33 protein-coding genes, 2 tRNA genes and 2 pseudogenes are annotated in these 41,739 nt (G+C 42.1%); 23 read left to right on the top strand and 14 right to left on the bottom strand.

What is annotated here, in order from left to right; genetic code table 11:
- Both FTU98_RS09900 and FTU98_RS09895 read right to left on the bottom strand, forming a co-directional pair.
- A pseudogene (locus FTU98_RS09900) lies at window positions 1-769 on the bottom strand (RNA-guided endonuclease TnpB family protein); the annotation flags it as partial.
- A gap of 346 nt (window positions 770-1,115) precedes the next feature.
- Window positions 1,116-1,191 (bottom strand) — tRNA-Gly (locus FTU98_RS09895).
- Between the two features lie 235 nt (window positions 1,192-1,426).
- Between FTU98_RS09895 and FTU98_RS09890 the strand changes: the two genes are divergently transcribed.
- The 5 genes from FTU98_RS09890 (at window position 1,427) to FTU98_RS09870 (ending at window position 4,412) form a co-directional block, all read left to right on the top strand.
- The gene (locus FTU98_RS09890; protein WP_180051352.1) at window positions 1,427-1,738 is read left to right on the top strand and encodes a BolA family transcriptional regulator; all 312 of its coding nucleotides are present in this window, start codon (window positions 1,427-1,429) and stop codon (window positions 1,736-1,738) included.
- Window positions 1,739-1,751: 13 nt separating this feature from the next.
- Complete coding sequence (locus FTU98_RS09885; protein WP_131261283.1) at window positions 1,752-2,144, top strand: SirB2 family protein; 393 nt, start codon at window positions 1,752-1,754, stop codon at window positions 2,142-2,144.
- A gap of 189 nt (window positions 2,145-2,333) precedes the next feature.
- On the top strand, window positions 2,334-3,170 hold the full coding sequence (locus FTU98_RS09880) for a ParA family protein (RefSeq protein WP_070155018.1): 837 nt from the start codon (window positions 2,334-2,336) through the stop codon (window positions 3,168-3,170).
- Between the two features lie 13 nt (window positions 3,171-3,183).
- Window positions 3,184-3,579 carry a hypothetical protein gene (locus FTU98_RS09875; protein ID WP_004970241.1) on the top strand — a complete coding sequence of 132 codons (396 nt, stop codon included), beginning with the start codon at window positions 3,184-3,186 and terminating at the stop codon, window positions 3,577-3,579.
- Window positions 3,580-3,821: 242 nt separating this feature from the next.
- Window positions 3,822-4,412, top strand: coding sequence for a LysE family translocator (locus tag FTU98_RS09870; RefSeq protein WP_131261281.1), 591 nt, complete (start codon window positions 3,822-3,824; stop codon window positions 4,410-4,412).
- A 98-nt stretch (window positions 4,413-4,510) separates the two neighbouring features.
- Here the strand turns inward: FTU98_RS09870 and FTU98_RS09865 are convergent, their stop codons facing one another.
- Entirely contained in the window at window positions 4,511-5,146 is a 636-nt protein-coding gene (locus tag FTU98_RS09865; RefSeq protein ID WP_096902210.1) for a DedA family protein, read from the bottom strand.
- A 231-nt stretch (window positions 5,147-5,377) separates the two neighbouring features.
- On the opposite strand from FTU98_RS09865, the gene FTU98_RS09860 reads away from it, so the two are divergent.
- Together FTU98_RS09860 and guaA are read left to right on the top strand one after the other, a co-directional pair.
- Window positions 5,378-5,800: a DoxX family protein gene (locus FTU98_RS09860; protein ID WP_180051350.1), complete on the top strand. Its 423-nt coding sequence runs from the start codon at window positions 5,378-5,380 to the stop codon at window positions 5,798-5,800.
- Between the two features lie 224 nt (window positions 5,801-6,024).
- Window positions 6,025-7,593: a glutamine-hydrolyzing GMP synthase gene (gene guaA, locus FTU98_RS09855; RefSeq protein WP_180005906.1), complete on the top strand. Its 1,569-nt coding sequence runs from the start codon at window positions 6,025-6,027 to the stop codon at window positions 7,591-7,593.
- Between the two features lie 232 nt (window positions 7,594-7,825).
- On the opposite strand, the gene FTU98_RS09850 is transcribed toward guaA, so the two are convergent.
- Entirely contained in the window at window positions 7,826-9,118 is a 1,293-nt protein-coding gene (locus FTU98_RS09850; RefSeq protein WP_171501115.1) for a GGDEF domain-containing protein, read from the bottom strand.
- A gap of 245 nt (window positions 9,119-9,363) precedes the next feature.
- On the opposite strand from FTU98_RS09850, the gene FTU98_RS09845 reads away from it, so the two are divergent.
- The 3 genes from FTU98_RS09845 to FTU98_RS09835 all read left to right on the top strand — a co-directional run bounded on the left by FTU98_RS09845 (window position 9,364) and on the right by FTU98_RS09835 (window position 11,519).
- Window positions 9,364-10,311: a pirin family protein gene (locus FTU98_RS09845; RefSeq protein WP_180009174.1), complete on the top strand. Its 948-nt coding sequence runs from the start codon at window positions 9,364-9,366 to the stop codon at window positions 10,309-10,311.
- 32 nt (window positions 10,312-10,343) lie between these two features.
- Complete coding sequence (locus FTU98_RS09840) at window positions 10,344-10,742, top strand: OsmC family protein (RefSeq protein WP_004970227.1); 399 nt, start codon at window positions 10,344-10,346, stop codon at window positions 10,740-10,742.
- A 123-nt stretch (window positions 10,743-10,865) separates the two neighbouring features.
- Entirely contained in the window at window positions 10,866-11,519 is a 654-nt protein-coding gene (locus tag FTU98_RS09835; protein WP_004970224.1) for a glutathione S-transferase family protein, read from the top strand.
- Window positions 11,520-11,614: 95 nt separating this feature from the next.
- Here FTU98_RS09835 and FTU98_RS09830 read toward each other — a convergent pair whose 3' ends face one another.
- Together FTU98_RS09830 and argS are read right to left on the bottom strand one after the other, a co-directional pair.
- Entirely contained in the window at window positions 11,615-12,223 is a 609-nt protein-coding gene (locus tag FTU98_RS09830; RefSeq protein ID WP_004970222.1) for an SPOR domain-containing protein, read from the bottom strand.
- Between the two features lie 34 nt (window positions 12,224-12,257).
- Window positions 12,258-14,048, bottom strand: a complete 1,791-nt coding sequence (gene argS / locus FTU98_RS09825; protein WP_180051348.1) for an arginine--tRNA ligase — start codon at window positions 14,046-14,048, stop codon at window positions 12,258-12,260.
- A 195-nt stretch (window positions 14,049-14,243) separates the two neighbouring features.
- On the opposite strand from argS, the gene FTU98_RS09820 reads away from it, so the two are divergent.
- Both FTU98_RS09820 and FTU98_RS09815 read left to right on the top strand, forming a co-directional pair.
- A complete protein-coding gene (locus FTU98_RS09820; RefSeq protein ID WP_004970219.1) occupies window positions 14,244-14,525 on the top strand; it encodes a DUF2798 domain-containing protein in 282 nt (93 codons plus the stop codon).
- A gap of 170 nt (window positions 14,526-14,695) precedes the next feature.
- Window positions 14,696-16,396 carry an NAD-dependent malic enzyme gene (locus FTU98_RS09815; protein WP_004970216.1) on the top strand — a complete coding sequence of 567 codons (1,701 nt, stop codon included), beginning with the start codon at window positions 14,696-14,698 and terminating at the stop codon, window positions 16,394-16,396.
- A 125-nt stretch (window positions 16,397-16,521) separates the two neighbouring features.
- Here FTU98_RS09815 and FTU98_RS09810 read toward each other — a convergent pair whose 3' ends face one another.
- Window positions 16,522-17,289, bottom strand: a complete 768-nt coding sequence (locus tag FTU98_RS09810; RefSeq protein ID WP_096902222.1) for a hypothetical protein — start codon at window positions 17,287-17,289, stop codon at window positions 16,522-16,524.
- Window positions 17,290-17,825: 536 nt separating this feature from the next.
- Complete coding sequence (locus FTU98_RS09805; protein WP_004970213.1) at window positions 17,826-21,317, bottom strand: PAS domain-containing hybrid sensor histidine kinase/response regulator; 3,492 nt, start codon at window positions 21,315-21,317, stop codon at window positions 17,826-17,828.
- A 185-nt stretch (window positions 21,318-21,502) separates the two neighbouring features.
- Here FTU98_RS09805 and FTU98_RS09800 point away from each other — a divergent pair, with 185 nt between their 5' ends.
- From FTU98_RS09800 to FTU98_RS09790, 3 genes are all read left to right on the top strand, one after another.
- The gene (locus FTU98_RS09800) at window positions 21,503-21,835 is read left to right on the top strand and encodes a DUF485 domain-containing protein (RefSeq protein ID WP_096902224.1); all 333 of its coding nucleotides are present in this window, start codon (window positions 21,503-21,505) and stop codon (window positions 21,833-21,835) included.
- Window position 21,836: 1 nt separating this feature from the next.
- Complete coding sequence (locus FTU98_RS09795) at window positions 21,837-23,546, top strand: cation acetate symporter (RefSeq protein ID WP_179996437.1); 1,710 nt, start codon at window positions 21,837-21,839, stop codon at window positions 23,544-23,546.
- A 195-nt stretch (window positions 23,547-23,741) separates the two neighbouring features.
- A complete protein-coding gene (locus FTU98_RS09790; RefSeq protein WP_178319023.1) occupies window positions 23,742-24,440 on the top strand; it encodes an ion channel in 699 nt (232 codons plus the stop codon).
- Between the two features lie 89 nt (window positions 24,441-24,529).
- On the opposite strand, the gene omp33-36 is transcribed toward FTU98_RS09790, so the two are convergent.
- Entirely contained in the window at window positions 24,530-25,450 is a 921-nt protein-coding gene (gene omp33-36 / locus FTU98_RS09785; RefSeq protein WP_257218176.1) for a porin Omp33-36, read from the bottom strand.
- A 1,125-nt stretch (window positions 25,451-26,575) separates the two neighbouring features.
- On the opposite strand from omp33-36, the gene FTU98_RS09780 reads away from it, so the two are divergent.
- Window positions 26,576-28,276: a GGDEF domain-containing protein gene (locus FTU98_RS09780; RefSeq protein ID WP_180051354.1), complete on the top strand. Its 1,701-nt coding sequence runs from the start codon at window positions 26,576-26,578 to the stop codon at window positions 28,274-28,276.
- Window positions 28,277-28,400: 124 nt separating this feature from the next.
- Here FTU98_RS09780 and uvrA read toward each other — a convergent pair whose 3' ends face one another.
- Complete coding sequence (gene uvrA / locus FTU98_RS09775) at window positions 28,401-31,235, bottom strand: excinuclease ABC subunit UvrA (RefSeq protein ID WP_004970200.1); 2,835 nt, start codon at window positions 31,233-31,235, stop codon at window positions 28,401-28,403.
- 146 nt (window positions 31,236-31,381) lie between these two features.
- A complete protein-coding gene (tenA, locus tag FTU98_RS09770; RefSeq protein WP_180051346.1) occupies window positions 31,382-32,056 on the bottom strand; it encodes a thiaminase II in 675 nt (224 codons plus the stop codon).
- A gap of 304 nt (window positions 32,057-32,360) precedes the next feature.
- Here tenA and FTU98_RS09765 point away from each other — a divergent pair, with 304 nt between their 5' ends.
- The 7 genes from FTU98_RS09765 to FTU98_RS09735 all read left to right on the top strand — a co-directional run bounded on the left by FTU98_RS09765 (window position 32,361) and on the right by FTU98_RS09735 (window position 40,406).
- The gene (locus tag FTU98_RS09765; protein WP_004970195.1) at window positions 32,361-33,446 is read left to right on the top strand and encodes a DUF475 domain-containing protein; all 1,086 of its coding nucleotides are present in this window, start codon (window positions 32,361-32,363) and stop codon (window positions 33,444-33,446) included.
- A 214-nt stretch (window positions 33,447-33,660) separates the two neighbouring features.
- Complete coding sequence (locus FTU98_RS09760) at window positions 33,661-35,025, top strand: MFS transporter (protein WP_104852874.1); 1,365 nt, start codon at window positions 33,661-33,663, stop codon at window positions 35,023-35,025.
- A gap of 51 nt (window positions 35,026-35,076) precedes the next feature.
- Window positions 35,077-35,652, top strand: coding sequence for a single-stranded DNA-binding protein (gene ssb / locus FTU98_RS09755; protein ID WP_096902231.1), 576 nt, complete (start codon window positions 35,077-35,079; stop codon window positions 35,650-35,652).
- Window positions 35,653-35,902: 250 nt separating this feature from the next.
- On the top strand, window positions 35,903-36,466 hold the full coding sequence (ahpC, locus tag FTU98_RS09750) for an alkyl hydroperoxide reductase subunit C (RefSeq protein ID WP_004970191.1): 564 nt from the start codon (window positions 35,903-35,905) through the stop codon (window positions 36,464-36,466).
- A 196-nt stretch (window positions 36,467-36,662) separates the two neighbouring features.
- The gene (locus FTU98_RS09745; RefSeq protein WP_179994350.1) at window positions 36,663-37,547 is read left to right on the top strand and encodes a pirin family protein; all 885 of its coding nucleotides are present in this window, start codon (window positions 36,663-36,665) and stop codon (window positions 37,545-37,547) included.
- Between the two features lie 423 nt (window positions 37,548-37,970).
- Complete coding sequence (locus FTU98_RS09740) at window positions 37,971-39,278, top strand: FAD-dependent oxidoreductase (RefSeq protein WP_004970183.1); 1,308 nt, start codon at window positions 37,971-37,973, stop codon at window positions 39,276-39,278.
- 297 nt (window positions 39,279-39,575) lie between these two features.
- Window positions 39,576-40,406, top strand: coding sequence for a cyclopropane-fatty-acyl-phospholipid synthase family protein (locus FTU98_RS09735; protein ID WP_154321174.1), 831 nt, complete (start codon window positions 39,576-39,578; stop codon window positions 40,404-40,406).
- A 70-nt stretch (window positions 40,407-40,476) separates the two neighbouring features.
- Here the strand turns inward: FTU98_RS09735 and FTU98_RS09730 are convergent.
- From FTU98_RS09730 to FTU98_RS09720, 3 genes and pseudogenes are all read right to left on the bottom strand, one after another.
- Window positions 40,477-40,734: pseudogene (locus FTU98_RS09730) on the bottom strand (PAAR domain-containing protein); the annotation flags it as partial.
- 363 nt (window positions 40,735-41,097) lie between these two features.
- Window positions 41,098-41,173: transfer RNA gene (locus tag FTU98_RS09725), tRNA-Thr, on the bottom strand.
- A gap of 206 nt (window positions 41,174-41,379) precedes the next feature.
- Window positions 41,380-41,607, bottom strand: coding sequence for a hypothetical protein (locus FTU98_RS09720; protein ID WP_004970172.1), 228 nt, complete (start codon window positions 41,605-41,607; stop codon window positions 41,380-41,382).
- Window positions 41,608-41,739 lie beyond the last annotated feature (132 nt).

Genomic DNA, 41,739 nt, shown 5'->3' with positions numbered 1-41,739 from the left:
TGTTTCTGTGCTTGTACTTTTGATTTAAATAATCTGATTCACTTGAGATCAGCTTGCCTAGACCACTCCCATATACTTCACCATCAGAATCCACAAAGGCTTCTGAATAACCTTTATCAACACCTACGGTTTCCTGACCACAATCCTGTGTTTCAACTGCATCATAAGTTGAGTGAACTTCAACATTACCGTTTTTTAGAATGATTCTAAGTGTGCCTTGTGGCGCAAAATCAACAGTGGTGTTTAGTGGAATTTTAATGGTTTGTCGAGGGACTAGACTCGGCACTTTAAGCCAACATTGACCATTTAACTCAAAAGTTTTACACATATCCGCACGAACAATAATTTGATTATGTGTGTGATTAACACCATGCTTAAAGTGATTACGCATTTGACGATGGAGGAAATTATCAGTCATCCATTCATCTTTTTTAAGCAAGGTGTATAGTCTTTTTTGTTCATTATTACAGGAGGTGCGTTTTCGGATCGCCTGCTTTACTTTGTCTTTTGATGCTTCTCGATAGGCTTTAATATCACCTACGCAATCACGTAGCGTTTCTTTCCACGCATTTGCAGAAACACCAAAGTCACGACTTTCTTTCATCCACGCATCACGAATAGCTCTGTCACTGATATTCAAACCTGAAATAGCACCATATTTAGCCCACACCTCGCTACGAATACGACCAAGTAAAACAGCTTGTTTCTCAAGCTGTTTGTACTTTTGCACATTCAAGTTTTTACAGTGATGAATGCGTGTTAATTTCACAAAGTCATGCCTAGGTTAAGGGATTGGATAATCAATAGATATGGATGCTAATATACCAAGACACTCACCTAAAATACAAAAGATAATCATTTAAATCTCTAATAAATACCCACCTTGCCACTACTGAATCGACATAGACAAAATGAGCACTTATGCAAATATTTGTCTATATTTTTAGTTATAGTTAATTACTCTGGAGCATCATCTACACGGTTTTTTGTTCACAGTTTTGAAAGAGCACTTTTGTAAACTTACTTTTTTAAGTATAAAAATTTCTTATGAAGTAAAATATTGAATAAAACAACAATAAAAAAGCCCCAGTCATTCAACTGAGGCTTTTAGAATCTGGAGCGGGAAACGAGACTCGAACTCGCGACCCCAACCTTGGCAAGGTTGTGCTCTACCAACTGAGCTATTCCCGCATGCGGTGTATAATACATGATGCAAAAATAGGGTCAATCATTTTTTGCATATCGTTGTACTGACTGAATAAATAAACAACATTTTTAGAAAAAACAGCCGCAATCAGCCTAAATTTCATCATAAAAAGTGACTCAAATCGTAAATCGAAGAATCCTCACGGCAAGATGCTGCGAATCACACAGAACACGTTATACTTCAGAGAGCTTTTAAAAAACCATTCGGGGAAAGACAAGCATGAGCTTAGAACAACAGTTGCTAGAACGCTTAGCCGTTTTCAATCCAAGCCATTTAGAGGTAGTGAATGAATCTGCAGGACATGGCGGTTATTTCCCGGGTAAAGAGTCGCATTTTAAAGTGGTGATGGTGAGTGAAGATTTTCAGGGGCTACGCGCCGTACAACGTCATCAAAAAATTTATGCTGCTGTGGGTGACTTACTCGCCCCAAGTAAAATTCATGCATTGGCAATTCATGCCTTTGTTGCATCTGAATGGCAGGGACAAGACACCAGCAGTCCAGAATGCGCCCACGCACCAAAAAAATCGTAATGGATTGAAATAAATGGAAAATTTAGGAATGCTGAATACCATTCACGTTGCTGCAGCGGCTTTATTATTATTGGTGCTGTTTGTACGTGCCATGACTTTGTTTAAGGGCACACAAAATAACTCGCCTAATCCTAAAGCGTGGACAGTCTTTGTTGCATTGCAACATTCAGCACTGACGTTGATTGTAGTGACAGGTGTCATTGCTTTGTTTTTAAAAGACTTTCAAGTCGAAACATGGTTTTATGCCAAAATTATTTTATTTTTGGTGATGCTGTCATCTTTAATCAAAGCGTATAAAAAAGATGACAGTATTTTGTTGATTCAACGCCGTGTTGGTTGGGGCTTAGCCTTAGTCGCATTTTTTGCCATTTTAGGTTTGGTGATGTTAAAGCCAAGCTTTGGCTAAGTCAGCAGATCTTATTGTGGATGTTGCTCGTGGGTGTGAACTCACGAGCATTGAATGTATGTAAATATTGGCAAAAGATTGGCTGCATATTTGAGCACTGGTGAATTGTTAGACATAATTCGGCAAGAATATTTACAGCTCAGTTAAACTGAAGTGATGTTACAACAAAAATTGAAAAGAGGGGCGGCAATGCGCACACGTGTGGTGTTTAATCAGAAAGGTGGTGTTGGAAAATCCAGTATTACCGTCAATTTGGCTGCAATCAGTGCGCATCAGGGTTTAAAAACATTGGTGATTGACCTCGACCCGCAAGCCAACTCCAGCCAATATTTGTTGGGTGATGATGCTACTTATTCTGCCGACAAGCCTGCGCTTGAGCCCAACATCGAAAATTATTTTGAAGAAGTGTTGGGTGCAAACCAATCCAAAGGTTTACTGGGCAATGCTTTGGGCTCAATTTTAAAAAACCGCAGCAAAGGTTTAGAAGCTTATGTGCATCAATCGCCATTTAAAAATTTGGATGTGATTCCTGCGAGTCCGCAATTGGGTGGCTTGGCACATGCACTTGAATCGAAACATAAAATTTACAAGCTGCGCGATGCCTTGCAGCAATTGTCCGATCAATATGACCGTGTATTTATTGATACTCCGCCTGCGTTTAACTTTTTTACGCTCTCTGCCTTAATTGCTGCAGATCGGGTGCTCATTCCATTTGACTGCGATGTCTTTTCTAAACGTGCTTTGCAAAGTTTGATTGAAAATGTGTTGGAAACTCAGGATGACCACAATGCAAACTTGCAAATTGAAGGCATTGTGGTGAATCAATACCAAGCACAGGCCAAGTTACCGCGTGAAGTGGTGCAGCAACTCAAAGATGAAGGTTTGCCTGTTTTGAATAGCATGTTGCCGCCTTCGGTGTTGATGAAAGAATCACATCATAAAAATTTGCCATTAATTCATTTGGCAACAGATCATAAATTGACGCAGGCCTATCAATCGTTGTTCAATGAAATTGAGCAAGCGTGATACAGAGGTAGACATGAAAACATTTGCAATTGGTCTTGTCGCGGCAAGTAGTTTATTGCTAGGGGCTTGTGCGACCACAGTGAAACCTAGCTATGTGTCGCCTACACATTATCAGGCTTTGAATTGCCAACAATTACAAAGCGAATATAACCGTATTCAGCAATATATTGAAAGCGGTGTTGAAGCACCGAAACGTACAGGTGTTGGTGTGGGTATCGGTTTAGGCGGTGGTTGGGGCAGCCGTGGCGGTTGGGGCGTTGCACCGAGTGTTTCTGTCAATATGGGACAGTCATCCAATACCAAAAGAACAGAATTGGCACGTCTTTTAGGTGAGCAAGAAGCCATTGTGCAAGCAGCAAAATTTAAAGCTTGCCCGATTATTGTTAAGCCCAAACCTGTAACATCTTAAATTTTAGGATTTGCGAATATTTTGTCTATGGTGCTGCCATTTGTGCAGCACCATTGCTTAAAAAATGTAGCAAGATAATTCAAGGTTGATCTCAATCTAATATTTTAAAAACAAAAACTTAATTTTATTTTCTGTTTTATTTACACCCTTGGGTCAGTCCTGCTAGATAGAAAAACTTGTCATTTTCAATGGCTTTCATATAAGGTGTGCTCCTATTTTTTGATTTGCATGCTCTGGTGTTTATGATTGAAAGTTGGCTCTTTGTCCTAGCAATGATTGCGGTCTTGATGATTCCTGGCCCGACCAATGCGCTATTGGCAAGCTCAGCCCACCAACAAGGCATTGCCAAAACCAGTCTGCTGATTCCCGCAGAGTTTTTTGGTTATATGTATGCCATTAGTCTGTGGGCGTTATTCATTCATTTGAGTGCGCCAATTTGGCCTTATTTGATTGATATTCTGCATGTTTTAAGTGCGGGCTATGTATTTTGGATGGCTTTTCATTTATGGAAGCAGTCACATTTAGAACAACATTGTCAAAAGCACTCTGCCATTCGCCCTGCACAATTATTTTTTTCGACTTTTAAAAACCCGAAAGCCTTGTTATTTGCGGCAGGTATTTTGCCTACAGAAACATGGGATAACCCGACCAACTTTGCCATGGTCTATGTCTTATTTGGTCTGATTTTATTGCCAACAGCGTTATTTTGGATGTCTTTTGGGCGAGCAGTTTTGGCGCGAGAAACCAATAAAGTGACGGCAGATTTGTTATATAAAGGCTCGGCTTTGCTGTTGGTGGTGTGTATGCTGCCAGTGGTAGCACGTTTTTTCTAAAGATTTAGAGATTTTTGGTGAGTTGAGCACTCATCTCACCTATTTTGAATGGATAAGGGCAGCACTGTTCAACAGGCATGCCCAAAGAATTTCACAACTTAAGCAGTTTTTTTCTTGAGTTTTTGGCGAATAAAACCAATCACCCCAGGCAAGACACTTAAAATAATAATGCCGAAAATTAAATGGGTGAAATTGTCTTTCACAATTGGCATATTGCCAAACAAATAACCGAGTGTAATAAACGACGCGATCCAGCAAAAAGCGCCAATTACGTTATAGGTTAGGAAGTATTTATAATTCATGCTGCCTGCACCCGCCACAAAGGGCGCAAAGGTACGCGCAAAAGGCACAAAACGCGCAAAAATAATGGTTTTTCCGCCGTGTCGCTCAAAAAACTTCTGGGTTTCGATCAAATGTTTTTTATTGATAAAACGTGATTCCAGCTCAAAAACCCGTGGACCAATATATTTACCAATGTGGTAATTCAAGGTGTCACCGAGTACCGCAGCAGTAAACAATAAAATACCCAAAATCCACGGATCCATCACTCCTGTCGATGCAGCCAGTGCGCCTGCTGCGAACAGCAAACTATCGCCAGGTAAAAACGGCATGACCACCAAGCCTGTTTCTACAAAAATAATCAGGAATAAAATAGCGTAAATCCATACCCCATATTGGGTGATGAATTCGAGCAAATGCTCATCGACGTGTAATATAAAATCAATCAGTTCCATGGGAAAAAACAAGCGAAAGTGTGCTCAAATCCTAGCAGTCCACAGGCGGAAAGTCAGTATGAAAAGGTAAATAATTTTCACAGTGATTTTAGGGATGCTAGACCAGCCACATCGGTTCTTTTTCGTTGCATAGATGCAACAACATGTCTTTTAAATGCGTATTTATCCTGAATTTTGAAAAAACTAAGATGTATTTGTCTTCAAGAATGAATCAAAAATATAGGTGATCTGATGTTTAATCCAAATGTTGTGTTAAAAAGTGTGGTCGAAAAAGAAAGTGTGCAAGCCATTGTAAGTTTATTTGCACGTGCTTTTTTAGCGTATTTATTTATTGTATCTGGTTGGGGAAAAATTGCAGGCTATGATGCAACAGTGGGCTATATGCAAGCTATGGGTGTTTCAGGTTCATTGCTACCTTTGGTGATTTTGCTAGAACTTGGTGGTGGTTTGGCAATTCTATTCGGTTTACAAGCACGTGTCGTGGGTTTGGGTTTAGGTGTTTTTAGTCTTTTAACTGCATTTTTATTCCATGCTGCACCAGAAGATGTGCTGAATTTTATGAAAAATATTGGTTTGGCTGGCGGTTTCTTCTACATCATGCTTTACGGTGCAGGCAAAATAAGTCTAGACCATCTTTTGGAAGCAAAAAAGTAAGTCATTGATTTCCACATCAGCTCAACAATTTAAGCAATCTTCAAGAAGGTTGCTTTTTTTATGCCATAGAAAATGAATAGTCTTTTAAAACTTAGAGTATGTGGTCACTGCAATATCACGAAGAAAAATAGCCATTTTTAGGATTGTCTGAATAGTGTGCGCAAGGCGTGGAAAAATGCTAGAATAGCGCGCTTAATTCGTTTGCCTTTCTATAGTTGTTTGTCATGACTACCAATACTCAAATTACTGAAGATCGTATCCTGATTCTGGATTTCGGTTCGCAATATAGCCAGCTGATCGCACGTCGTGTTCGTGAAGCGGGCGTATATTCTGAAATGTATGCCTACGATATGTCGGAAGAAGACATTCGTGCATTTAATCCAAACGGTATTATCTTATCGGGTGGGCCTGAAAGTGTTCACCAAGCGGGTAGTCCACGCGCACCTGAAATTGTATTTAACTTAGGCGTACCTGTACTGGGTATCTGCTATGGTTTACAAACCATGTCAGAACAACTGGGCGGTAAAGTTGAAGCGGGTTCAGTACATGAATTCGGTTATGCCGAAGTCGATATTTTGGTACGTGACAAACTGATTGGTAACTTGCAAGATCGTGAAAACCAATTGCACGTTTGGATGAGCCATGGCGATAAAGTGGCACGCATTCCAGAAGGCTTCCAAATTACGGCTAGCACACCAAGCTGCCCTGTGGCGATGATTTCTGATGAAACACGCCGTTTCTATGGTATTCAGTTCCACCCAGAAGTGACACACACTGCAAAAGGTGCAGAGTTATTGTCTAACTTCGTCCATCAAATTTGTGGATGTCGCGGTTTATGGACACCAGAACACATCATCGACCTGCGCGTAGAGCAATTACGTCAGCAAATTGGCGATGAAAAAGTATTGCTTGGTTTGTCGGGCGGTGTGGATTCTTCTGTGGTTGCGGCATTGTTGCATAAAGCCATTGGCGATCAATTAACGTGTGTATTTGTAGACAATGGTTTGTTGCGCTTGAACGAAGGCGATCAAGTGATGCAAATGTTTGCAGAAAACATGGGGATTCGCGTGATTCGTGCCGACGCTGAACAGCGTTTCTTGGGTGCATTGGCTGGCGAAGTTGATCCAGAGAAAAAACGTAAAATCATTGGTCGTGAATTTATTGAAGTTTTTGCCGAAGAAGCACGTAAGCTGGATGGCGTGAAATTCTTGGCACAAGGTACGATTTACCCAGACGTGATTGAATCTGCAGCCAGCAAACAAGGCAAAGCGCATGTGATTAAATCACACCACAACGTGGGTGGTTTACCAGAAGATTTAGCTTTTGAATTGGTTGAACCATTACGTGACTTGTTTAAAGATGAAGTTCGTAAACTTGGCACGACTCTAGGCTTGCCACACAGCATGATTTACCGTCATCCATTCCCAGGTCCAGGTTTGGGCGTGCGTATTTTGGGTGAAGTGAAAAAAGAATATGCAGACATTTTACGTTTAGCCGATGACATTTTCATGCAGGAACTGCGTGCAAGTGGTTGGTATGACAAAACAGCACAAGCGTTTGCGGTATTCCAGCCTGTGAAATCTGTTGGTGTCGTCGGCGATGGTCGTCGTTATGCATGGGTAATTGCACTTCGTGCTGTAGAAACAGTGGACTTTATGACAGCACGTTTCGCACATTTACCGTACGATTTAGTCGACAAAATCTCTACCCGCATCATGAATGAAATTGCAGACGTTTCACGTGTCACTTACGACGTATCGTCTAAACCACCTGCAACAATTGAATGGGAGTAATTCAGGGATTTCACGAAGCACTGCTTCGTGCCTGAATTACGCCAAGCGCTATGCGCGCGGCAGTCGGGGTTTCAAGCAGCACTGCTGCTTGCCAGTTTTACGCCATGAGCCTATTTTAAAACACCGCTATTTAAAATGGGCGCAAGATGCGCGCAGCAGCTAGGGTTTTTTAAACATACTCTAGCCAAAAACCCAAAAAATGAGCACGTAATGTGCTCATTTTTTTATATCTTTAGATCATCCAAGATTTAACTTCTTTTTTTAAAATCGGTTCGGGTGGCTCAGACATCCCCACATCATAACTGATCACGCAGTTACGTCCGCTTTGTTTGGCTTGGTAAAGTGCGAGGTCGGCTTCTTTAATCAACAGCTGTAAGTCAGTTTGTTGCGGTTTTAAACTCGATACACCAATCGACACGGTAAAATTAAAGCACTTATTTCCTATGCACATTTCATGCTGAGCAATTTTTTGTCTTAAGCGTTCTGAAATCATCAGTGCTTCATCTAAGCTGGTTTCACTAAGCAGAGCGATAAACTCTTCACCGCCAAAGCGTGCCAAAATATCCTTGCGGCGCATTTCTTTACGAGCAATGTCTGCAATATTTTGTAAGACCCGATCTCCAATATCGTGCCCATAGGTATCGTTAATTTGTTTAAAAAAGTCGACATCAAACATTAGTAAGCAGACCGATTCAGATTTAGGCCATGCATGAATTTTGTGTTCTGCCATGTGTACAAACTGACGTCGGTTATTGAGTTGGGTCAGTTCATCGGTGTGTGCCAAGGCTTGCAAGGTATGAAAATTCCAGTCATCCAGCAAACTGCGTAAAAAGTGATGGCGGGCATTTAGGGTGTTGATCCAACTGATATACAAACTCAACAAACATACAGGGATATACACCACCATAAAAACTAAGGCATCCTGCAAATTGGTGAGGGAAATCACCCCCAAAAACATGAGTACGCTCATGACCAATGAATTGTAGACCGCAGGGCGGAAACGCACTTGAATACATAGGTTCGCCATGAGCACAAAAATGACCGAGGCATACACATAAGTGGAAATCCAAGGGCTTTGTGATTGCGACAGGATATAGAACCAAATACCGCAGCACAGTGTGGCGCTGACCGGTAAAATTAAATCTAGCAGGCGAATATCTTTGATCAATTTAAAGCAGAAATAATTGCCAATCAGCGCCAATACAACAGCACTGAGACGGAGTGTGGCCGAGAGTGTAGTGACATCTGGAATGATGAAATAATCGATAAAGAAATACAGCAGGAACGTCATTTGCCCAATGTAATTGACTTGGCGTAAATAACGACGCTGATGTAAATTCTGGTGTTGATAAAAATGTGTTTCAAATTGCGGCGGGAGTTGCGCAGCAGGGTGCTGCAATGCTTTTTCAATTGCTTGTCGGTTTTCAAGATCACACTCAGTTGTTTTTAAAAGTTTTTCTGAGGCTTCCTGATTGCTTAAAATCTTCGAACGGGTCTGTTCCCCCATTCGAGCTTTTACAGACATAGCGATATTTACTCAAATTGACAACTTATAGTGAGGATTATGCGCAAAATGCAGAAAAAATAACCTCCCTAAATTTGGGTATTTTCTCTATTTTTTTAAATTTTGGTCAAAATTATGCCATATATTTTAAGGTGTAGTTCAAGTTTGAACCATAAAAATCAGAACAACAAATTTCATCTTGCTCTTCGTTAGTGATTTACTATATTTAATAGTCAAGGAATTTACAGAAATATAAGAGGTATAGGATGAGCAACAGCAATTATACCGAGCTTTCCAATTCAGACGATTGTGATAAGTACGTCAAGCAATTTATACAGGAATTTCCACTGCGTAGTGCTGAAATTGGGCAGGGAACTTTAATTAAACGTGCTTTACCGAGTCGGCATAAACGCATGATTGGGGCATGGTGTTTTCTAGATCACGCAGGTCCTGTTAATTTTCCACAAGGTGAAGGCTTAGATGTCGGGCCGCATCCACATATTGGTTTGCAAACATTCACCTGGATGATTGAAGGCAGCATTATGCATACCGACAGTTTGGGTACTAAGCAATTGATTCGTCCCAAACAGGTTAATTTAATGACCGCGGGTTATGGTATTTCACATACCGAAGTTGCTCCCGACACCGAAACACACATGCATACAGCGCAACTGTGGATTGCTTTACCTGATGATCAGCGCAATATGGCGCCAGGTTTTGATCATTACCCTGACTTGCCTGTGGTTTTGCTAGATGGAGTGGAATTTACCATCTTAGTTGGTGAATTTTTAAATACCACTTCACCAGTATTAGTACATAGTGAGTTGCTAGGGGTAGATATTTATAGTGAAACCAGCACGACAACCCGTTTGCCGCTGAATCCTAAATTTGAATATGGTTTGATGATGCTGGAAGGCACAGCCACTGTGCATGGGCATGAATTAAACGATGAAAATATGCTGGTGCTTGAACCGGGCTTAACCGAAATTCAGCTAGATTTACATGCGGGTGCGCGTCTGTTGCTATTGGGCGGTTTACCTTTTGAGTCGCCAATTTTGTTGTGGTGGAATCTCGTCGGTCGTACCCAAGAGGAACTCAGCATTGCACGTGAGCAATGGGTCAATCATGATCCTCGTTTTGGCACAATACCAGACTACGATGGACCACGTTTAGAAGCGCCGACTTTCCCCGCAAAAATGCGTGCATCAAAATAAATGATGGAATATCAATCTATAGGGAGCATCTTATGGCCAAGATTGGCACAGCACAGGTACGCAGTTTAGACACGGCATGGCAAGGTCAGATCCAAAGTGGTCAGCACCAATGGAAGGTAGATGAGCCTGAAAAGTTAGGTGGTCAAGATGCAGGTCCTGCACCTTATGATCTGTTATGTAGCAGTTTGGTCGCTTGCACCATGATTACCTTGCGTATGTATGCACAGCATAAGGGTTTGGATTTTGGCAAAATTCAGGTCGAGGCGGACTTCTTTACCAATCAGGAAGGGCAGGAGTGGATTGAACGCCGTGTGCAAACTGAAGCAGCGTTAGATGCAGAATTACAGCAAAAAGTACTGAATATCTGTCAAAAAACACCTGTGACGAAAACCTTGTTACGCAGTGTGGAAATTCGTACTGAATTGGGTTAAACCTAGAGTTGAATCCGTCTCTTATAAAAAGGCATGCAGGATATGCCTTTTTATAATGTTGCGTGAAACAGAAGATATAACAATCACTTAAAACAGATGTAATAAAAACAAAATAGGACGTTTATGATTACTTTACACCACCTTGATCAATCCCGCTCTTTCCGCATTTTGTGGGCGCTCGAAGAGCTGGGTTTGGACTATGAAATCAAGTTTTACCACCGTCAGCCCAATTTAAGTGCGCCCAATGAATTGAAGCTGATTCACCCATTGGGTAAAGCGCCAATTTTAACTGATGCAGAGCAGACCATTGCAGAATCTGCAGTCATTTTGGAGTACTTGCAGCAGCATTATGATACGCAAAGGCAGTTTAAACCGCAGCAGGCTTCAGCACAGCAAGCATATCAATACTGGATGCATTATGCCGAAGGCTCGCTAATGCCATTGTTAGTGATGCAATTGGTGATGACCAATGTGCCGCAGCATGTGCCATGGTTAGTTCGACCAATGGCGCAAAAAATTACTGCAGGTGTTAAAGCAGGGTTTATTCAGCCTCGTTTAAAAGATCATATTGCTTATTTAGAAGATTATTTGGGCAAACATGATTATTTTGCAGGGGATTTTTCTTTTGCCGATATTCAAATGGGTTTCCCGCTCCAAGCATTGCAAAGCCGTACCGGGCATCATTATCCACAGATTGCGGCTTATTTGGCACGCGTGGAACAGCGTCCTGCATTTCAGCGTGCACGCGAACGTGAGCAGCAGTTAATGCAAATCTAGCGATGATTTTTGTGAGTACATTGTTCTATAGACCTAAAAAAAGATGCCGAGGCATCTTTTTTTAATTGATTTTGGTCGATTGATAACAATGAGGCTTAGCGTTTCACGACAATTGAATCAATTCCACTATGCTGCAAAGTTTGCTGAGCAATCACTGCAGCATCGGCTGAATCATAAGGGCCTGAAATCACCCGATACCAAGTTTCACCACCTTCTACACTTTTCACTACATCTGCCGATAAACCATTCAAAATAATTTCGGCACGACGTGCATCTGCAGCATCTGGGTCGGTATAGCTACGCACTTGTAGAATATAGCTGGCTTGTACCACAGGGGCAGGCATTTCTGTCAGACCAACATTGGCTTCGCTGGCCGCTGGCGCCTCTACAGCAGCAGGCGCTTCAACAATGACTACGGTATTCTGTTGCTGTGTTTCAGGCACCGCTTGCTCAGGAATTGGGGTAACCTGTTGCTGTGGCAGCAAATCATAAAAACGATAGTCTTTGTTGGTATCTTCCTGATAATGCTCAGAATTGATTTGCCCTTTAGGCTGTACAGGTGCCCACGGTTTCCATAGCATTAAGGCTACAGCAAAACACAACACGATTAAAATCACCACGAGTGTGCCTAACCACGTTGGAATTAGTGGTTTTTTGGGCTTATTCGGTCGTTCAGATACACCGCGTTGCGTTTTTCCAAACACGTGGACTTCCTCTTGTTATGCTTTTATTTGGCTTTTACATTGTTTCTGGTGCAGAGACACCTAATAATTCTAAACCATTACGCAAGACTTGTTGTACGTTTACTGAAAGCAATAAGCGTGCTTGAGTCAAGGCTGCATCATCATTCAGAACTTTATGCTCATTGTACCAACCGTGGAACAATGCTGCTAATTCTTTCAAATAGTTACCTACCTGATGCGGTTCGTGGCTGTTGGCAGCACGTACTAAAATTTCAGGATACGCAGCCAGTTTGGCTAAAATTTCAGTTTCAGCATCTAGCTCAAGTTTAGCGGCAAACTGACGTGCAGTTGTCGCATTAAAATTCAATTGCGTAGCAGCAGCTTTTTCGAGCATACGACAAATACGTGCATGAGCATATTGAATATAGTAGACCGCATTGTCTTTACTTTGTGAAACGGCCAAATCTAGGTCAAAGTCAATGTGCTGTTCAGATTTGCGCATGACGTAATAGAAACGTGCAGCATCGTTGCCGACTTCTTTACGCAAATCACGCAAGGTCACGTACTGACCTGAACGGGATGACATTTGTACCATTTCACCACCACGCCATAAGCTCACGAACTGCACTAACAGTACCGTTAATTTTTTCGAGTCGTAGCCTAGTGCATCAATGGCCGCTTTCACACGTGAAATATAACCGTGGTGATCTGAACCCCAAATATCAATTAGGTCTGTGTAGCCACGTTGTAATTTATTCAGGTGATAAGCAATGTCTGAAGCAAAGTAAGTGGTTTGACCATTGCGGCGTTTCACCACACGGTCTTTTTCATCGCCAAATGCGGTCGATTTAAACCAGATATTGCCGTCTTGTTCGTATAGATAACCACGTTGATCTAGTGTTTGCAGAGCTTCATCAATTTTTTCAGTCAATGACGCTTCGCTAAACCATTGGTTAAAGGTGACACCAAACTCGCCCAAGTCATCTTTAATGTCGGCCAAAATAGCATTCAGCGCAGCCTGATGGAACACGCGGTAATCATCACCCAAGAGCGTTTGTGAATTGAAAATCAAACCATCAATGTGTTTTTCTTTGTCGCCCGACAAGACCACTTTGTTGCCATCGGCATCGAGCTCTGCCGCATATTGCACATCTTCAGGCACATTGTTATATACATCTGCAACAGGGCGTACATGGCGTTCACCATCCTGTTTTAAAATGCTTTGTGCGATGTCTTTAACGTAGTCGCCTTGATACGCATTTTTGGGGAACACCAGCGTTTGACCTGCCAGTTCCAAATAACGCAAGTAAGTTGAGGTTGCCAAAATATCCATTTGACGGCCAGCATCATTGACATAGTATTCACGCTCAACTTTGGCACCTGTGGCTTCAAGTAAATTGGCAACTGTCATACCATAAGCCGCACCACGACCATGACCCACGTGCAGGCTTGAGGTTGGGTTGGCAGAAACGAACTCGACCTGAATGCGTTTTTCTGCATTGATTTGGCTGCGTCCAAATTGTTGTTTTTGTGCTTGAATTTGGTCTAAAACGCTAAAACGCTGGTCGGCATTTAAAAAGAAGTTAATAAAACCAGGACCTGCAATCTCTGCTTTGCTGATGTCTGCAACTTCAGGCAAAGCAGCAAGAATTTTTTCGGCTAAATCGCGTGGCTTCATGCCTGCAGCTTTAGAGGCAATCATGGCAATATTTGATGCGAAATCACCGTGGCTGCGGTCTTTGGTACGGGTTAAATTACTCGTATTGTTCCAGTCAGATGGGAGTACACCTTCAGCTTGAAGGGATTGCACTGCATGATCGAGCGCTGCTTGTATTGCCGTATTCATATTTAGTCGAAAAATAGATGTGCAGAAAAACGCTAAATATAGCAAATTTCAGGGGCTTTAGGGGAGTGCAATTGTATGCTTTATCGAATTTCAGAGATTGTGGCTAAGCATGAACAAATTGCCTGAAAAATCATCCTTTAAGCCAGCAATTCATGGCATAGTATGCGGCATTCAGTGAGACGAAAAGGCTGGAGCATGAAACAACGTGCAATGATTTTTGGCAATGTACCCAAATTACCCATGAAATGGGCCACTGTGGTGATGCCTTTCTTTTTATCATGTTTGATGAGTGGCATTATTTCGTTGATTAATATGATCCGAAATTTGGGCTGGATTGAGGGGTTTTTTACCCTGTGGTTGCATAACTGGATGATTTCTTGGGCGTTTGCTTTTCCAGTCGTATTATGTGTGCTGCCTTTGGTGCGTAAGTTCACTGGCTTAATTGTAGATATGACGCCACTGCAACCACCCAAATAAATCAGGTTCGATGCCTATATAACATGGGCTATCAGAAATAAAAATCATTCAGATTTGGTTATCAAACTTCTAAATGCCCTATTTGCTGCAATTCGGGCTAAGCTAGTCAGATGTCAGATGGTGCATCTCAATCCATGCGCCATCAGCAACCGATTAGAATGAGATGAACAATGACAACCGCAAATTTGCAGCAGAAACGTCCTTTATATATTCCCTATGCGGGCAACGGCCTTTTAGAATTGCCTTTATTAAATAAAGGTTCTGCATTTTCAGAAGAAGAGCGCACCCGTTTTAACTTGCATGGCTTAATTCCACATGCAATTGAAAATATTGAAGAACAAAGCCAGCGTTCGTATCAGCAATATTCCGCTTTTAGCGATGCCATCAACAAGCATATTTATTTGCGCAACATTCAGGACACCAATGAAACCCTGTTTTATCACCTGATTGAACAGCATTTGAGTGAAATGATGCCTATTATTTACACCCCAACAGTGGGTGAGGCATGTCAGCGTTTTTCCGATATTTATCGCCGTCATCGGGGTATTTTTATTTCCTATCCAGATCGTGCCCATATTGATGACATTGTACAAAACATCAATAAAAAGAATGTCAAAGTGATTGTGATTACCGATGGTGAGCGTATTTTAGGTTTGGGTGATCAGGGCATTGGCGGCATGGGCATTCCAATTGGGAAACTCTCTTTATATACAGCGTGTGGTGGTATTAGCCCGGCCTATACCTTGCCCATTACCTTAGATGTCGGTACCAATAACCCACAATTACTGAATGATCCGATCTATATGGGCTGGAATCAGCCACGTATTAGTGGTGAGGAATACTATCAATTTGTCGATCAGGTGATTGATGCGGTGAAACGCCGTTGGCCTAAGGCATTGATTCAGTTTGAAGATTTTGCTCAGAAAAATGCCATGCCCTTGCTGAATAAATATCGTGATCAGATTTGCTGTTTTAATGATGATATTCAGGGCACTGCTGCTGTATCTGTGGGCAGTTTAATTGCTGCATCACGTGCGGCAGGCAAGCAGCTGAAAGATCAAACCATTGCCTTTTTGGGCGCGGGTTCTGCAGGATGTGGTATTGCCGAGCAAATTGTGGCGCAAATGGTGGTGGAAGGCTTAAGCGATGCTGAAGCACGTGCTCGTGTGTATATGGTGGATCGTTTTGGCTTATTCACCAGCAATCAGCCAAACTTGCTCGATTTCCAACGTAAATTGGCACAAAGTCCTGACCGTGTTGCACATTGGGGCAATCCTGAAGGTGTGATTTCTCTGTTGGACGTCATTCAAAACGCCAAGCCAACGGTATTGATTGGGGTTTCGGGGCAACCGGGTTTATTTACTGAAGAGGTGATTAAAACCTTGGCTGCCAATTGCGAGCGTCCAATTGTGTTGCCATTGTCAAACCCAACCTCACAAGTTGAAGCATTTCCTGCCGATATTTTGGAGTGGACTGAAGGCAAGGCCTTAATTGCAACAGGTAGCCCATTTGAGCCAGTGAACTATCAGGGCAAACTTTATAATATTTCCCAATGCAATAACTCGTATATTTTCCCAGGTATTGGCTTAGGGGTAATCGCTGCAGGGGCAACACGTGTGACAGACAGTATGTTAATTGCATCCAGTAATGCGCTGGCGGACTGCTCACCATTGTTGCAGGATCCAAATGCAGATTTATTGCCTGATTTAAATGAAATTCAGCAGGTGTCTAAATTTATTGCATTTAGAGTCGCAAAAGCAGCAATGGATGCAGGCGTTGCAGCTGTCATGAGTGATGAGGCATTACGAGAGGCAATTGAGGCTAATTTCTGGAAGCCTGAATATCGTGATTATAAACGTGTGACGTTTTAAGCAAAATTCATTCGTGTATTGTTAATGAAATAAGCCACAAGGCGTGCTATTGCACGCCTTGTTTTTATTTGGAATAGGATGGGGTTTGCGATGTGATTACTTGGAATTTAAGTCTTCAACTCACACTAAGCAATATAGTTCTGTTTTGGATTTAAATCGGCACAATTCAAAGGATTTAAGGCACATTGTAATTCATCAATTTGCTGCTCACTGACATAGCCTTGTCCAATCAGGTATTTTGCAACGTGGTCATCTCTCAGGCTTATAAACGCAGCATCATAGACGCCTAAATCGACAAATAAGGCTGCCGTTTCAAGACTGTTAAAACGGTCTAAATACACGTCATTGCCATACAGTAGAAAAATATGTTCAGTGGGTGCATGCGCATCGACTTTTAAGCGTTCTGCCAGCTCAAAAGGTGAGGTTTTAATGAACAGCAAATCGGACAATTCATCAAATTGAGCTGTATCGAGTTGTGCCTCATCTGTTTTGACTTTGCCTAACCATGCTTTAAAGACCAGTACCGCACCACCACGTAATAACATACTCCAAATATGCTGGCGGGTGCTTTGATCTAAGCCTTGCGCTTCTTGTTCCAAAACATCCAGTAATTGCTCCTCCTGTGCTGAAAGTTTGTTGAACAGACCTAAACCTTGTGGTTGATACGCCGCAGGGCGAAACACATCAAAATTGAGTTCTTCAAAGACTTGTAGGGCTAAGGGTACTGCGGTTTGATACAGGGTATTCAGCGCTTGTAGATGAGGAGCTTTGAGTTTGCTGTTTTGAAACAGACGATCCCAGTGAATTTCGGGCAATAGCGCATTTACGCCATATTGACGCTGTAGCTGCTGTGTTTGTTCTGCGAGCTGCTGTTCATGGTTCACGGTATTCATGAGATTCTTCCTAAAACGTGAAAACAGGTCGATCAACGCTTAATAGGGCAGGAAATTTGTTTGGATGTGGCTTGAAGATGAATGCGCTGATCATTTCTTGTACTTAGTTATGCGCGCAGATAGTCAATAGATGTATAAGACTAAAGTCTAATGTATTGCAATGTGCTCAGAAAAGCCTTTACAAACTCGGCAATTAAAGAAATTGTAAGCAAGTTTGGGTGTATTTGCTTACGATCTTGTCAGACTTTGCCATAGCGAATCTGACCATGATATTTAATGTGAATTGTAGCGCATCAAAAGGCAGTGTTTTTGAAAAGTTTGGTCAATTGGTGTGCTGCATCAGGTCAATCGCTGTCAATATTGACAGCAAATGTGTTGGATTTTCATTGTAGCCATATTTCGCTATGTAAAGTGAAGCTTGGTCATCAGACTAACAAATGTAACCAAACCAGAAAATGTAACAAGGTCGGTGCGTTCATCTCAGCTTTATCTCTGTGGGATGAGCGCCCCAAATTAGCCAAAGTTAGGTATGTGAATCAAGTCTCCGAAATTTTCAGACCCGATAACCAAGAACGTAGCGATGCTGGTTTTAATGGTTTTTTCAGCAAGACGATGTTGAGTTCTTTTAAGCGTTGCGGTAGTTCTGGATCAGAGTCAGCAGTAATTAACGCCACAGGTACATCGGCTTGACGATGTTCCAGAATAAAATCTAAACCGATTTTATCGTCATTTAAGTGCTGATCGACCAACCAAACTTGAATGTGCTCACGTTGAATCAACTCAATTGCTTGTTCAGGTTCGGTGGCTTTAAATACGTGATAGCCCCATTTACTCAGCAGGGTCGCCATGCCTTCCAAAATGGTTTCATCATTGTCTAAACACAAAATTTTATAGGCTTTGGTTTTCAACGGCACCACTTGCACAGGTGCAGCCACTACTTTTGGAGCTTCGACAATCGGCACTTCAATCATAAAGCACGAGCCTTTGCCCAATTCCGAATAGACATGCACAGGGTAGTTCAGCAAACTGGTCATACGCTGCACAATCGCTAACCCAAGACCTAGACCTTGCTCACCCCAAGGCGACGTATGTCCGCAACGCTCAAACTCCTGAAACAGTTTAATACGTTGTTCTTCGGCAATACCCGGCCCTGTATCCCACACCCCAATTCGAATATGTTGTGGATGTTCTGCAGAACGTAATACGCCCACGACCACACGCCCTTTAGCAGTATAGCGCAGCGCATTGCTGACAAAGTTTTGAATAATACGACGAATCCATTGTGGGTCGGTATCAATCCAGAACTGTACGTCATGCACACGGAATTCAATGCCACGTTGTGCCGCAATGGATTTAAATTGCAGGCTTAAATCACTCAGTAAGTCATGCAGTGGATAAGCCTGACGTTTCGGCTGAATCGTACCACCCTCTAAACGGGCAATATCCAATAAGGCCGAGAGCATACTTTCTGCACCATGTAGGGCACGATCCAGTTGTTGTAGAGTTTTACGGTCTTCATCGGACTGAATGCTTTGCTCTAAAGCCGTGCTAAATAAGCGTGCTGCGTGCATCGGCTGCAATAAGTCGTGACTGGCAGCGGCAATAAAGCGGCTTTTGGACATATTGGCTTTATCGGCTTGTTCACGTGCCAATTGCTGTTCTGCTAGGGCATCAGCCAATTGTTGCGTACGATCTTGTACCCGCGCTTCTAGTACGGCTTCGTTTTCACGGAAAGCGGTAATATCGGCAAAGGTGGTCACGAAACCACCGCCTTCAATAGGATTACCACGCATTTGAATCACACGTCCGTCTTTACGGATACGCTCAAACTCGTGTGCGCTGCCCATTTTCATCCAGTGGATACGTTTACGCACGTGTTCTTCAATTGAGCCCGGACCACATTCACCACGTTCTGCGTTATAGCGAATCAAATCGGCAATTGGGCACCCGACATAGACAATATCTTTAGGATAATCAAATAGTTTGAGATATTGATTATTCCATGCTACCAAACACATATTTTCATCTACCACACTCACGCCTTGGGTCATGTGGTCAATCATGGTCATGATTAGGTTTTGGTTAAAGCGTTGCCATTGTGAGGCTTGGTCAAGAATATTCGCAACTTGCCCTAAAGCGAGTCCGTTATTGACCATGGCAGTGGTGAGCAAAGTACGCGCAGATGCTGCACCAATGGTGCCTGCCAAATATTGTTCGGTAAAACGCCACCACATGCCGTTGGCATTGGCATTTTCATTCAGCACCACATTATTTTGCTGACTAAACTGCTCAAAGGCTTGTCGGGTTGGAGATTCGCCTGTAATGCGTTTTGCCAGTGTGATTAAATCGCCTACTTTTAAACGCGCTACATCCTGATGTGAATAGCTGACCTCGTTGCTCATGTTCTGAGTTGGCAAAGGCTTGGTTTCATAATAAAAGAAACTTTCGGCCTGAATCTGTTCTGCCACACTTGGGCGGAAAATACGTGACACCCAAACATATAACAAAATATTTAAACCGAGCGCCCAAACCACCCCATGTGTGAGCGGGGCAAAAGATTCAAAGCCAAGCAAGGCTTCAGGGCGTAACCAGTTGATGCCTAAAGGTCCCAGCAATAAAAATTCACGGGTAAACTCGCTGAACTGACTTGGCAGGCTGCGTAAAATAGTCGGAAGTAGCAGGGTATAGGCCCACATCGCAAATCCAACAATTAAGCCTGCATAAACGCCCTGTTTACTGCCACCACGCCAATATAACCCCCCAATCAGGGCAGGGGAGAACTGTGCCACTGCACTAAAGGCCAACAAGCCAAACACAGAAAGTTGATCAATATCGTTAAAGAAGTTGAAGAACAGGAAGCCGAGCAGCATCACCGCTAAAATACAAATGCGTCGGGTGAATTTCAGTACCAAAGGCAAGCGCTTGTCATGGCGTGAGAAAATGCCCATGCGCCACAAGGCAGGCATGATCAGGTCATTACTCAGCATGATCGACAGTGCTACTGAAGATACCAATAGCATGCCTGTTGAGGCGGAGAATCCTCCCAAGAACGCCAACAGCGTCAACCAGTCTTGGTTATAACTGAGTGGCAAAGACAAAACCGCTACATCTGGGATGGCTAAATATTGCGGAGCTGCGTGCAAGGCCCAACTGGCAATTGGAACAATCGCGATGGTGGTTAAAATCAGATAAACGGCAAACCAGCGACGCGCACCCCGAATATGTTTTTCATCGCGCAGTTCGACCACAGCAACGTGAAACTGACGCGGCAAACAAATAATCGCTAATGCCGCCAATAAGGTTTGCACCCAAAAGGTTTCAGGCACACCAAACAGCTGTACTTCATGGAAGGTAATTGAAACATCATTGGCAATTTGATGAATATTGTCAGGCGCTTCAAATACAAAGAAGAAGGCCACAGCCAGCAAGGCAAATAGTTTGACAAAGGACTCAAAGGCAACCGCAAGCATTAAGCCGCCGTGTTGTTCGGTATTGGCAATTTGTCGAGTACCAAACAGCATCGCCAAAATAGCCAATAAACCTGTCAGGAATAACACCGCATTGGTGGTACTTTCAACATTGGTGCTTTGATCCAAAATCACTGCGGCACTCAGCGCAATTGCGCGTAATTGCAAAGCCAAATACGGGATAATTGCAATCACCGCCAAAATTGTGACCAGTGATGCCAATGGCCCGCTTTTACCGTAACGTGCAGCAACAAAGTCAGCAATCGATGAAATGGCGTGGTGTTGTCGCACTCGACCCAAACGTCGCCAAATATCATAACCAACAGCGACAAACAGCAATGGCCCTAAATAAATGGGTAAAAAAATGATCCCTTCACGAACGGCTGCGCCCGTTGCACCATAAAAAGTCCATGATGAACAGTACACCCCTAAAGTTAAGCTGAACATGAGCATGCGCCCACGCGTGCTTAAACGACTGGCGTGTTTTTCCCCATAGAAAGCACAAATAAAAAGTAATGCGATATAGAGGGCTAAAACCCCCATAATGAGCCAGCTGTTCATGATGCCTTAAAAGTATCGACAATAGGGCTATGATAGCCTATTCCATTGCCTTTGCGCTGAGGTTGATCATTTTTTTAGCGACCAAAGTCTAAATTGCAAATCGGCTTCAACATTGTTAATTTTAAGTTCGAAATAATTCGAATTAAAAATTTGCGCCTAAGGCAGGGCGCTTGAAGGAGCAGGTTATGGATGAGGTACAAGTAGATCGTATTCTACAAAACCCAAAATTCAAAGAAATGGTTCGCAGAAAAAGTAACCTAAGCTGGACATTAACAGCAATCATGTTGTTTGTGTACGTAGGTTTTATGCTTTTAGTGGGCTATAACAAAGAATTCTTATTGAGTTCAATTTCAGGTGGTGTGACGACTTGGGGTATTCCACTGGGTCTGGGCATTATCGTTTTATCTTTCATTTTATGTGCAGTTTACTCATCAATTGCGAATGGCAAACTTGACCAGTTGAATGAAGAAGCGATGCGTGAAGTTGAAGCAATTACACATGAGAAAGGACCGCACTAAGATGAAATGGAATTCATTGAAAGCACTGGCTGCGTCTACTGTATTAATGTCAGGTATGGCATTTGCAGGACCAGATTTAGGTGCAGCAGAACAGCAGCCAACCAACTGGCCTGCAATTATTATGTTCTTGATTTTCGTGGGCGCAACTTTGTTCATTACTAAATGGGCAGCGAAGCAAACCACAAGCACTAAGGACTTCTATACCGCAGGTGGTGGTATTTCAGGTTTCCAAAATGGTCTCGCGATTGCAGGTGACTATATGTCAGCAGCGTCGTTCCTGGGTATTTCCGCAATGGTGTTTATGTCAGGCTTTGACGGCTTGCTATACTCACTGGGCTTCATGGTGGGCTGGCCAATCGTATTGTTCTTGATTGCTGAACGTTTACGTAACTTAGGGAAATATAACCTTTCTGACGTGGTCTCGTTCCGTTTATCTGAAAAGCCAGTACGTACCCTTGCAGCATTCAGTTCGCTTGTCGTAGTTGCATTCTACCTGATTGCACAAATGGTAGGTGCGGGTCAGTTAATCAAACTTCTCTTCGGTTTGAACTACAACCTTGCTGTAGTGATCGTGGGTCTACTCATGATGGCTTACGTAATGTTTGGTGGTATGTTGGCAACAACTTGGGTACAGATCATCAAAGCGGTGATGTTACTTTCAGGTGCAACTTTCATGGCCTTCATGGTAATGAAAGGTGTGGGCTTCAGCTTCACTAACATGTTCGAGCAATCGATCCAAGTTTTCTCTAAAGTACATGACTTGAGCTTGGCAGATGCTGCAAACATTATGGGTCCTGGTAAATTAGCATCTAACCCAATTGATGCAATCTCACTTGGTCTTGCGTTAATGTTCGGTACTGCAGGTTTACCACACATCTTGATGCGTTTCTTCACAGTAAAAGACGCGAAAGAAGCACGTAAATCAGTAGTGGTTGCAACCGGTTTCATTGGTTACTTCTACCTATTAACCTTCATCATTGGTTTTGGTGCGATCCTTTATGTATCAAACAACCCACAATTCCTTGATGTTGCGAAAATGGCAGTTACTGGCAAGTTAGAACTTGTTGGTGGTAACAACATGGCTGCGGTGCACTTGGCTGATGCGGTTGGCGGTGACTTGTTCATGGGCTTCATTTCAGCAGTAGCATTCGCAACAATTCTTGCGGTAGTTGCTGGTTTGACATTGTCTGGCGCTTCAGCAATCTCTCACGACTTGTATGCTAACGTATTCAAGAAAGGTCAAACGACACCTGAATCTGAACTTCGCATGTCTAAAATTGCAACTTTAGGCTTAGCAATCTTCGCAATGATCTTGGGTATTCTTTTCGAGAAACAAAACGTTGCGTTCATGGTCGGTTTAGCATTCTCTGTAGCAGCATGTGCAAACTTCCCAGTACTTGTATTGTCTATGTTCTGGAGAGGCTTAACGACTCGCGGTGCAGTGATTGGTGGTGTAGCAGGCTTAGCTTCAGCAGTAACCTTGATTGTATTGTCTAAAGCAGTTTGGGTAGATACGCTTCAAATTTCTGACACACCAATCAACCCATTTAACGGTCCGGCGATCTTTGCAATGCCACTTTCATTCTTCTGCTGCTGGTTGTTCTCTATCACTGACAACTCTGCGCAAGCACAAGCTGAACGTAAAGCATTCGATGCACAGTTCGTACGCTCACAAACAGGTATCGGTATCTCAGGTGCATCTGACCACTAAGGTCTGAAACACCTCAAAAAAAAGTCCCAGTCATGGGACTTTTTTTATGCCTGTCTGTTGGCTTGAGCAAGCATGCTGGTGAGCATTTATGGATACGGTTATTGTGATATGCAATTTTGATACAGAGTGATTGCATTGCATGCGTAAATAAGCTGCTATGTTGGATGCAATATAAAAAGAATAGGCAGTAGATGTATGTACATATTAGACAATGTCTGGAAAAGATTTCGGGTCTTGCCTTCGGCATGGCTGTTGTTTTTGCAGTTTTTGATTTTGCTGCTCTCACTCTTTGCACATCACAACATGCCCTATAAAGTCATCACGTGGATGGTGGGGGTATTGGTGTTGCTGCTCATTGCTAAAGTGATTCGACAAACGCCAATGTTGAGTGTTTTGGGTCTAAGTTTTGTTTATGCGGCTTTGTTCTTTTCATTCTTTATTTTACTAGGTGTGCGGCATCCTCTTATTTTGGTGATGAGTCATGCCTGTGAAGCTGCAGCCTATTTTAGCGCAGCCTATGGCTTATTGCGCTATATGTTCCATGACCGTTATTTAACCAAAGATGAACTGTTTGCTGCTGCAGCGGTATTTACTTTACTCGCTTGGGGTTTTGCCTTTTTATATAGCATCTGTCAAATTTTGATTCCGCAAAGTTTTCAGAACCCAAATGCTGCAGGTTTACAAAGCTGGTTGGATTTACTGTTTTTAAGTTTTAGTTTGCAGTCCGCGACAGGTTTATCCGACCTTATACCGATCAGCCCGGAAGCACGGGTGATTGCCATGTTGCAAATGTTCTGTGGGGTGATGTATTTGGCATTGATCGTGTCACGTTTAATCGCATTGCAGTACATTCGCCACTTACCGCATCATCACCACGATGATTCAGCTGAGTAAAACAGCGTGTAAATTTTTCATGACATATTTCAGGCATAAAAAAGACGCTCAGATGAGCGTCTTTTTTAACTTCAGTGTCTAATGTGAAATTAGAAACGGAATTTAGCGTTTACACCAACAGTTTGAGTGTCAACAGCTTCGCCTACAGCATTCGCATTTACATAGCTAGCACCAACTGCAACTGCAGGAGTGATGAAGTAGTTTACGTTCGCGCCCCAAGCAGAATCGACAACAGAGTCAGCACTTGTTTCTACATAAGAAGCACCTACGCTAAGCGCTGGTGTTAAGTAAAGATCTGTTTTTAAGTTGTACATAGTGTCTTCACCATATACAAGACCAGCTTCAAAACCAACAGCCATATTGGTGCCGTCAATTGCACCTACGTACTTAGTACGTGCAGTGATTGCATCTTGGTCATAGTTTGGGTCTTCGCCAATTGAAAGTGATTCAAGAGCTGCTTTAGCAACACCATTAGAAAGAATGTTGAAAGCATCTAAAGAATACTGGTCTGCAACACTTGTATAACCAACAGCAACCAAGAAGTTAGGCGCAACGACTGCACCAAGTTCTAAGGCATAACGGTCGCCATTGTCGTTTGGTTCGCCAGTTTTATTGTCTGTGATAGTATGGCTATAAGATGCACTTGCATACGCTGGAACAAGTTTAGTTGGAACATACGCTTCAGCTTTAGCGCCATACACGTGCACAACGTCACGATTACCTGGTAGTTTGTCTTCACCATAGTTATATGCTAATGAGAAATTAGATGCTTGGTTTAAGAACGCAGCTTCAGCCAATGGACCTTTAGTCGCATCAACATTTTTGAAGTAGTAAGTACCTTGAAGGGCACCATAAAAGTCCTGATCGTTTACTGTATTGTCGATATATTCAGATTGACCTTGAACTTCGAATTGGTACGCTTGAGCACCGGTCATGGCTAATAATAATGCAGTGGCTAAACCGAGTTTTTTCATGATAGTTACCAGTTTTGTTAAAAATGGATGAAACATTGATCATTTTAGTGTAACAAATTATTAAGTCAATGAACTAAAAGGACTTTATTTAAGAATTAAGTCCAATTGACTTTGGTGTTTAAAAAATATTCAAATAAAATTTTTGCTGTCAACCTAAAAACTGTATGGATAACAAGTCGATATGTTCGTTTTTGCAACAAAAGTAGAAATAATAAGCAAAGCATTAATTGGATTAATCGATAAATTTAATTGAAATTATCTGTAATAATAATTCTTGGAGAGTGAAGAATAACGGAAAAATTCACCTGTTTTAGGGTGAAATCATGATTTTTGGATAAAAAACAAACTAAAAATAAGGTCTGTTCAGAATAAATTTGAGTGGAATAGTCGGCATAATGTGAATTTAATCACATTAATTTTGACTATTTGTATAAAAATAAATCAGACTGGTTGACTAGGCTTTACATAAACTGTGATTTATTTCATAATTCCACCATGAAGTCCTACTACTTAAGTCGGGTTTGTAAATTATGTGACTTATCTCATAATTTAACCATCAAATCCTAAGCTTGGTTCATCCAGTAGTGCGATCTGATTCTCCATAATTGTTTGCTTTTTATCTGCCCAACTTTCCCCAAGGTTGGGTTTTTTTTTGCATGTGAAAACGCAAATGGTTTTGCGAAAATTGCACTGATATGGTGCAGTTTGAGGGTGTGATATGATCAAAACCCATAAAAAAATCCCAGTTTTCTTTCAAAAACTGGGATTTTTCGCCAAAATTTGCGGGTAAATTTAGTTTACTGCTGAGGAAAAACTAAACTCGCCCTAATGAGGTGCATTATGCACCCAAATGTTGCATCTGTAAAATATTTTCTGCATGCTGAAACATTATTTTTTGTATTTGTTGTTTTAAGAAAATCGGCACAGTGTATGGTTTTGGACGTTTTCTTGAATAAGATGCTCTAGTTAGACAGGTTTAAAATATCAGATCCAATTTAGCTGTTATGATTTGGTGATAAAAACTAAATAATTCAAAATATAAGTGAATTAATTATCTTTTTTGTAAGTAATTTAAAGATTGCTCATGTAATATAGTCGCCGATTAAGTGATCAAGTCCACGATTTTGCACAGTTATAATGACGTAGGTAAAACTTAGCATGATGATGAAATTGCGCACAGAGCATATCAGTCAGCGACTGTTGATCTCGATGATCATTATTATCGTGTCATTGCTTTTTATTTGCGTTCCTCTGATGGTGAATAGTTATCAGAGTTATCAAAAAACAAAACGTGCTTTAATTGAAATTTCTGTATTAGGCAAAGTGGCTGAACTGACCAATAGTATTTCGCGTGAACGAGCACCTGCAAACAAAGTCATGTCGAGTTCAGCAGCTGAATTTCAGCAAAATTTACAAGAATTGAAAGCGTACCGTGCTGGCGTGGATCAACAAGTAGAACAGACCATCAATATTTTAAGAAAAGAAGGTTTTATTATCCATGCGCATCATTTATCGCATCAGTTAAAGACTGCTTTAGAACAAGGGCGTCAGGCGGTCGATGAATATGCAGCAACTCCACAGCATTTGCGTAGCTCTCAACAGATGGATCATGCGATTCAAAAAATGTTTGCGGCATGGGACAGTTCTCAGCATGTGCTGAAACACGTCATGCTCGATTCAGTGGCAAAAGACTCATCGGTATCGACCTATTATAGTGTGATTTTTGTTCTTTCAGATTTGCGTGATCAAGCGGGAAGGGTGGCATCCAATATTATTGCCGCGGTAACGTTTGCTGAAAAAATTCCTGAAACCAATTTGGCGAGCTCTTTGCAAACCCAACGCCAAGCTTATTATTTGTGGGATTTAATCCATACCATTTTGCCTGAAGCACATAAAATTCCTGAATATAATATTTTGCATGATCAATTAAAAAAGGAGTTTCTGGATGAGGGAATTCCTCTCGTCAATCAATTGATTCAGCAAAGTATTGATGGGCAACCCTATTCATTGACAGGCACTGAACTCACCCAAAAAATGGTGGATAAATTCAACACTGTGGTCAGTTTGCAGTCATTTATATTAGCGCACAGTTTGCAGGTTGCACACAAAGATTATCATCAGGCTCAGCGTACTTTTATTTTAACGCTAGTGGTGTCAATTATTTCGTTATTGGCTGCGATTTTCACTATGGTCTATGCGCGTTCGAAGGTCTTTATTCCCTTAATTCAGGCGCGCAGTCAAATTTTACGTTTGGCAGCTTATGAAGATGAAGCTCAAGGTACGCAAAATCCAGACAAGGTAACGCTCTTTGAGGCTATTCAAAAACTAAAACAACGCCTAGAGCAACGCGATATTTTAGAATTTCAGCTGCGTAATATTGCCAATACCGATGCCTTAACTGGTGTTTCCAACCGTTTGGCGCTTGAGGAATACATCAAATATTTAGAACATCGACCTGAAAAATTGAGCAAAACTGGTCTGATTATTATGGATGTGGATAAATTCAAACACATTAACGATACCTTCGGGCATGTGGTAGGTGACCAAGCTTTAAAATGTATTGCCGATACTCTCAAAGCGCATGTCCGTGCCTCAGACTTGGTGGTGCGTTATGGTGGCGATGAGTTTTTGGTTTTGATTGAGCAAATAGAATTTACTGAGGCGCTGTATTTGGCAGATAAATTGCGCTGCCATATTGTGAATCAAGAAATTTTTATTCCAGAACTGAATGATTATATTCAAGTGTCGGTCAGTGCTGGCGTGGCGGTGGGTGCTGCGTCATGGAGCAGATTGTTGGAAAAAGCCGATAAACACTTATTTAGAGCCAAAGCACGTGGGCGCAATGCCGTTGCTGGTGACTAAGTCACAGTAATTGATCCACGAGCATTTCCGAAGTGATAAAAAGCCTAGAGTGAAAGATTCAGCACAAGTTTGTGCTGAATCTGTATTTAAACTTGAATGGGCTTAAAAACTGAAATAATCTATTTTAGCCTTTTAACATCGGTTTTAAGAATTTTGCCGTATGTGAAATTTTAGATTTTGCGACAGTTTCAGGTGTGCCTTCGGCAATGATTTGTCCACCGCCTGCACCACCTTCAGGGCCTAAATCGACAATCCAGTCTGCAGTTTTAATCACATCTAGGTTGTGTTCAATCACCACAATGGTATTACCCTTGTTGCGTAGCTCATGCAGGATGTCGAGCAATTTGGCAATGTCATGGAAATGCAAACCAGTGGTCGGTTCATCCAGTACATACAGGGTTTTGCCTGTATCTCGTTTGGCCAGTTCACGCGCCAGTTTTACGCGCTGTGCTTCACCGCCAGATAAAGTTGTAGCTGATTGACCAAGGCGGATATAACCCAAGCCAACCTGATTTAACGTTTCCAACCGACGATGAATCACAGGAATGGCATCAAAGAAATGCATGGCATCTTCAACGGTCATTTCCAAAACATCAGAAATATTGCGACCTTTATAACTGACTTCCAAAGTTTCGCGGTTATAGCGTTTACCATGACAGGCATCGCAAGGCACGTACATATCTGGCAAGAAGTGCATGGCAACTTTAATCATGCCATCACCCTCACAAGCTTCGCAGCGTCCACCTTTAACGTTAAAGGAGAAGCGTCCTGCTGCATAGCCACGTGCTTTAGCTTCAGGGGTTTGCGCAAACAGCTCACGAATTGGAGTGAACAAGCCTGTATAGGTCGCGGGGTTCGAGCGTGGCGTTCGCCCAATCGGGCTTTGGTCAATATCCACCACTTTATCTAAATATTGCAAACCATCAATCGAGTCGAATTTTTCTGCGGTTAATGTAGTTGCGCCATTTAATTGTGTTGCAGCCAAAGGCAACAAAGTACGGTTAATTAGGGTGGATTTTCCTGAACCCGACACGCCTGTGACACAAGTCATTACCCCTAAAGGCAAAGTGAGATCCACTTTTTTCAGGTTATGTCCTGCTGCGCCCATTAGCTTAATTTGTTGTTCGGGATGTGGCGGTTGGGTGCGCGTTTTCGGCACTTCAATTTTTAATTTGCCCGATAAATACTGCCCTGTTAGGGAGTCTGCATGTTCGGCCAGTTCTGCATAGGTGCCTTCGGCAATAATATGTCCACCATGCACACCTGCACCTGGGCCAATATCAATAATATGGTCGGCAGCGCGAATCGCATCTTCATCGTGTTCTACCACTAACACCGTGTTACCCAAGTCACGTAAACGAATCAGGGTTTCCAACAGGCGATCATTGTCACGCTGGTGCAAGCCAATTGAAGGTTCATCTAGCACATACATCACGCCCATAAGCCCCGCACCAATTTGAGATGCCAAGCGGATACGTTGTGCTTCACCGCCTGAAAGAGTTTCGGCGGAGCGTGACAGACTTAAATAATTCAAACCCACCGACACTAAAAAGTGCAGACGTTCACGAATTTCTTTAAAGATTTTATCTGCGACTTCACCTTTGGCCCCTTCAAGATTTAAGCCTTGATAGTAGTCTTCGGCATCGCCAATCGACATTTGGGTAATTTGAGCAATGGTTTTGTCTTTCACGCGGACATTACGAGAGATTTCATTTAAACGTGAACCACCGCAGGCATCACAGGCAGCATTAGATAAATACTGCGCCAAATCATCACGTACATAATTACTTTCGGTTTCACGGTAACGACGTTCTAAATGCGGTAACACGCCTTCAAACGCAATCACACGTTTATGGTGGCGTCCACGTTCATCAGTATAGCTCAGGTCAATTTTGTCTTTACCTGTGCCATACAGGAATTTCTTTTGTGTCACGCTGTCCAGCTGATTCCATGCCGTATCGAGTGAGAGTTCATAATGTGCCGCGACTTTTTCCAGCATGCTGTAATAATACGGACGCTGTCTGTCCCAGCCGCGAATTGCGCCCTGACTAATCGACAGTTCAGGGTTTGGAATCAATTTTTCCGCACTGAAATGGCTACGTGTCCCCAAACCATCACAAGTTGGACAAGCGCCAAAAGGGTTGTTAAATGAGAACAGGCGCGGTTCAAGTTCTGCCACGGCACGGTCACATTGCGGGCAAGAGTGCTTGGCCGAAAAAATACGATCAGGTTGTTCCGCATTCATCCACGATAAAATGGCTAAATCGCCACCTAAACGCAGTGCAGTTTCAAAGCTTTCGGCAATACGGTTGCCCAAATCATCTCGGACTTTAAAACGGTCTACCACCACTTCAATGGTATGTTTTTTCTTTTTATCGAGTTCTGGTGGTGGGTCAATGTCCATGACTTCGCCATCAACTCGGGCGCGTACAAAACCCTGACTTTGTAGCTGTTCAAACAGATGCACATATTCGCCTTTACGCTCACGAATCACAGGCGCGAGTAGCATTAAGGCAGTGCCTTCTTCCAGTGCTTTTACAGCATCGACCATTTCTGAAACAGTTTGCGCCACCATTGGTAAATCATGTTCAGGACAGTAAGGTGTGCCGACACGTGCATACAGTAAACGCAAATAGTCGTAAATTTCGGTAATGGTACCCACGGTTGAACGCGGGTTATGGCTGGTCGATTTCTGTTCAATGGCAATTGCGGGACTTAGACCTTCAATCGAGTCGACTTCAGGTTTTTCCATTTGCGATAAAAACTGGCGTGCGTATGCAGAAAGCGATTCGACATAACGACGCTGTCCTTCGGCATAAAGGGTATCAAACGCCAGTGAAGATTTTCCTGAACCAGATAAACCCGTAATTACCACAAATTTATCGCGTGGAATATCAAGGTTCACGTTTTTTAGGTTATGGGTACGTGCACCTCGAATACGGATATGACTTTGGCTCATAAAAACTTCTCGATATTTTGCAAATGAAAAACCTATATATGATAGCGCATGAAAATTGTTCAAGTGTTATTTTTCATGCTTTATCGGTCATGAGCTGTCGCACTGTATGTATGGAGCGATTGCCATACGGTGCGTGAGGGCGGCCGTTAAGCTTGATCTAAACCCGGCCACTGACGTTGATGATAGGCGCTATCCCAGAATAACCATTCCAGTTCTGCAGCTTTGGTGTAGGCGTGGTGCATTTTTTCAAGGGTATCGGCATCACAGCGCGCAGCAACACGGTCTATGGTTTGAATCATATTATTGACTGCGGTGTGGAATTCCTCGCCCGAATAGGTATCGACCCATGCCTGATACGGATTATTCGGTGCAGAATTATTGACGATATCTTTACCAACTTCGGCATAAATCCAGAAACATGGCAGTAGTGATGCCAATACCACAGGATAGCTTTCTGACCATGCGGTTGCGACTAAATAAGAAGTGTAGTGATGACAGGCAAGGGTCAGCGGAGTACTTTCAAATTCCTGTTTGGAAATATCAAACTCCTGCATAAAGCTGTCATGTAAGGTACGTTCCACCACAATTGCGATTTTGGCGGCATCTGCGAACTGAATAATATCATCTGCATCAAAAGCTTTAGCCGCACAGACTGCCAGTGCACGCCCGTAGGCAATTAAGTAATGTGAATCTTGAATCACATAATGTGCAAAAGCAGCTTTACTTAAGGTGCCTTGTGCCAACTCCTGATTAAATGGTAAAGCGAGCGTCTTGTGATAAAGGGCAAGGTTACGTTGCCAAGCGTCTTGAGAAAAGCGCATCCTAAATTCCTAATATGTCGTTGCATTTCACTATAGCAGTTTGGGAATGAAAAACACGGTTTTCACGGTATCTGATCGGGAAACCAAAAATCATACGAAGAATTTTGCCGAAGTTGAGGAAAAAGCGTCATAATTGCAGCATAAAATTTTACATTCTCAGTTTTTGTCCGATTTAAAATTCGGGCAATTCAATTTTCAGAATTTTTGTATCTGTTAAAGCTTAATCAAAACTGTACTTTGCGTTGATGGTGCAGATTCGGCAGATGAAAAGTTCAGATCAAAATATAGTGATAGGTCGTTTCTCATGATGAAACATTTTGGTTTCTCAATCGTATTTTCGATTGTGTGTCTTGCGCTATCTGCATACTGGGGCTATACCCATGGCCCAGAAGCAGGTGTGCAAACCATGCTTACCGCACTAACCATTACCGCAATTTTGGCGATTATGGAAGTGTCGTTGTCGTTTGATAACGCGGTGGTGAATGCGTCAGTGCTGCGCGGTTGGGATCATTTCTGGAAAATGCTGTTTTTAACCGTGGGGATTATCATTGCAGTTTTTGGTATGCGTTTAATTTTCCCTGTGGTCATTGTGGCGGTCACTGCCGATATGGGCATGATGGAAGTGGTGCAACTGGCATTGAATGATCCGAAGCAATATTCGGCTAAACTGATGGCACATCACCCTGAAATTGCTGCTTTTGGTGGCGCATTCTTGTTGATGGTTTTCCTAAACTTTTTCTTGGATGATGAAAAAGACACGCACTGGTTTAGATGGTTTGAGCGTCGTTTGAGCAATCTGGCAAGCGTGCCTGCCATGTCGGTATTTTTGGCCTTAGTGACTTTGTTAATCATGGCGGCCAATGTGGTGGAAGATAAGCGCCTTGTGGTGACGATGGCGGGTATTTGGGGCATCGTGATTTATATTGGCGTACAAGTGCTGAGTCACATGTTGGGCGGTGAACCAGAGGTCGATGAACAGGGCAATGCTGTGCGTCATGACGAAAATGGCGTACCGACAGGCGTGGTGAAAGCGGGTATTGGGGGCTTTTTATATCTGGAAGTGCTAGATGCCTCGTTCAGTTTTGATGGTGTCATTGGTGCATTTGCAATCACCTCTGATGTGGTGATCATCATGTTAGGCTTGGCGATTGGTGCAATTTTCGTGCGTTCGATGACGATTTATTTAGTCGAAAAAGGCACGTTGGATGCCTATATTTACCTTGAACACGGTGCGCACTATGCGATTGGTGCGTTGGCCTTTATTATGATTGCCAGCGGTACAGGCTTGCATGTGCCAGAAGTGGTGACAGGTTTAATTGGTGTTGCCTTTATTGTTTGGGCGGTGATTGCATCTATTCAATTTAAAAAACGTCAGGCAAAAGCGGGTTAATGCTATGGTGATGCCCGTTGCTGTATTGCCGCGAAATCACAGAGCAATACGGTGATGAAGACTGTATAAAATATAAATTTGGGTGCACAACGTTGCGCCTTTTTTATTGAAAAAGTAGGGTCTGTTGAATAAACATCGGGAAAAATCAGCATCCTTAAGCTGAATGTTGTAGGATATCTGCAAATTCAAAATTATTTAGTTTTAGTCGATTGATATGATGAATGCCTTAGAACGCCGCTCGACCTTTGCTTTAAGCAGTATTTTTGCATTGCGCATGTTGGGTCTGTTCATGATTATTCCTGTATTTTCAGTAGCAGGGCAGTCATATCAATACTCAACTCCTGCACTGATTGGTCTTGCCGTTGGTGTTTATGGACTCACCCAAGCCATTTTACAAATTCCGTTTAGCTTAATTGCAGACCGTTATAGCCGTAAGCCATTGGTGGTTTTTGGCTTATTACTGTTTGCTTTGGGTGGTGCAATTGCAGCCATGTCTGACACCATTTATGGCGTGATTATTGGTCGTGCCATTGCAGGTGGTGGCGCAGTATCTGCCGTGGTGATGGCATTACTGGCCGATGTGACCCGCGAAGAAAACCGCATGAAAGCCATGGCGGTGATGGGGATGAGTATCGGTATGTCCTTTGTGGTGGCCTTTAGTTTAGGGCCATGGCTTACGGGCTGGGTTGGTATTTCAGGGTTATTTTGGGTCACCACAGTGATGGGACTAGCAGCGATTCTCATGTTGTTATTGGTGCCTAAAGTCACGCGTCATCATCGTAATTTTCAGCAAGGCTATATCACTCAGTTAAAGCAAGTCCTGAAAATGGGCGATTTAAACCGTCTGCATGTATCGGTATTTACCCTACATTTATTGCTGACTGCCATGTTTATTTATGTGCCTTCGCAATTAATCCAATTTGCCGATATTCCTTTGCAGCATCATGGTTGGGTGTATTTGCCATTGTTGTTGGTCAGTCTGTTCGTGGCATTTCCAAGCATTGTTTTGGCAGAAAAATATCGCAAAATGCGTGGCATTTTCCTGACCGCGATTGCAGGTATTATTTTAGGGCTGTTGGTGCTGATTTTCGGGTTTGAATCGAAATACATCCTTTTATTGGGTTTGGGTTTATTCTTTATTGCCTTTAACGTTATGGAAGCCTTATTACCTTCGTGGTTGTCAAAGGCTGCACCAATTCAATCTAAAGCCACCGCGATGGGTGTAAATGCCAGCAGTCAGTTTTTGGGTGCATTCTTTGGTGGGATGATTGGCGGACAATTATTGATGCTCAACCACACCGCAATGGGTTGGAGTATTTTGACCGCGATTGCTATAATTTGGCTATTCGTTAGTTTTGGATTGGCGCAGCCGCGCTATCTTTCGTCTTTGGTGTTGCGTTTGCCTGAGAACCGAGAAACAGATGAATGGACTTCTCAACTTTTGGCAATTCGTGGTATTGAAGAGGTCGTGGTGATGTCTGACCAGCAAGTGGCTTATGTGAAAGTGGATAAACAGCAAATTGATGATGCTGCGCGACAACAATTAACGCACTTGTTTGGGAAAGAGGTAGCCATTTAAGCATAACTCTTATAAAGTAAATAATAGAAACAAATAGGAAGAAAACGTCTAATGCGTGGTGTAAATAAAGTCATTTTAGTGGGTACTTTAGGTCGTGATCCTGAAACAAAAACTTTCCCAAATGGTGGTTCTCTCACTCAATTTTCTATCGCAACCAGTGATGTCTGGACAGACAAAAACACAGGTGAGCGTAAAGAGCAAACAGAGTGGCATCGCATTGTTTTACATAACCGTTTAGGCGAGATTGCACAGCAATATTTACGCAAAGGTTCTAAAGTATATATTGAAGGTTCATTGCGTACGCGTCAGTGGACAGACCAAAATGGTCAAGAGCGTTACACCACTGAAATTCGTGGCGATCAAATGCAAATGCTCGACTCTGCTAACCGTGGACAATCTGACCAGCAAGATGGTGGCTTTGCTCAACCACGTTTTAACAATAACCAAGGCGGTTATGGCAATCAGAACCAAGCTCCAGCCACAGGTTATGCGAATCAAAATCAAGGCGGTTTTAACCAAAATCAGGGTGGTGGCTATGCCAACAATAACCCAAGTGGTTTTGCACCGAAGCCACAAGCTGCGCCTGCAACCGCACCTGCAGATTTAGATGATGATTTGCCGTTTTGAGACATACTAGAGATAGCCATTTGATTCAAAATGGAAAATCATCATCCAAACCCTTTGTTTCGACAAAGGGTTTTTTATGCAGATATTTAGCAAATATCTATTTTCTCGATTAAATTTCAAACTATGATAGGATTTATAATTCATAAATCCGATTATTTTTATAAAAAAACACTGTTTTACCGATTCTTTCGATTTTCGTATTCTAGCTACACAAGATAAGCAATCCCCGAAACGAATTGAGGAGTCATCCATGAGTTTAATCAATACCCAAGTCAAAGCATTTAACGCAACCGCTTACCACAATGGTCAATTTATTGACGTATCTGAGCAAGACTTTATTGGTAAATGGTCAGTGGTGTTTTTCTACCCTGCAGATTTCACCTTTGTTTGCCCAACTGAACTTGCCGATTTAGCCGATCAATATGCTGAATTCCAAAAAATGGGTGTGGAAATTTACTCAGTATCTACAGACACACACTTTACCCATAAAGCATGGCACGACACCTCAGAAGAAATTAAAAAGATTCAATATCCAATGATTGGCGACCCAACTTGGACATTGTCTAAAAACTTTGAGGTGCTGATTGAAGCAGAAGGTTTGGCAGATCGTGGTACTTTCGTGATTGACCCTGAAGGTAAAATCCAAATTGTAGAAATCAATGCAGGCGGTATTGGTCGTGACGCGCAAGAGTTGTTGCGTAAAGTAAAAGCAGCGCAATATGTGCATGCACACCCTAGCGAAGTTTGCCCTGCCAAGTGGAAAGAAGGCGATGCAACCCTAGCACCATCTATTGATTTGGTGGGTAAAATCTAATCGAATCATCGCACTCAATTTTAAAAATCCAGAACCTCGCTTCTGGATTTTTTATGCTCATGATTTGTTTAACCATGTATAAGTTTCAGCAAGATTATTCCATTCTTGCAATGCTGTATGCCAAATTTGCACTAGGTTGTGGTGCGATGAGCGATTAAGATCAAAACATCTATTCTCCTAGCAATAGGTGTAACACATGAAAAAAATAATCGGTTTATATCGCAACCAAAACATGCATTGGGTGGGCAATGGTTTTCCAGTCAAAAATCTATTTTCTTATGACCGTTTAGGGCAGGCGATCAGTCCATTTTTACTCTTGGATTATGCAGCGCCGTATCATTTTGATGCGACTACCGCACAACATGGTGTTGGTTCGCATCCACATCGCGGTTTTGAAACGGTGACGCTTGCCTATCGGGGCGAAGTGACGCATAAAGATTCGGCAGGTGGTGGTGGCACCATCAAAACAGGCGATGTGCAGTGGATGACAGCAGGTGCGGGTGTGGTGCATGAGGAATTTCACTCCAAAGACTATGCAGCACAAGGCGGATTGTTTGAAATGGTGCAGCTTTGGGTGAATTTGCCTGCCGCAGACAAAATGACATCGCCACGTTATCAAGCCATTGAATCTCAAAATATTCCGAAAATTGAGTTTGAAAATCAGGCGGGGCATTTACGCATTATTGCAGGTCAGTACGCAGAGCAATCTGGGCCTGCCAGCACCTTTAGCCCTGTCAATGTTTGGGATGGACAATTGAAAGCTGCACAGACCCAAGCGCTGCATGTGCCGGTAGATCACAATACTTTATTGGTGGTGTTGGCAGGTGAAGTGCGGGTCAATGGCAGTCAACTTGTGCAAGATCACTCAGTGGTGTTATTTGCTCAAGATGGCGAAGCGTTAATTCAGCTTGAAGCACTGCAAGATACGCAATTTTTAGTGCTTACAGGCAAGCCATTAAATGAACCTATTCAAGGCTATGGTCCATTTGTCATGAATACCAAGCAGGAAATCATTCAAGCTTTTGAAGATTTTAATCAAGGCAAGTTTGGTGAAATTCCGATTCAACATCAAGCGGGTTAAGCTTTAAAAAATCTTAGCCAAGAAAAAAGCCTCATGTCGATGTCCCGACCGAGGCTTTTGTTGTTCTGGCGCTGTCAAATTTCTAGTTTTAGCGGATTGATCATATTCCTTATGATAATTATATGTGATGTAGTTATCATTTTTGTGCTTGGTATCATAGCGTTTAGAGATTTATTTGTAAAACGAAAATTATAAAATTGGTGAATTTATCTACATGGTTTAGAACACTATTTATAGTATTAAAGAAATAATATAAATAAATTCTAAGGCTTATTTAAGCACTTTCTGATTGTTAAAAAATGTAATCATATTGCCAATGTACTTTGTGTTGTTTCTCTGTGAAAAGTACACAATCTGGTAGTTTTTAATAGCTCATTTTCCTTAGGCATGGTTCATAATTTCATAAAGTATGTAAAAAGATGGATGATCGGTTTGGATATCGCAGTGATCGGTAGTGGTATGGCTGGACTGGCTACCGCAAGAATTCTTAAAGATGCAGGGCATAACATTACAATTTTTGAGGCGCTGCCTGGTCGTGGAATGGACAGTCATAGCATCGAATTTGAGGATGGTTTAATTGATGCGCCGTTACGGGTCATGAACCCACATTTGTGGAAAAACACCCTCAGCTTGGCCACACATTTAGGCATTAAAACTTATCCTGTGCGTACTTATATGGCGTGCAGTTGGTTATTTGAAGATCGTACCGAAACTTGGCTGACCACAAGCCGTACCCGTATTGGTAATTTCCCAATCATTAACAACCGTAAAGGCATACAACAATACGGCTGGCGTTTGGTAAAAGGCATGTTGCAGTTAAAAACAGCCATCGCTAAATTTTTCAAATCTAAAAACCAAGACATTACCCTTGCGGAATTTATCAACCGTAACGAAATTGAAGAAGTGTTTTGGCATGGTGCAGTGATGCCAGTGCTTTACACCATTTGTACTTGTGACCCTAAAACCATTGGTGAATGGCCAGCAAAACCATTGTTGGTATTTTTACGCCAATTGACTGATGGTGATGCATTATTGCGTTTACAAGGTGGCACGCCTGCATTGGTTGATAAGTTGATTGAAGGTATTAATATTCAAAGTGGTGCAGCGATTACTCGTGTTCATCAACAAGAAGATGGTGTAATTGTTGAAAATTCTGAGGGTCAGTCGCAAACATTTGACCGTGTGGTGATTGCAACGCCAACCACTAAAGTCCAAGACTTCTTGGACAATCAACAATTTGCAGAAGATATTGAATTGCTTAAACAGTTCAAATTCGAGCAGGGTGATTTGGTGATTCACACTGATCAAACGGTGATGCCGCCAAAACGTAAAGATTGGTCTGTTTTAAGTTATATGATGGATCGTAAATTTACTCGTCAGCAATTTACGGTATGGCTTAACTCGATCGAACCAACTTTGGTCGGTAAATCGCCAGTGTTCCAAACATGGCGTCCAGTTACACCAATTGATCCGAAAAAGATCATTTCAACGGTAACTTTAACCCGCGCTGTGGTGGATTCAAAGACAGTGGCATTAAACAAAGAGTTGCAGCAGCGCCATCACCAAGACAATCGTAAAGTGTTCTTCTGCGGTTCATGGTCGTGCGATGGTTTACCAATTTTAGAATCTGCAGTGACTTCCGCTATGCATATTGCAGAAATTTTTGGTGCACCATTACCGTTTATTGATTTAAAACCACAAGTTGAGGTTGCGCCGCAATTAGGTTATTAAGTTTAGGGTCTGTTGATATTTCATAAATGGTTTGTGCTGTAGGCTAAAACTGAGCAGATCAGGCATGAAACGCAGGGAATAGCGAGACTATTGCCAAGTTTCATAACGCAATCTGAGAAAGTTTTAGCCACAGCCTTTCAGGACAAGCATATTTTTTGCTGCTATTGCGTTATGAGTCAGTCATTTAGAATGACTAAATTTCCTGCCTCATGCCTTATATCAGCTAAAAAATATGCGTTGTCGCAAACATAGATGAATTATCAACAGCCCCTCTTTTTTGAATTAGACTGAGTCAGTATGAAATGGCAACAGGCGATACGACAGCATTTTCCAAAACATAAATATGCCATTCAAGCGGCATATTTGGGAGATACTTCCGCACTGCCGTGGAGCAATTTAGGTTATTGGTCAGATGCAGTGGGATCTGATTATCCCGCTGCATGTCAAAATTTAGCAGCGCATTTGGCCGCAGCAGTGCATTTAAATTCAAAAGATGTTGTACTGGATTTAGGCTGTGGGCAAGGTGCCAGTCTTAAATATTGGTTGGAACACTATCAAATACAACGACTTGAAGCTGTTGAGCTACAAGATCATCATGTGCAGTCGATTCGACAACATTTAAATTCAAATATTAAAATTCACGCTGCTTCATTTTTAAATTTAAAAGCACTTTTTCCACAACCACGTTTTGATGTGGTGTTCTGTATCGATGCAGCATATCACAGTCATTTGAATTCATTTTTAAGTCAGGTCAGTGCGGTTTTGAATTCAAATGGACGTTTGGGCTTTCATTATTTAATTTGGGCAGAACAAGCGCCAACGCATGCGTTCAAACAGCTGCAATATCGTGCCTTATTAAAATCTGCCGCTGTCAATTTTAAAGATCTGATGTCTGAAAGTCAGCTTCGAGCGGTTTTAGAACAGTTTGAATTTAAACAGATTCAGGTGGAAGATTTGTCGGCACAAGTTTTGGCGGGTTTTGCTGACTATGTGAATCAGCATCTCAAGCATCGAGTACAAACGCGAGATACAGACTGGTTTAAAATTGCCATGACCGCACGTTTATGTGCCAAGCTCTATGCGGATGGCTGGATTAAATATGTGCAGGTGAGTGCGGAAAAAGCTTAATCTATCGTAATCAGCTGCTAGATAATGAAGTTTTTCGGTGTTTGGATGTTCATAATTGGCTTTAAATCCCACCCACCACATGAAACTGTTTCGGTAAAATTTTTGCGCCACACGTCAATTGATCCCCGACATAACCCACGGCTTTGTCATCAAAAAGAATATGATCGTGACTTTTTATAATTGTGGACCAACGCTGGCACTTAGGGCAGAAATGTCCATTACCCGCCACTAAAAATAAATTTCCCATTTGAGAAACACGCATTTGATTGGCAAGGATGATTCCACCATGATTGGTCATGGAATGATGCGTTGCAAAGCTTTGAGCCATGAGGTATTCCTTAAACTAGAAAACTTTAGAGAAGCATTGTTTTTTATACTAAATTTTCTAAGACTTATAATTTTAAATTTTTATTTTAATTCACAAAAATATTTTTAAATGTCAGTCTATATGGATGAAACATCAACAAAATAGACCATCAATATAAAAATAAGCTCTGAAATATGTGTATTGCATTCTAAAGTATAAAATACATTTAACAAGCTAAAAATCACAATCCCGTATTGCGGTTAAAGTTTTGCAGATAGATAGACGCCCTGAATAAATTGGAGATTCGGGCAGCATGAGTAAGATAAAAATATACGTTTATAAAAACAAAAAACCTCATAAATTTTTAATTTATGAGGTTTAATATGGTGCCGGCACACGGATTCGAACTGTGGACCTACTGATTACAAGTCAGTTGCTCTACCAACTGAGCTATGCCGGCGTTGTGTAGAGAATTTTACAGAATTTTTACGTGTGCGCAAGCCAAAAAGTAACCGTTTAATGCATGGCATAGATTTTTTGCAGATTTTGTATGCAGGGTTTTGGCGCGTTACAAACGAGGAAATCACACAGAAGATTTTGTAGGAAATGAGCCCAGCGGATGGGCTCATTGAAGAAAACAACCTGAAATGAGGTGTGAAAAAGCGATTATTTATTTCTTAAGATACGATCTAAATCCTGTGCACATTCTTCTAAGGTAAAGGCCATATCAAGTTGCATTTGTGGTTTGAGTTCATTTGCGAGCGTTCTCCATTGTTCAATTAGGCGAATGGCTTTTTGAATCTTATGTTTGTTGATGTCTTTGGCGATGGTAGGCGTGTATCCTCCACGTTTAGCATTTTTAATTTGTTTGACATAATTTTGGCTGTTATTCATGTTCGCTGTTCCTTAAAATGTAGTCAAACATAGTCAAGGACTAATTCGCACTCTGTTAATGTCTTGTTGCCAAGCGTGTAACTAGAGCCTGAGTCGGTCAGTTCCGACTTGTAGCGGTCAGTCCGTTCTTGC

This window comes from Acinetobacter sp. YH12211, from assembly GCF_013418015.1.
Classification (GTDB): domain Bacteria; phylum Pseudomonadota; class Gammaproteobacteria; order Pseudomonadales; family Moraxellaceae; genus Acinetobacter; species Acinetobacter towneri.
Note: the sequence above shows the minus strand (reverse complement) of the source record. Positions and strands in the feature narration are given on the sequence as shown.

Excerpts from the sequence above, each read along its gene's own strand:
- FTU98_RS09890 (WP_180051352.1), top strand. The coding sequence starts at position 1,427 with ATGAGCTTAGAACAACAGTTGCTAGAACGCTTAGCCGTTTTCAATCCA.
- FTU98_RS09885 (WP_131261283.1), top strand. The coding sequence starts at position 1,752 with ATGGAAAATTTAGGAATGCTGAATACCATTCACGTTGCTGCAGCGGCT.
- FTU98_RS09880 (WP_070155018.1), top strand. The coding sequence starts at position 2,334 with ATGCGCACACGTGTGGTGTTTAATCAGAAAGGTGGTGTTGGAAAATCC.
- FTU98_RS09875 (WP_004970241.1), top strand. The coding sequence starts at position 3,184 with ATGAAAACATTTGCAATTGGTCTTGTCGCGGCAAGTAGTTTATTGCTA.
- FTU98_RS09870 (WP_131261281.1), top strand. The coding sequence starts at position 3,822 with ATGATTGAAAGTTGGCTCTTTGTCCTAGCAATGATTGCGGTCTTGATG.
- FTU98_RS09865 (WP_096902210.1), bottom strand. The coding sequence starts at position 5,146 with ATGGAACTGATTGATTTTATATTACACGTCGATGAGCATTTGCTCGAA.
- FTU98_RS09860 (WP_180051350.1), top strand. The coding sequence starts at position 5,378 with ATGTTTAATCCAAATGTTGTGTTAAAAAGTGTGGTCGAAAAAGAAAGT.
- guaA (WP_180005906.1), top strand. The coding sequence starts at position 6,025 with ATGACTACCAATACTCAAATTACTGAAGATCGTATCCTGATTCTGGAT.
- FTU98_RS09850 (WP_171501115.1), bottom strand. The coding sequence starts at position 9,118 with ATGTCTGTAAAAGCTCGAATGGGGGAACAGACCCGTTCGAAGATTTTA.
- FTU98_RS09845 (WP_180009174.1), top strand. The coding sequence starts at position 9,364 with ATGAGCAACAGCAATTATACCGAGCTTTCCAATTCAGACGATTGTGAT.
- FTU98_RS09840 (WP_004970227.1), top strand. The coding sequence starts at position 10,344 with ATGGCCAAGATTGGCACAGCACAGGTACGCAGTTTAGACACGGCATGG.
- FTU98_RS09835 (WP_004970224.1), top strand. The coding sequence starts at position 10,866 with ATGATTACTTTACACCACCTTGATCAATCCCGCTCTTTCCGCATTTTG.
- argS (WP_180051348.1), bottom strand. The coding sequence starts at position 14,048 with ATGAATACGGCAATACAAGCAGCGCTCGATCATGCAGTGCAATCCCTT.
- FTU98_RS09820 (WP_004970219.1), top strand. The coding sequence starts at position 14,244 with ATGAAACAACGTGCAATGATTTTTGGCAATGTACCCAAATTACCCATG.
- FTU98_RS09815 (WP_004970216.1), top strand. The coding sequence starts at position 14,696 with ATGACAACCGCAAATTTGCAGCAGAAACGTCCTTTATATATTCCCTAT.
- FTU98_RS09810 (WP_096902222.1), bottom strand. The coding sequence starts at position 17,289 with ATGAATACCGTGAACCATGAACAGCAGCTCGCAGAACAAACACAGCAG.
- FTU98_RS09805 (WP_004970213.1), bottom strand. The coding sequence starts at position 21,317 with ATGAACAGCTGGCTCATTATGGGGGTTTTAGCCCTCTATATCGCATTA.
- FTU98_RS09800 (WP_096902224.1), top strand. The coding sequence starts at position 21,503 with ATGGATGAGGTACAAGTAGATCGTATTCTACAAAACCCAAAATTCAAA.
- FTU98_RS09795 (WP_179996437.1), top strand. The coding sequence starts at position 21,837 with ATGAAATGGAATTCATTGAAAGCACTGGCTGCGTCTACTGTATTAATG.
- FTU98_RS09790 (WP_178319023.1), top strand. The coding sequence starts at position 23,742 with ATGTACATATTAGACAATGTCTGGAAAAGATTTCGGGTCTTGCCTTCG.
- omp33-36 (WP_257218176.1), bottom strand. The coding sequence starts at position 25,450 with ATGTTTCATCCATTTTTAACAAAACTGGTAACTATCATGAAAAAACTC.
- FTU98_RS09780 (WP_180051354.1), top strand. The coding sequence starts at position 26,576 with ATGATGAAATTGCGCACAGAGCATATCAGTCAGCGACTGTTGATCTCG.
- uvrA (WP_004970200.1), bottom strand. The coding sequence starts at position 31,235 with ATGAGCCAAAGTCATATCCGTATTCGAGGTGCACGTACCCATAACCTA.
- tenA (WP_180051346.1), bottom strand. The coding sequence starts at position 32,056 with ATGCGCTTTTCTCAAGACGCTTGGCAACGTAACCTTGCCCTTTATCAC.
- FTU98_RS09765 (WP_004970195.1), top strand. The coding sequence starts at position 32,361 with ATGATGAAACATTTTGGTTTCTCAATCGTATTTTCGATTGTGTGTCTT.
- FTU98_RS09760 (WP_104852874.1), top strand. The coding sequence starts at position 33,661 with ATGATGAATGCCTTAGAACGCCGCTCGACCTTTGCTTTAAGCAGTATT.
- ssb (WP_096902231.1), top strand. The coding sequence starts at position 35,077 with ATGCGTGGTGTAAATAAAGTCATTTTAGTGGGTACTTTAGGTCGTGAT.
- ahpC (WP_004970191.1), top strand. The coding sequence starts at position 35,903 with ATGAGTTTAATCAATACCCAAGTCAAAGCATTTAACGCAACCGCTTAC.
- FTU98_RS09745 (WP_179994350.1), top strand. The coding sequence starts at position 36,663 with ATGAAAAAAATAATCGGTTTATATCGCAACCAAAACATGCATTGGGTG.
- FTU98_RS09740 (WP_004970183.1), top strand. The coding sequence starts at position 37,971 with ATGATCGGTTTGGATATCGCAGTGATCGGTAGTGGTATGGCTGGACTG.
- FTU98_RS09735 (WP_154321174.1), top strand. The coding sequence starts at position 39,576 with ATGAAATGGCAACAGGCGATACGACAGCATTTTCCAAAACATAAATAT.
- FTU98_RS09720 (WP_004970172.1), bottom strand. The coding sequence starts at position 41,607 with ATGAATAACAGCCAAAATTATGTCAAACAAATTAAAAATGCTAAACGT.